This window comes from Paenirhodobacter ferrireducens (assembly GCF_004022265.1).
GTDB lineage: Bacteria > Pseudomonadota > Alphaproteobacteria > Rhodobacterales > Rhodobacteraceae > Rhodobacter > Rhodobacter ferrireducens.
Window position 1 is genome coordinate 1 of record NZ_SAVB01000008.1, and the last position, 57671, is coordinate 57671.

Consider the following 57671-nt stretch of genomic DNA (forward strand, 5'->3'; position numbering starts at 1 on the left):
CTGGTGGCGGCGCTGGTGGCGCGGCTGCCCGAGCTGGTCGCGGTGCCGGTGATCCTGGCCGAGGGGGCGCGGGTGGCGCTTGGCGACGCGATCGGGGCGGCGACCGGGGCGGGGATGGTGCTGATGCTGATCGGCGAGCGTCCGGGGCTGACGGTGGCGGACAGTCTTGGCGCCTATCTGACGCTGGCGCCGCGGGTGGGGCTGCGCGACAGCGCGCGCAATTGCGTGTCGAACATCCATGGCCATGGCGGGCTTGGCCCGGAGGCTGCGGCCGATCGCCTTGCCTGGCTGGTCGGTGCCGCGCGTCAGCTCGGCGCGACCGGCGTTGCACTGAAGGACGAAAGCGCCGCCGCCGCAGCCCTGCCCGCTGGCTGACGGGCTCAGGCCGCCGCGCCTGCATCCGCGGCGCGGCGGCGCCAGACCGCGGTTGCGGTGGCCCGCCTCACGTCGGGAGATGTTGCGGACGCCCGGCTTCCGTCCCGCGGCGCAGCGCCGGCACCTGGTCTGAGGCGATGCACTCGGCCAGATGGCGCAACCCGGTCCAGGAGGGCATCCCGAGCGGGCCCTGCTCGACCATATGCGAGGCCAGCTCCGGCGTGATCCGGACGCTGGCCTTGGGGGCATCTTCTCGGGCATAGGCATGGCGGGGCGTTTCGCGGCGCGCGGTGATCGCCGCGACCGTCGCCGTCTCCCAGTCGATGCAGGGGACATCGCGCCAGAATGACGGGTCCGTATCGAAGGCCCGGGCGAGCTGCGGGGAAAGGTCCTGTGCTCCGGCCGAAACGAGGACCGGCACACAGCGGTCGAGCGGCACCTGCTGCAGCATCTGGGCGATGCTGGGTTGTCCGGGGAGGCGCGTCAGCGGCGCCAGAACCAGCCCGCTCCCGGCCAGCCGCAAGGCGCAATCCTTCCCCATGTAGCTCATCAGGGTATCGAGCCAGACCGAGCGGCCGGTCAGGAGCACAGCGCCCCCCTTGGCCCCAACGATCTTGCCGGCCAGGGCGAAAAGCTCGGCCTCGACATTGGCCACGGCCGATCGAAAGGCCTCGATCGGGTCCCGCCCTGCGCACAAGGCATCGTTGAGCAGCAGATATCCGATTTGCGACGGATGGCAGCTCGAGTCGATGAAGAGGCGCCGCACCTCATGCATCGGGGCGCCGAGGAGGGGCGAAAGATCGACGATATCCGCACCGGGAAACCGCCCGACCACATCAGCATAGTTGAACACCGGGTGGTGGTAGCGCCCGCCGCCGATGTGCTGGCCGGCCAGCCTGTCATGAACCTGCCGCCCGAACAGATCCCAGAACACGAATCGCACCCTGTCGCCGAACGCCTCTTGCCAGGCCTGCACCGCGGCCAGCCCGCGCTCCAGCATCCTGCGATCCAGCTCTGGCGTCATCGCGCGGGAATCGATGCCGAGATGACCATCCTGAAACAGTGGACCGGCCAGATCTTCCGGTGTCAGCGCGATATCGTTTCCGAACCGGAAATCCCCGACCATCACGCCCACCTTGCCGCCCTCCGCAACGACCTGCCCGGCCCGCTCAAACAGGCGCTTCGACCAGACCGGGGCGCCACCGACGCCCCAAACCCGGTTCGATGGCAAATTTGAATGCACCACTCCGTCGCGGATGTGCCAGCTCCACCTTACGGCATGGCTGGGTCCAACGATAAAAGATATGCCATTTCCATGCTGCACTTGCGACGACAAGATCTCTTCCCTTTCGAACGGGTCGCGCGCGGGGGATGAACGCGTCCCGCCTCCCGCTCTACAGGTCACCTCCCGCCACTGGCAATATAATTACAATCGCGATACAGCTAGCAAAGGCCACAGTCCGCCCATGTGGGGGGGGGCATCCTCGAGATCGGCCGTTGTGTCATCCGTCCGCCGAACGGCCAGTGGGCTGCTGGCTCCCGGTCCGCGTTTCGGAGAGATGGCCGTTTTACGGGCTCAGGCGTATTTGAGCAGCCGTTCGTAGGCCGAGAAATCTGCCTGCGCCTTGATGGTATCCAGTTTTTCCGCATCCGTGATAAATGAAGCCTCAGATTCTTTAAGATTTTCTTGGTAATGACGGGCTGCCTTTCTGAAGTCTTCAAGCATTTTAGGGTGCAGGCTGACCCCGAGAAAATCGGTTACGCGTCTTAGTTCGGAAATATCGCCATCAAAGAACTTCTCGACCTGCACCACCAGCCAGTTATTCGGCCGATCTTCGATCGCCTTCAATACCTCAATATTGGCCCGATTCCACCGCTTAACTCCGTCTTTATAGTTCATCCCGCTGAGATCCGTGCGCCGATCCCAAGATTGGGCCACTTGGTATATATTTTTAGAAAGAGAAATGAACTTCGCTTCTGGGAAATCTTCCAGAACCTGAGGAAAGAATAAAAACAGGGAAGGTAACTTGTCTCCGACAACGCGGGCTTGGTCCCAGCGTGCCTCAAGGTCGTCGTAAAAATCTTTCCAGATCGGACTGGTGTCCGGCCTTTTTGCATCACACTCTTCAAAGGTGAAGAAAATCTCTTTCTGGAGCAGGTTCTTGGGGAGCCGATTTGTTCTCCGTAAAAACGAAGTGGCTCTCTCAACGCCAACGCAGACATCCGGGTTGGTATTGAGAAGATGCGCAAATCTTGTCGTTCCTGAATGCGGACAGCCAAGGACAAACAGCTCCGTCTTTTCCATTCAAATCTCCTTTAGGATCTTAGATGCATACGCTACAGGACGCGCATGCTCAAGCATGTCGCCATGCTTCACCAGATCAACGCCCCCTGTCCATCCTTCGTCTTGCGGGTGCGCAATTCCTTTTGGCGTTCGGTGAAATACGCATCCACCGTGATCGTTGCGGGCCTGGGGGCGACGTCGAGCGGCTGCCCGGGATCGACCGGGGCAGAGGCGAGGGCGTCGGTCCCGCTGCCGGCCGCCTGACCGAACAAGCGTTCGACCAGATGGGCCAGCGCCCCGTCGTTTGCCCCACTTTCCGGGGCAAAATGGGTCAGCTTGAGCTCTGCCAGCGGCCGCAGACAGGACAGGCGGACCCAGAACATCGTGCCGGCGTAGAACGCGCCGTCTTTCGCCCCGATGTCGTCCAGCAGGCTTTCGGCCAGCGTGCCATTGTCGTGATAGGGGTACTTGTCGAGAGACAGCAGGAAGGGCTCGGGGCCGACCATGTTCAGCGGCTTCCGGCTGCGGAATGCGTCGAGAATCTCGGCGACCCGCTCGGGGCTGCCCAAAAGCGCACTGAGGGTCTCCTCTCGCCACATCTCGCCGAATTCGGGGATCATGCGATCGGCGCGGAAGTAGCCGCGCTTGGTCTGCAGCTTGAGGACCGCGTCATAGTCCTTTTCCAGCATTGCCGGCAGAAGGTCGATGAACGGGCCGATATCGCGCCCGCGATTGGGCGCGGCGTAGAACAGCGCGTCCGGATAGGCCGCCCGGACCATCTCGACGATGCGGCGGGTGCCCCAGTCCGGCATCGTCACGATCAGGTCGAAGGGCTCCCGGATCGCCTTGAGATGCTCGAGAATCTCCGGCACGAGGTCGGTGTAATAGAGGTGCGCGACGACCGCGATCCGGTTTCCGGTGCGCTTTCCGATCGCGTGCAGCTGCGCCTGACGCCGCACCTCGACGTCCTCTGCAAAGGGAAATTCCGCAAGACCGAGCGCATCGGCGCTGGCCGCTTGCCGGAGGTTTTCCCATACCACGTCGGCTTTCACCGCCCGCAGGCTCTTGCGTGGCGCGCGCCCCTCGAGGATGCCGGCGTTGCAATAGTGCCGGACCGGATCGACCCCGGCCGCCCGCACGTCGCCATAGGTGGCGAGGTAGTATTCCGGGTCGACGAAGCCGCCCAGTTCGATGATCCTGCTGCGCCCGGCCGGGGTGCTCCACTGCGAGTCCAGCCAGGACAGGAAGGTATCGTTGCTGTCGGCGCGCACATGCGCCACGAGGCGGCGGAACATCGGCAGGTAGTTTTCGGCAATCGCGTCATCGGGTGTTGTGACGAAATCGGCGGATCCGCCGTTCGCCATGATCTCGGCGGCCCGCCTGAGATGGGAGAGCGTCTGCATGGCGGTCGCGGCGGGGATCGAGGGCGCCGGCGTCCGGGCCTCGGCGAAGCCCCTGTGCAGGAAGTGCTCGACCGGGGTGATTCCGGTTTTGGCCACGTCGCGGTTGACCGCCAGATAATAGTCGGGATCGACGAGGCGCCCGATCGTGATGACCTCGGCGCGGCCTTGCTCCGTGCTCCACATCGCATCGAGCCACTCGGTGGTGGCCTGGATGCTCTGGATCTCCAGGTGCTGGCGCAGCCGGCGCACGATCGGACGATAGCCGAGCGTCGCTCGGGGACGCGGTTCTTTCGGGGCGGCGGTCCGGGCTGCGGCCGGCGCCGATTTCGGCGGGATCGCCGGAACGCCGAACTCGGCCTGGTCGGGAACCGAGAGCCCCCAGAAGACCGCCGAGGAGGCGAGGGACTTGTGTGCCGGGGCGCAGGCCTTCCAGTACCCGCTGGCAAACTTGACCGGATCGCCCCCGCCGATCTGCTGCAGTTGGCGGATCAGGCTGAGCCGGCAGCCAAAGCCGGACGGATCGCGTCGGATGGCTTCCGGTTGCAGATAGCCCCCGAGCATGAAGTTGCGCAAGATCCCCGCGGCATCCAGGTAGGCGTCCCGATCGAAGCTTCCCGACAGGACGTCGTCGAGCGTGGGGAACATGCCCTTTGGCTTATAGACAGCATCGCCAAGCACGACCACGGGCTTGTCGTAATAGAGCGCCTCGAAGCCGACGGAACTGTTCACCGTCACCACGATGTCGGCAAGGTTGAACAGGCGGGAATTGGCCAGGGGGGTGCTGTCGTCACACCAGATGATGCGGTCCGACCAGGGATGCAGCGCCCGGCGGGCAAAAGAGTTCGCATAGAGCGAGCCCTTGCGGACCTTCGAGGCCGGATGCGGCTTGATGATCGTCATGTAACCGGCTTCGGCCAGCTTGGGAACGACTTCGAGAACGACGTCGCTCACCGTGTTGTAGGGCGAGAACCGCAACAGGTTCGCGTCGTCGAAAAGCTGCAGCGGCAGGAACGCCGCCTTCTGGTTCATCCAGCGCGCATCCAGCTCGCCCGGCAGGGGCTGGAACTGCTGGGCATAGCCCGGGGCAGCGATGCTCTGCGAAAAGCCGAACAGCGCCTCGTGACGCGACATCGACTGGTTGTCGACGATCCCGCGCAGGTCCTCGATGGTCAGTTTCGGCACGACGCCGGCGCCATTGGTCCCATAGGGATCCATGACGAGCGAGTTGAGGAAGGGCGGCCGGGTGCAGCCGAGCTCCATCGCCACGCGGGTGACCGGGCGTTCCTCGAGGAAGCGGGTGACCGCACCGTTCTCGCCCCAATGGACGATGACCTCGAAGGGGAAGATGTTCCAGATCCGCCGCAGCAGGTCCAGCTGCTGTTCGCTGACCTTGCCCTTGCCCGACATCAGCTTGAGCCAGACCGGCAGGCCTTCGGTCTCCCAGGGCAGTTTCTGGTACTGGCTGAAGAGCGCTTCTTCGTCGCGGGTGGTATGGATCAGGCGGTTGTCGTGCGGTGACAGATGCGTCTTGCCGAGATGGGTGAAGGTCGCCTCGTTGGCAAAAAGCCGAATGTCAAAGCCGGGTGCCGACGACAGAAGCGGCAGGAACTCCCGGACGATATCGGCGAAATGCGTTAGCGTGTCGCGAATGGGGTGCGGTTCGACATAAAGCAATACTCTCATTTCAATCCCGCCAGGCTCTTGAGTGCGTCGTTGTAGCTGGTGTTTTCGAGGAACGCGAAGTTGCGCTTCGCAAGCTCGATCCGGGCTTCCGGGGCCAGGGGCGCCGAAAGCGCCTCGTACCAATCGTCGGTGCTGGTCGCGAGGGTCAGGCGTTCCTCTCCGATCGCCTGCATGTCGGGGATCGGGCTTGCGATCAGCCGGCAGCCGCCGATTGCCGCTTCGAGGAATTTCACGCGGGATTTGCAGTCGTTGAACTTGCTCGCCTCAAGCGGTGCGATCACCGAGGAGCACATGGACATGAGCGAGGGCAGGCGGAGAAAGTTCACCACCGGTGCGGTGTTGACATTCGGCAGCGCGGCCAGGCTGCGCGGCATGACCACCGGCCCGACCACCAGCAGGTTGAAGTGCGGGTTCTCGCACAGGACCCGGTGCAGCGCCGCCTCGACGATCGGGAAGTCCTTGTCGTGGCTGCGGGTGCCGGCGAAATAGCCGATGTTGGTCGCCGAGCGTTTCAGGAATGGGGTCCGGTTCGCCCGCTGGATCGACAGGATGGATTCGGGGATGACATTGGGGGCGCAGCACACCTGGGCCTCGGGATTGAACTCCCGCGCCCGTGCCGCGAGCGGCTCGGTCGAGACTGTCACCTTGTCGAACTGGCGCAACCCGGCGAGGTTGCTCTTGAAGGCTACGATCGCCTTCTCTTCGGTGAGGGTCCCGTTCTTGACGGCGGAAGAAACCAGCGCCAGCTCCTCGTCGCCAAAGATCAGGTCGTCGTAATCGGCGATCAGGGTGGCGCCGAGCTTGCGGAGCCCGGCGAGCACCGGAGCGAAGTTGGCGCGTGCCATGTTCGGCCGGTGGAACACGTAAATATCGTGCTTGAGCAGGGGGTTTTCGTAAAACGTCGCGGCCGCGACGACGGTGCAGTCATGCCCCTCGGCGACCAGCGCTTCGGCTGGATGATAGCACCGATAGCGGACGGACGGATCTTGCAGCGGATCCTCGACCCGGCCGGTTTCGCTCACGAAGCAGATTGACCTTCGCTGCGTCAAGTCGACGTGTTTCTTGCTCATTCTCAATCTCTCGTCCTGGTCTGCATGTCGAACTTCAGGGCCGGTAGGGAGGCCTTTGTTTCGGGGATGGTCCCGAAGGTCTTTCCATCAGCAGTCAATTTGTTTCTGTTCGTGTCGGGGCTGGTGTGTCGGGATGGGCGAAACGGCTTCATGCATTGGCCGCGTTCTTGGTGAGTGCACCGATCTGGCACAAAAGCGTGATCGGCTGCGTCATCTGGTCTGAAGGGGCCCTGTTCGGCCCCTCCGAAGGCGTCTTGTTGGGGCCGGCGCACCCGAGAGAAAGATCGAGACGCCGACGGCCGATGCTGCACCGTAGCATTGCCATGGTGCATGTCCTAGGGTCAACACTGGTATGGAAAATTCCTCATGGATACGGCTGAGAACCGCCGGCTTCCTGCCGGTTCGCCTTCCCCGGATGAAGGTCGAGCGACGGTGTTCCGCCGGAGGCGAGCGTCGCCGCGATCTTGCGCGCGACATGTCCGGATTTCCCCATCCCCGTCACGACGACCCGGCCGTTGGTTTCGACGAGGAGCCGGACGACCTTCTTAATGTGCTCCGGCAACCCGCCGGCGAAGTTCGTGAGCGCCTCTCCCTCGAGTTTCAGCGTTCGGCGGACAGTTCCGACGATTTTGGCAGAGCTCTGCTCGACGCTCGATCGGGGCAGCGTTCCTCACACGAAATCACCTCTTTGTTGCCGAATGAAGCGTTCGGACGCGGCAACGCGCGTGAGCCATACCATAATACGGTGCCGATCAGCCCTTTCCAGCCAGACGCATTCAACAGGTACGGAACACCGTTCCAGAGCCGGGCCGTTGCCGCTTTTGTAGTCACCGAGCGCAGAGCGTGGCCCGAGATTGGACGGGAAGCCCCTGGCGACGGAAGGGGCGTTGCAGTTCAGGGATGCACGGTGACGCCCATGGCGGCCCGCGGCGGCAAAGGCGAGAGGCGGGGCGTGGGGGCGGTGGGGTCAGCCCGCGTCCTGTGGCGGCTGCGGTGGCGCCGGCGGATGCGGCAGGGCGCGCAGCGCGCGGAACCGGGCGATCTCGGTCAGCCCCGAAACCTGCCCGTCCAGACGATCGAGCCGCGCGTGCAGTGCCGCCACCCCTGCCGCAAGCGCCACGGTCTCTGCCTGGACCGCGCGCCCGCGCGCTTCCTGCTGCCAGCAGCCCACCGTTGCGGCGATCTCGCCCCGGCGCAGCGCTGCCGCCTGCTGCGGCGTGCTGTTCGTCGCTTCATATTGCGCCACGACCCGATCCCACAGTGCTTCCGGAACCGGCGTCAGCGCCCGCGCGGCGCGATCGGCATAGACCCAGAACGACTCCGGCTGAAGGCGCTCGAGATGCCAGCGCATGTTTGTCAGCAGCCAGCGCAGTGCGGCTTCGGCATACGGGCTCTGCCAGTCGCCGATCAGCGCCTCGATCGTCTCGAAATGGGTGAAGAAGGCGGCAAGGCCCGGGCCGGTTGCAGCCATCGTCTGGCCGGGGCGATTGACCCGGTGCAGGCACAGGACGCGGTCGTGAAAGGCGATCGAGCCCGCCTTCAGGCACACCGCCCAGTGGAAGGGATTGTCCTCGTAGAAGAAATTCCCTTCCGGGAAGCGCAGGCCCTCGGCGCGCAGGAAATCGGCGCGGTAGAACTTGCGCCAGGGCACGGCGATCATCTCGAGCGCGCAGGCGCGGGCGGCCTCGCCCTCGCCCTTGCCGCGCGGCAGCGCCGCGGCGCGCGCCCAGGCGGCAAGATCGGCCGGGCGGCGGCTGGCCCCGGAGGCTTCGTCATGCTCGAGATAATTGCCGAGCAGGATCTCGGCGCCGCTCGCCTCGAAGGCCGCGCGGCAGGCGGTAAAGCCCGCAGGCTCGAGCCAGTCGTCGCCGTCGACAAAGACCACCGCTTCGCAGCCGGGATCGGCCAGAGCGTGATACAGGCCGGTGTTGGCGGCGATCGCCACCCCGCCGATGGTGTTCGTGCCAAGCGCGATCAGCTCGACCTGCGCCGCGCCCAGCTGGGCGCCCAGGCGACGTTCGAGATGCTCGGCGGTGCCATCGCCCGAGCCGTCATCCACCACCAGCACCCGGTCCCCGGGTCGCGTGCAGGGGCCGATCGTCTCGAGACAGCGGTCGATATAGGGCAGGATGTCGAAGCTGGTGACGATGAAGGTGGTTCTCACGCCGCATCCCCTGCCAGATAGTCGTTGAGGCGTACGGCGAGGCCCGGGTCGCGGGTGGCGATCAGGGTGAAGAGCGGCAGCTCGAAGCCCTCGCGCAGGAAGCCCTGCGCCTTCCAGCGAAAGGCCGGGCGCAGGGCTGCCCCGAGACCGTCCTCGATCCAGCGGAAGAGGGAGAGATAGAACTCGGCCACCGCATCGGCATAAAGCGCGGTGCGGATCGGATCGGCCTGCAGATCGGCCTGAACCGGGTCGAGGGCGCGGAACACCTCGAAGCGCTCGGCGCCGGTGCGGTTGGTCAGGCGATGCCCGTCTTCCTCGACGAAATGCTCGGCGCAGAGCCGTGCCGTCGCGAGAATCCGGCGCGCCTCGAAGAAACTGCGCCAGTGCAGCTCAATGTCGTTGTGTACGGGGATCTCGGTGCAGCGGATCCCGGTCTCGTGCAGAAAGCCGGTGCGGTAGATCTTGTTCCACGGATAGGCCGAGATCCGCACGAGCCGCGCCGCCTGATCGGGGCGCAGCAGGACGGGCCGTTCGGGAATGCCGGCGCGCGTCCAGTGCAGCTGATCGGTATCGAGCGGGCCCGGCCGGCCCGCGGCGCGCAGCCGGCTGTCGACATGGCGGAACAGGCAGAAATCGAAGTCGGGGGTGCCGGGCGAGAGGAGATCATCGAGAAGGCCGGAAAAGGCCGGCAGCAGCAGGTCGTCGGAATCGAGGAACAGCACGTGCGAGGTCTGCACCTGTGCAAGGCCGAGGTTGCGCGCATGGCCGGCCCCGCGCTGCAGCGCGCTGCGCAGCCAGGTCAGGCGGGGTTCCTCGGCCAGCTCGGGCAGGGCGAGCTCAGCCGCCGACAGCGGCACGTCCGAGGCATCGTCCACCACGATCACGCGCAGCCCCTGCGGCAGCGCAAGCAGCTGCCTCAGCAGCCGCGCCAGGCCTTCGGGGTCGTTCCAGACCGGGATGACGACCGAGAGGCCGGGGAGCGGGAGCATGGCTGCGCGCCGTTCAGAGCGCGAAGACCCGCAGGTCCTGCAGGTCGATCGCGCCGTTGTCGGGGCGGAAGAACAGGATCAGTTCCCGCCACGGCGCCGGTGCGGCCAGGGCAGGGTGATCGGCGAGGCTGAGGGCGTCGAGATGCAGGCTCGGTTCGGTGTAGGCGATGGCAGTCTTGCGGAAGAAGATGTCGTCGAAGCCACCCTCGCGGCCGTTGCGCAGGCACAGCCGGAAAGTCTGCGACACCGGCGCCTTGCTGCGGATCGCCACGCCGAGGAGCATTTTGCCCGCGAGCGGGCAGTCGTTGAGATTGATATGCAGCCCGAGCCAGCGCGCCTGACCCGCGACATCGAATTGCGCCGAGAGCAGTTCGCCGGGGCGGCTTGCGACGGTGACGGTGGTGGGGGCCTCGGGGTCGGTGTCGAAGAACAGGCCCGGCACCAGCGGTTCCTGGGGTGGCTGCGGCGTCGGCTCGAGGGTCAGCTGCCGCAGCACGGCCAGGCGGGAATTGACGCCGGCGTCGGAACCGAGATCGAGGCTGTCGGACATGGGACGTTCCTTCTGCTGGGGCCCGAACTGATGGAAAATTCAGGGTGTTCCGGGCCTTGTTCATTCCCCTTCAGAGTTAGGAGGGGGAGCGGTGGAATGTCAATCTGGCGAGACGGGGGCGCCGGAACGGGCCAGCAGCATCCGTACCCGGGCGAGGATTTCCGTGGCGCGCCGGGCGAAGCTGTGCTGGTGGCGGACGGTTTCGTGCAGGGCTGCGGCGCGCCGGCGCCGTTCCTCCGGATGGGCAAGATAGTGGCGGATGGCCGCATCCAGCGCTGCGCCGCTGTCGACCTGAACGAGCGGATCGCCGAAGATCTCGGCGCCCTCCACCCGGTCCGAGATCAGGAACCCGCCCGCCATCGCCACGTCGAAGATCCGGTTCGAGAGGAAGCCGTGCTGCGCCATGTCCGGCCAGTGATCGTTGAGTACGATCGCGGCCCGGTGATACCAGGCGCCGAGGTCGCGGTTCGGCAGGCTCTCGCCCTGCACGAGGGCGGCAAAGGGGGTGTCGTCCCATTCGGCGCCATAGAGGGCCGGGACATGGCCGTGGGCCACCGCCTCGGCCACGATCCAGCGTTCAGCCCGGCGCGAATTGCCGACGAAGAGCAGCGGATGTGCGGGAATGGCATCCGTGCCCGGGGCGCGGGTGTCGGGGGCGAAACGGCTCGGGTCGGAACATTGCAGCAGCGCCGAGACGCGGTCGTGCAGGATCGGGCGCAGGGTCCGGGTGTAGCTTTCGGAGGCGACGAAGACATGGTCGTACCCCGCCATCTCCTCGGGCGAGACCCGGCCCGGATGGCTGATCATCCACATCAGCCGCAGCGCGCTGCCGAAGCGCGGTGCCGACCGCACGCCGCGCAGCAGCAGCGTTGCCTCCGGCGCCTGTGCGGCGGGGCGGTCGGCGAGTGCCCCCCAGGCGTCGGTCAGGCAGATCTCGGCCTGCGCGCCCTGTGCCTCGAGGGCCGCAGCCAGGCTCTCGGCGAAGTGGAAATCTCCCCAGCGATAGGCGCGGGCCTGATCGGGGGCGGGGCAGAGGAGCGCGATATGCGGGCCCCGCGCGCCGGCTGCCGGGCGCCGCGCGGGGTGCCGGGGCCGCGACGGGGGCGGGGGCAGGGGCAGGAGCAGCGGGTCCGGCCCGCCCTGTCCGCTGTCCTGTGCCACATCCGCCACCAGCGCGGCCAGTGCCGCGCCGGTGCTGTCGGCGGGGGCGGGGCTCAGCCGCAGCCGGCCCTGTCGCAAGGCCGCGGTCTCCTCCTGCGCAAGTTGCCGGGCGACGGCGTGATCGGGGCTGGTGTCCAGCACCAGCCAGTCCGGGCCCGGCGGCGCGCGGCGCAGATGCGCGCGGACGGCGGGCAGGTCGGCGGCGGACTGCGCAGTCAGAACGATCGTGCGCCGGGGCAGGAGCGGCACGAGGCCGTGGCCGTGCGGATCCGGATCGAGCCCGCGCGCCCAGCCTTCGCGGGCGTAATGCAGGATGGCGGCCTCCTGCGGCGCGACGCGGCGGGCCGAGAGCGTGTCATAGCCCGTGACGTCAAACCACGGGGCGGGGCGCCCGCCGCGTCGCCAGCCGCCTTGCAGATGTTCGTGCAGCGGCGCCGCGCCGCGCGGGTCTGCGGGCTCGAACAGGCAGACCAGTCGCCACAGGCTTTGCGGGTCGGGGCACAGGGCCCGCCAGGGGTGCAGCTCGGGGGGCTCGCTGCCCCAAAACCAGGCCGTCTCGAGCCAGTTTGCCGCACGTGCTGCCGCCTCAGGACCGAGGCCGCACAGGCGCTGCAGTCGCAGTGCCAGAAGAGGGGCCTGCGCAAGGGGGAGGAGGCGGGACGGCGGCAGGCTCATCGGCGGGATCGCTTGGCTGGGGACTTCTGATAAAGGCCAGGACGGGGAAGCCGTCGACCTCAGAACTGTACCCGGGCCGTGGCTTTTTGCAATGCGGCGCATGAAAATGCGGCAGTGCGGCGAAATCTGGCCGTCGCCTTCCGCGAGAGTTGCCACGATGCCGAAGCTGCGATACCTCTCGAAGCACCTTCCCTAGCGGAATTTCGAGAATGCAGATTGAAAAAACGGCACTGAGTGGCGTTGTCATCATCACCCCGCGCCGCTTCGGCGACGCCCGGGGCTGGTTTTCCGAAACCTGGAATGCAGAGCGGATGGCGGAGGCCGGTCTCGATCTGGCCTTCGTGCAGGACAATCATTCCTTCTCGGCGACCAAGGGCACCCTGCGCGGGCTGCACTATCAGCGTCCGCCGCATGCGCAGGACAAGCTGGTGCGCTGCACCCGCGGCGAGATCTTCGACGTGGCCGTCGACATCCGCAAGGGCAGCCCGACCTATGGCCAATGGGTGGGCGAGGTGCTGAGCGCCGAGAATGGCCGCCAGCTGCTGATCCCCAAGGGTTTCCTGCACGGCTTCGTCACCCTGACGGCCGATTGCGAGGTGCAGTACAAATGCACTGATGTCTATGCCCCGGACTGTGACGGTGGCATCCGCTGGAACGACCCGACGATCGGTATCGACTGGGGACTTGGCGACACCGCGCCGGTGCTTTCGGCCAAGGACGAGGTCGCGCCGCTGCTGGCCGATTTCGACAGCCCCTTCACCTGGGAGGGGGCGGCATGAAACTGCTGGTGACCGGCGGTGCCGGCTTCATCGGGTCGGCCGTGGTGCGGCTCGCTGTCGCGCGTGGCCATGCGGTGGTCAACGTCGACGCCCTGACCTATGCCGCCTGCCTCGACAACGTGGCCTCGGTGGCGCAAAGCCCGCTTTATGCCTTCGAACAGGCCGACATCCGCGACCGCGCCGCCCTTGACCGGGTGTTCGCGAAGCACCGCCCCGATGCGGTGATGCATCTTGCCGCGGAAAGCCATGTCGACCGCTCGATCGACGGGCCGGGCGACTTCATCGAGACGAACGTGATCGGCACCTTCAACATGCTGGAAGCGGCGCGGAAATACTGGACCGAGGCGGGCCGCCCCGAGACCTTCCGCTTCCACCACATCTCGACCGACGAGGTCTTCGGCTCGCTGCCCAAGGACCCCTCGATCAAGTTCACCGAGGACACGCCCTACGATCCGCGCAGCCCCTATTCGGCCTCGAAGGCCTCGTCCGACCATCTGGTGCGGGCCTGGCACGAGACCTATGGCCTGCCGGTGGTGCTGACGAACTGCTCGAACAATTACGGCCCGTTCCACTTCCCGGAAAAGCTGGTGCCGGTGATCATCCTCAACGCCCTCGCGGGCAAGCCGCTGCCTATCTATGGCGACGGTTCGAACATCCGCGACTGGCTGTTCGTCGAGGATCATGCCGACGCGCTGCTTTTGGTGGTGGAGAAGGGCGCGCTTGGCCGCAGCTACAACATTGGCGGCGAGAACGAACGCACCAATCTCGAGCTGGTGCGCACGCTCTGCGCCATTCTCGACGAGAAGCGGCCGAAGGCGCAGGGGAGCTATGCCGACCAGATCACCTTCGTCACCGACCGCCCGGGCCATGACGCGCGCTATGCGATCGACCCGACGCGGATCCGCACCGAGCTGGGCTGGCGCCCCTCGGTCACCGTCGAGGAAGGCCTTGCCCGCACCGTGCAATGGTATCTCGACAACGAGCCGTGGTGGCGTGCGCTGCAGGGCCGCAAGGGCGTCGGCGAACGCCTGGGGGTCAAGGCATGATCCTGGTTTTCGGCAAAACTGGACAGGTCGCGACCGAGCTGCAGGCGCTCGCCTCCGGGGCGCGGTTTCTCGGCCGTGACGAGGCCGACCTTTCGAACCCCGAGGCCTGCGCGGCGCAGATCCGCGTGCTCGGACCCGCGGCGGTGATCAATGCCGCCGCCTGGACGGCGGTGGACAAGGCCGAGGCCGAGGAGGCGGCGGCGACCGTGGTCAACGGTGCCGCCCCGGCGGCGATGGCCGCGGTCTGTGCCGAGCTTGGCATCCCCTTCGTGCAGATCTCGACCGACTATGTCTTCGACGGTGCCGGCGAGGCCCCGTTCGCCCCCGATGCCCCGACCGCGCCGCTTGGCGCCTATGGGCGTTCGAAACTCGTGGGCGAAGAGGGCGTGCGTGCCGCGGGCGGGGTGCATGCGATCCTGCGCACCTCCTGGGTATTCTCGGCGCATGGTGCGAATTTCCTCAAGACCATGCGGCGGCTTGGTGCCGAACGCGAGAGGCTGACCGTGGTCGCCGACCAGATCGGCGGGCCGACGCCGGCGCGGGCGATCGCAGAGGCCTGCCTGACGATCGCGCAGGCGCTGATCGTCGATCCGGCGAAGACCGGCACCTATCACTTCTCGGGCGCGCCCGACGTGTCCTGGGCCGCATTCGCGCGCGAGATCATGGCGCAGGCCGGCCTGTCCTGTGCGATCGAGGAGATCCCGACCAGCGCCTATCCGACGCCGGCACGCCGTCCGGCCAATTCCCGGATGGCCTGCGAGACCCTGTCCGCCTTCGGCCTGAGCCGCCCCGACTGGCGTGCGGCCACCCGCGAGGCCCTCACGGAACTTGGAACAATCGCATGAAACGCAAGGGCATCATCCTGGCCGGGGGCTCCGGCACGCGGCTTTATCCGATCACCATCGGCGTCTCGAAGCAGTTGCTGCCGGTCTATGACAAGCCGATGATCTATTATCCGCTGTCGGTGCTGATGCTGGCCGGGATCCGCGAGATCGCGGTGATCACCACGCCGCAGGATCAGGACCAGTTCAAGCGCACGCTGGGCGACGGCAGCCAGTGGGGGCTGAGCCTGACCTATATCGAGCAGCCCTCGCCCGACGGGCTGGCGCAGGCCTATCTGCTGGCCGAGGATTTCCTTGCCGGTGCGCCCTCGGCGATGGTTCTGGGCGACAACATCTTCTTCGGTCATGGCCTGCCCGAGCTGCTGTCGGCGGCGGGTGCCCAGGACGAGGGCGGCACCGTCTTCGGTTATCGCGTCGCCGATCCGGAGCGTTATGGCGTGGTCGATTTCGACGCCGACGGCAAGGTGCGCTCGATCATCGAGAAACCCGAGGTGCCGCCCTCGAACTATGCCGTTACCGGGCTTTATTTCCTGGACGGCTCGGCGCCCGAACGTGCACGCAAGGTGGCGCCCTCGCCGCGCGGCGAGCTCGAGATCGTGACGCTGCTCGAGATGTATCTCGCCGAGGGGCTGCTGAACGTGCAGCAGATGGGGCGCGGCTATGCCTGGCTCGACACCGGGACGCATGGCTCGCTGCTCGATGCCGGCAATTTCGTGCGCACGCTCTCGAGCCGGCAGGGATTGCAGACCGGCTCGCCTGAAGAAATCGCCTTCATGCAGGGGTGGATCGACCCGGCCCGGCTGGCCGAGATGGCCGAGACCTACAAGAAGACGGGGTACGGGCAATACCTGCAGGGGCTGCTGGCAGCCGCGCGGGAGTAAGGGACCGCTCTGCAGGGGCCGCGTTTGTGCAGCCACAGCCGATGGCAGTATCCCTGATGTTCTGATGAAACCTGTCTCGAAACTGCTCAGGAGCGATGAGGCGACGCATGCCTGAAATGTCTTTCACTGACCGGAGGATTTCCTCAGATTTCTACGACCTGGTTGTCCACAGCGGCTATTTCGATGCCGACTGGTATTGCGCGCGCTATCCGGATGTGGCGGAGACCGGGCTCGACCCGCTGCAGCACTACCTGAAGATCGGGACGCTGTTGCGGCGCGATCCCTCGCCGCTTTTCGAGACAGCCTTCTATCTGCAGCAATGCGGAGCGGAGCGGCCGGTCGGAGTGCCGCCGCTGGTCGACTTCCTGACCCGCGGTCGCGGCAAGGGATGGAAGGCGCGGGCGAGCCAGGGGCAGGTGGCCCTGGTCGCGCATGTCTTCCATCTCGATGTGCTTGCCGACCTGTCGCACTATGCCGCGAACTTCCCGGCCGGCTTCGATCGCTTCGTGACTTGCCCCGACAGCTTCGGTCCGACGGAGCTCGACCGGATCCGCGCGGCCCTGCCGGAAGCCCGGATTGTGCCGGTGCCGAATGCCGGGCAGGATGTCGGCGCGTTGATGGCACTGGACGCGCAAGTCGGCCTGACGCGCTATGACGTGATCTGCAAGATGCACAGCAAGAAGGGGGCGAAGGAACCCGCGCGCTGGCGCCATGCCCTGCTGCGCGGCATCCTCGGCTCGCGCGGGCAGGTCGATCAGATCCTCGAGGCCTTCGAGCGCGATCCGCGCCTGATGCTGGTCGGGGCGCGGCAGCTCTACCTGCATGGTCCCTCCTACATGTGGCAGAATGCCGAGACGCTGGGAGAGATGTTCTCCGGCCTGATCGGCGATTTCGACTACCTGCGGCGGGACTGGGGCTTCATCGGCGGCACCTGCTTCTGGATCCGGGGCGCGGCCTTCGGCGAGATCCGCGCGGCCCTTGCCCCGGTTGAATTCCGGCCGGCCGCCTATACCGACGACGGCACCGTGGCGCATAGCGTCGAGCGTCTGTTCGGCATGGTGGCCGCCTTGCGCAACGGGACGGTGATGCTGTGTGACGTGAGCACCCCCGAGGTGATGGAAATCGTGCACGGGGGCTTTCCGGCGAACGGCCCGCGTGAGCGGGTGATGATCTCCGACCTGCTGCGCCAGATCGACTTTCCCGAAGAGCTGGTTCGCACCTGGATGCCGCACGGCGCGATCAACGGCAGCGGGGCCACTTTTGTGCGCGGCTGGCTGGCGCTGATCGGAGATCCGCTGCCCCGTCGCGGCTATCTGCAGATCGAAGGCGAGCGGGTGCCCTTCCTTGCCGGAGGCTTCCGCGCCGATCTCAAGCAGAACGGCGTCAACGAGGGCTGGCACGCGTTTCAGGTCTCGGTTCCGGGCTCGCTGTGCGATGGCAAGCCGCATGAGGTGGTTCTGTTCGACGAACAGACCGGGGGCGAGCTTGACCGGTGCACCTTCGCCTGGACGAAACCGAAGCGCGACTATTGGGATTTTCAGGGTTTTCTGAAAGCGTCGATGACCCAGCCGGAGGTGATGACCCCCTTCGTCGAAGAGGACAAGCGCGCCTTCGCGGTGATGGAGAACATCGCCAACCGCATGGCGCGCAAGGGCCTTGCGGCCGAGCCGCGGCCTCTTGTCTCGGTCGTCATGCCGATGTTCAACCGCGCGAGCGTTGTCAGCGAGGCGATTGCATCGGTGCTGGCGCAGACCTATCCGGACTTCGAGCTGATCGTCGTTGACGACGGCAGCCGCGACGACAGCGTGGCGGTGGTGCGGCGCTTTGACGACCCGCGCATCCGGCTGATCGAGCTGGGCGAGAACCGGGGGGTTACCGTGGCGCGCAATACTGCCTTACGGCAGGCCCAGGGCGAGATCATTGCCTATCTCGACAGCGACAACACCTGGGACAGCCGCTTTCTTGCGGCGCATGTGGGCGCATTGCTCGAGCTGCCCGACGCCGACATGATCTATTCCGGCGTGCTGCTCTACAGCGGCCAGGCGACAGAGCCCTATGCGATGCGCTATGGCCATCTGCACCGGGCGCTGCTCGAGAACAAGAACTACATCGACAACAACATCATCGTTCACCGGCGGGCGTTTCTGGACCGGCTTGGCGGTTTCGACGAGTCCCTGCGCCGCTATGTCGACTGGGATCTGGTCCTGCGCGCGACCGAGGTCGGGCGGGTCTATTCGGTGCCGATGCTGCTGTGCCACTACTACTACAGCCGCACCGAGAACGCGATCACCGACAACCCGACCCATGTCGCTCATCTCGATGTGCTGCGTGCGAACCTCGGGGCGCGGCAGAAGGCGCATCTGGCGCAGCTCGACACCGCCGATCTGGTCCGCCCGGTCAGCATCATCGTGCCGAACTGGCAGTCGCTCGAGGACATCCGGGACTGCATCGAGGCGCTGCACCGGCGCGACTGGCAGGGGATGCTCGACATCATCGTGGTCGACAACGATTCGACCGAGGAGGTGCGGGCCTATCTGCGCGCCGAGCACGAGGCCGGGCGCATCCGTTTCGAGCCGCTCGACGGCAATTACGGCTTCACCTATGCGGTCAATATCGGCATCGCGCTGGCCCGGCCCGAGTCGGACGTGATCTTGCTCAACAACGACGCGATCGCCCAGCCCGGTTCGGTGCAGGCGCTGCAGCGTGCCTGTCTCGGCAATCCCCGCGCCGGCATGACCGTGCCGCGCCAGATCCTGCCCGCCGGCACCAAGACGCTGCGCACCCATGTGCCCTTCGCGCGCGAGACGAACGATTGCGACGTGAACATCTCGGCCCATCACCGCAATGTGGCGACTGTGCCGGTGTTCCATGACGGCGGGGGGCTCGAGCTGAACTATGCGGCCTTCTTTGCCGTCTACATCCGGCGCGAGCTTCTGGACGAGATCGGGCCGCTCGATGCCGAATACGGCCGTCACTATCGCTCGGACCGGGTCTATTCCGACCTGATGCGCAACCTGACCGACTACCGCATGTTCTATGTGCCGGAGTCGCATTTCATCCACAAGTTGCAGAAGGCGACGGACCATCTGCGAGAAGTGGGGGAAAAGGACAAGAGTTTCGAGCTGATGTTCAAGCGCAACCAGTGGGATGCCGAGACCGCCGGGAGGCTGAACTTCCGCGCGCCGCCCTGGGACGTGTTCTGAGGGAGGCATGCCGCAGCCCCGGAGAGCGGGGCAGCGACGCCCTTTTGAGGGCCTCGGCGCGACACCGGTTGACGGGCGGCCGCCTTTCGTCAAGATCTTGACGGAAATCTTATTTTGCAAGGATAAATCTCGATGGACTTCAGGGCATTATGGCCTGCCAGGGAGACGGTGCGGCGGTTGGCATGCGTCACGATGGTGCGGGATGAAGACTACTTCATCGAGATGTATATCAAACACTATCTGATGAATTGCCCTGATGCGGATTTCTATATTATCGACCATGCCTCTACGAGGCCGGTCAGTTCCGTGATCCGGGAGAAATTTCATGATCTCGCTGAGGGGCGGGTGAATGTGATCCGGATTCCGGATATTCCGTTCGATGACGACTTCAAGTCGATGGCGCTTTCCTCGGTCGGCAGCATGGCTTGCGCGGCATATGAGATTGTCATCGTTTCCGATGTGGATGAGCTGGTCGTGCCGCTCAAGGGGGATCTCGTCGGAACCTGCCTTGCGCTGTCTGCCGATGTCATCGCGCCGCTCGGATTCGAGGTGATTCAGAATTCGGTCTTTGAGGCGCAATATGATGTCGACGCCCCGGTATTTTCCCAGCGGAAATACGGGTATTTCAAATCGTCGCAGACAAAGCCGGTGATCTGGAAAGCCGCGAGCATCGTGTCGGCTGGCATCCATAAATGCATGTATGATTATGTGTTTTCCCGCGACCTGATTACGGTGCATATGCGGTTTGCTGACCGCGAGCAGGCCCGATACCGAGTGAGCCATCGCCGGCAGGTGATGTTTTCGAAAAATCAGATCAGCCGAAGATACGGGGTCTATTGGTCGGTTGCGGAAGATGTTCGGCTGCGGTTTTTCGAGCATATAACCAAGGCGGACTTTTCCCGGGCCAGCGATATCATTCCGGAATTTATGGAGCATTTGTCCAAAACCAAGCACCGGAATGCTCATGGATATTTCAGCCCCGACTTGCACCTGAAAACGAAGTATTGTTACTTCGACTGAGGTTGTGAAACCAGACGGCGACGCAGGGATGGGGTTCTCCAGGGGCAATGATGCACACCAGACTTCTGGAGGACCGGGTGGTCGAGCTGTTTTCTGCGGGGCGTGACGTCTTGGGGGCAGCCCCGAAGGGGGGGACGCGCGGCCGGTCTCGCCCTGTGCGGCGGCGCACGTCGGGCGGTTCCTCCGCGGACGGGGGCGCCGGGATGCCCTCTGATGGAAACGCCGCACCGTCGTTTTCCGCGCCGGTGGCGATCGGCGGGCTGGGGGGGAGCGGCACCCGTGTCGTTGCCCGGATGCTGCAGCTGAGCGGCTGCGAGATCGGGCCCCGGCTCAACGACGCGCTCGACAACCTGTGGTTCACGGTGCTGTTCAAGCGCATCGACTGGACGCGCCGCGCTCCTCGGCCCGAGGAGCTCGAGCTGGCCGCCGCACTGTTCCGGCGGGCAATGACCACAGGTCTCGGCGGCACGCCCGGCCCGGCCGGGGCGCAGCTCTTGGACAGCCTGCGGCGGGATCTGCCGCCGAACGGCGGCTGGCATTGCGGCGCGCGGGTGCCGGATCTCGACACGCTCCTGCACAGCCCGGGGGCGGGGGGCGACCGCTGGGGCTGGAAAGAGCCGAACACCCATGTCTTCCTGCCCGCGCTGGTGCGGCACCTGCCGGGGCTGCGCTACATCCACGTCGTGCGCGACGGGCTCGACATGGCGTTCAGCCACAACATGAAGCAGGCGCGGAATTGGTCGTATCTCTACGGCCTGCCGCAAGATGAGCCGGAGTCTCCGGCGCGGCAGTTGCGCTACTGGACGGCGGCCAACCGCAGGGCGCTGGACATTGGTCGGACGCATCTTCCAGACCGTTTCCTTGTGGTGTCCTACGAGGCGGTCTGTGCTGAACCGCTGCGGCACTGGCAGCGGCTGCTGCGCTTCCTGGGCCAGCCTGAGGACCGGCTGCTGCCGGAAGAGTTCCTGATCCGGCCGTGCTCGATCGGGCGGGCGCAGCAGCAGGACCTGTCATGCCTGCCGGCGGTGGAAATCGCGGCGGCGCAGGATCTGGCGGCCGAGGTCGCGCGGCTCGATCAGGCCCCGTTCGCCGCGCGGCCCTTCTCCGCGCAAGCAATCCCCGAAGAGGATTGAATTGTAACGATATTGCTTTTGCATGAATGCCGGACCTGCCCCAAGCTGGCCTTTCCATTGGGAAGATTACTCAGGGCGGAGTTTTTATGAAACAGCTTACGAAACCGGCGTGGCCGGCCGTGGCCGCGATGGCCGTTGCCGCAGTTCTCGCCTTCCCTGCACAGACGGCCCGGGCCGGGGATATGCCGTATCTCGGCGATATCATTGCGGTCGCCTATAGCTATTGTCCGGTCGGCTGGGAACCCGCCGATGGGCAGCTTCTGCCGATCTCCAACTATTCGGCGCTTTTCGCACTCTACGGCACCACCTATGGCGGAGACGGGCGCAGCAGCTTCGGCCTGCCCGACCTGCGCAGCCGTGCGGCCTCCGAGCAGGGGGCGGCGGCTGCGCCGGGGCTGACGCCGCGCGACATCGGCGAGAAATATGGGCAGCCGACGCAGACCCTGAGTGTTTCGCAGTTGCCGGCACATGTGCATACGGTCAATGCGAACAATCTCGACGGCAATTTCCCCGGCCCGGCCGGCAAGGTTCTGGCTGCTGCGCCGAGCGGGGGCAGCGGCAACGAGACGATCTATTCCGGTCAGCCGGCCGATACCACGATGTCGCCGCAGATGATCACCCCGACCGGTGGCGGACAGCCCCTGGCGACGCAAGATCCCTATCTGGCGATGCAATATTGCGTGGCCGTGTCCGGGGAATTCCCGATGCGGGAGTGAGCGTCCGGGAGAGCGCGTCTTCCCGCCGCCTGTGCGGCGTCAGGATACTTGACACAGAATTTTCAGACAGCGGAGACTCTTTATGTCCTTTCTGAAATGCGCGATGGGGGCGAGCCTGCCCAGCCTCGCAGTGATCGCCGCCCTTGCCGGAGCGGGTCCGGCAAGGGCCGGCGAGGAGCCCTATATCGGCGACATCATGATCGTCGGGTTCAACTTCTGCCCGAAGTACTGGGTGCCGGCGCAGGGCCAACTCATGGCGATCGCGCAAAATCAGGCGCTTTTCGCATTGCTTGGCACCACTTATGGCGGAGATGGGCGGACCACCTTCGCGCTGCCGGACCTGCAGGGCCGTGTGACGGTCGGTTCCAATGCGCCGGCGGGGCTGTCGCGCGGCGCGAAGGGGGGGCAGGAAACGGTGGCGATGACCAGCACCACGATGCCCGCCCATACGCATCCGGTTCTGGCGACCGAGGCGGATGGCGATCAGCCCGGCCCCGGCGGCAAGCTCCTGGCCGGCGCGCCGAGCGGTGGCACCGGCAACGAGACGATCTATTCCGATCAGCCGCCGAACAAGCTGATGTCGGATGCAATGATCTCGAATACCGGTGGCGGGGCCGCGTTCTCCGTGCTCGATCCCGGCCTGTCGCTGTTGCATTGCATCGCGGTCTCGGGCCTCTTCCCGCCGCGCAGCTGAACAGCCTTTCGGAGCAAGGATATTGTGGAGATGACGATGTTTCATTCGAAGATGGTCGCGGGCGCGGCGCTGGCGCTGGCCGGCATCTCGGCTCCCGGTCTCGCCCGGGCCGACAGCATGCCGTTCGTGGGCGAGATCTGGGCGACAGGCGTGGCCGGCTATTGCCCGCGCGGTTCGCTTCCTGCCGAGGGGCAGCTTCTGGCGATTGCCGAGTATGAGGCCCTGTATACTCTTTATGGCACGACCTATGGCGGCGACGGGAGGAGCTCCTTTGGCCTGCCCGACCTGCGCAGCCGGGTGCCGGTCGGAACCGGGGCCGGGGCGGGGCTGTCGCAGACGCCTCTTGGCCTCGAGCGCGGGCAGGAGGCGGTCACCCTGACCCAGGCCAATCTTGCCCCTCACCATCACGGGGTTGCGGCGAACAATCTGGACGGCAATCTCGCCGGGCCGACCGGCAGGCTTCTGGCCGCGGCGCCGACCGGTGGCACCGGCAACGAGACGATCTATTCCGACCAGCCGCCGAACAAGCAGATGTCGGTGCAGATGATTGCGCCTGTGGGGCAGAACATGCCGGTCTCGGTTCTCGATCCGACTCTGGCCGTGCGCTATTGCGTGGCCACCACCGGCCTCTATCCGTCCCGTCAGTGAGGATAGCTCGGGCAGTCCCGGGGGCGGCGAGGCGCTGCCTTCGGGCGTTTTCGCGCTTGATTTTTCGCCTATAACGTGTGGTCCTGCGCGGAGGAGTGGGCGCGTTTCGGCGGTGTTCGCCTGCGCCGGCCACTGCGCGCGCATCCGAGGACACTGGGCACTGACATGATCGTATCGAAACCCCGGCTGCTGTTCCGGCCGGACCCGGTTCTGGGCTGGTCGCTGACGCCCGGACATGCGGTGCAGGTCGCCTTTCGCGACGGTGTGGTCCAGCGGATCGGGGCGGATGGCTGGCGCCAGGTGCCCGGCCGCAGCGCCGCGACCGGGCCGCGGCTTGCGGTTTATGGCTGTTCCTTTACCTACGGCACCGGTCTTGCCGACGAGGAGACCTATGTCGCGCGGCTGCAGGCGGCCCTGCCGGAAATCTGCTTTCTCAATCGCGGCATCGGCGGTCAGGGCACGGTGCAGAACCTTCTGCAATTCCGCCGCGACATTGCAGCGGGAGCGGTGGATGCGGCGATCTTCGCGATCATCAGCGATCACCGCTTCCGCAATATCCCGCACCCGTCCCGGATGCGGCAGTACCTGTCGCTTGAATGGTCCTCCCTGGGGGTTGGGCACGTCCCGGTGCTGCGCCGCGGCGGTGCCGGGCGGCCGCGCATCGTCTATCTGCCGATCTGGCAGCCGGTGATCGCGCGTGGCGGGTTCGAGGCCTTCCTGCCCGACGACTGGATGATCACCGACGCCACGCTTGCCGCGCTGGAGATGATCCGGGAAGAGGCGGCCGCGCACCAGATCCCGGTGGGCTTTGCACTGCTCGACGCGCTGGCGCCGGCATTCAACACCGTGGTCCGCGCGCGCTGCGAGAATTGCGTCGATATCTCGGTGCCGATGGACGCGGCCCATACCCATATGCCGCATGACCGCCATCCGAATGCCCATGCCAACGCCCTTTACGCCGAGCGGCTGCTGCCACTGGCGCGCGCCCTTGGCGAGACGGCGCACAGCGGAGAGCGGGCATGAGTTTCCGTGTTCTCGGGATCTCTGCCCATTTCCACGATTCGGCGGCGGCGCTGGTGCGGGACGGGCAGATCCTGGCGGCCGCGCAGGAAGAGCGCTTTTCCCGTCGCAAGGGCGATGCACGCTGGCCTGCGGCGGCCATCGCCTCCTGTCTGGCGCATTTGCCCGCGGGGGAGCGCCCCGACCGCGTCGCCTATTACGAGGACCCGGGGCACAAGATCCGGCGCATCCTCGACACCGCGCGTGGGCTCGCGCCTTCCGGGGCGCTGCAATGGCCGCGGATGATGCACAGCCTGCACACGCTGGCCGCGGACCTGCCCGGGCAGCTGGCCGCGCTGGCGGGGGCGGCGGAGCGGGTGGTGCTGGTGCCGCATCACCGCAGCCATGCCGCCTCTGCCTTTTACCCCTCGCCCTGCGAGACTGCCGCGGTTCTGGTGCTTGACGGGGTCGGGGAAACTGCGAGCACGACGCTGTGGCACGGAAGCCGCGGCACCGGCCTGACTGCGCTCGCCGAGACCCGCTTCCCGCATTCGCTGGGGCTGTTCTACAGCGCGTTCACCCAGTATTGCGGCTTCAAGGTGAACTCGGGGGAATACAAGCTGATGGGGCTCGCCCCCTTCGGCACGCCGAGCTGGGCCGGACGCATCCTCGATCAGCTGATCGACCTGCGGGAGGACGGCTCCTTCGCGCTCGACATGCGCTATTTCGATTTCGACCGTCGGCAGAGCGGCACCTCGCCGCTGTTCGAGGCCTTCTTCGGCCAGCCGCAGCGCCATCCCGACGAGCCGATCACGCCCTTCCACATGAATGTCGCGGCCTCGGTGCAGGCGGTGCTCGAAGCGGCGGTGGTGCGGCTGGGCCGCACGGCGCTGGCACGGACGGGGGCACGCGCGCTGTGCCTTGCCGGCGGCGTCGCGCTCAACTGCCTTGCCAATCGCCGGCTGCGGCTCGATCTGCCAGAGCTCGAGACGCTGTGGATCCAGCCGGCGGCAGGGGATGCGGGCGGCGCGCTTGGTGCGGCGCTCGAGGTCGCCGAGGCAGAGGCACGGGCTGTGGGGCGGGTGGCTCCGGCGGGCGACCGGATGCAGCATGCCCTGCTCGGCCCCGGCTTTTCCGCCGGGGCGATCCGCGCTGCGTTGCAGGCGGCGGGGCTCGTCTTCGTCGAGCAGACCGACCCCGCGGCCTATGCCGATCAGGTCGCCGCGGCGTTGGCCGAGGGGCAGGTCATCGGCCATTTCGACGGCCGGATGGAATTCGGGCCGCGCGCGCTTGGCAATCGCTCGATCCTCGCCGATCCGCGCGGCCAGGAGACCTTGCAGCGGGTCAACCGCAGCATCAAGTTCCGCGAGGACTGGCGCCCCTTCGCGCCGATCGTTCTTGCGGCGCGGGCGGCGGAGATCTTCGAGGCACCGGTGGACAGCCCCTATATGTTGCTGGTGGCCGACCTGCGGCCGGAATTCTGCGGCGCGACCGACCTTGGCGCGGCGCGGGCGCAGGGGCTGAGCACGCCGATGGAGCTGCAAGGCGCGATCGGCAGCGCTTTCGATGCGGTGACGCATGTCGATTTCAGTGCCCGGTTGCAGACGATCGACCCCGGCGACGGGCGTCGTGCCGGGGCGATCTTGCGGGCCTTCGAGGCGCGCACCGGCTGCCCGATGCTGCTCAATACCTCATTTAACGTCCGGGGCGAGCCGATCGTTTGCCGGCCGAAGGATGCGATCGACTGCTTCCTGAACACGGGGCTTGATCTGTTGGCGATCGGGCCGTTCCTGGTCCATCGTGCGGCGCAGGGGGAATGGGTGGAGGGCAGGGTGGGGAGGGCGCGCTTTGCAGCCGACTGAGATGTCTGATTTCTTCGAGCGGCTGGCCGCGGTGCTGGCACTGGCCCCGGCGCCCGAAGGGGCGGGGCGGGGCGGGGTCTCCTCATCGGGCACGGCCAGCCTGTTTGCGCCGCCAGGCGCGGCGCAGGCGGCCCCTTTGCGCAGCCTCGCGGAGCTGTGCGCCGCGGAGCCGGGGATCTGGCCGGCGCTCGCCGCCGAGGCCGAGGCGGCGGGCGATGCTGCGATGGCGGCGTTGTGCCGGGCCCTCGCCGCCGGGCTTGCCGATGGCGGCCTGCGTCCGCCCGGGGAATGGCGCCCGATGCACCGCCTTGCCGACTTCGTCTATCCAGTCATCTGAGGGCCGTCGGCCATGGCGGGAGACGAAGGATGAGGCGGATTGTCTTGCATGTGGGGCCGGGGAAATGCGGCTCTTCCTCTGTTCAGGCCGCGATTCTGCGCCCGGCGACCGCCTTGCGCGATCATCTGGCGGGGGTGCTGCTGCAGCCCGCAGAGCTGTTGGGGCTCGATCGTGAACAGCCCGAGGCCGCGGTCGAGGACCGGTTTCACCGGCTGATCGCACGGGCACAGGCGGACCATCCCGGCAAGGTTCTGGTGCTGAGCCACGAGATGATCTTCAAGATGGTGCCGGTGTTGCGCAACCTGGCTCGGATCGCGCGCGCCCATGCCGACGAGGTGATGGTCGTGGCCTATGTCCGGCGGCAGTCGGATTTCCTGGTCTCCGCCTTCGGGCAATGGTTGTTCCGCGCACCGGCGCGGATCGCCGAGACCGCCGCGGTCTTGCGCGATCACGGCCTTGATCCCGCGCTGTTCTGGGGCGTCGAGCGGCACCTGATCGCGGTGCTCCTCGGGGGATGGGAGGTCGGGCGGCAGCTCAGCGGGCATCTCTATTTCGACTGGTCGTCCAGCATGTCCGAACGGGCGGCGGCGCTGACGGTGCTTGGCGTGCCGCTGTCCGTCGGGCTGTTGCCTCGGCCCGGGTTCGAGCGGCCGCTCATCGCCGATTTTCTCGCGCGGATCGGTCTGCCGGCCAAGTTTCCGGCCGCGGTCGAGCAAGTCCGCAATCCCGGCTTTCCGCCAGCCCTCATTGAAGGCGTCTGCGCGGCGATCGAGGCGGGCTATGCCATGCCCGGGCCGGGCGAGCATACGGATTTCTTCGACTCTATGGGGACGGTGAATGCGGACAGGGCAGGCCAGAACGAGACCTTTCTGGCCCAGCTCAAGGACCGGGTGGACACGGCCTTTGCGCCGGCGAACGCGGCCTTCGCCCGGCAATTCAGCTTGCCTGTCTCCTATTTTGCGCCACGCCGACAGGTCACGCAGGCGCAGGTGCAGGATGAGATCTGGCGCGAGGTGCGCGTTCGGGCCGCACTGCCAGAGGCGTTGCGCCAACGCGAGCGGGCCGCCCGCGCAGCTCTGGCGCAGATGGCCTGGGCCGCCTACAGCGGTCGGGGGGCATAGGCCTGTGGGGGGAGAGTGGCTTGCCGCCTTTCCCAGGCTTGGCTTAGACTGCCCTACCACCAACGGGTCCGGCATATGCGCCGTGCCAGAAATCTGACGACGGACAGCGGGCAAATGACGAATTCTGGACTGCAGGACTGCCGGGCCGTTTGTGTTTTTGTTGCCGAGGACGATCTCTTGGCCAGCTGCCGCGAAATGGGGGTTCGCGGATATCTCATCGACGGCGAGGACGGGCTCGTGCTGATGACCTCGGCCGCCGACGCCGCAGCGCTTGGGGCGCGTTTCGGCACGCTCACCTTCACCCGAATGGCGCCGGTGCGAACCCGGGAATTGCCCGACGAAATCCGCCGGCTGTCTCGCAAGGTTGCGACAACATCCCGGGGCAGGATCGACGGCTGCGACGGCAAGACGAAGATCTGGGGCTGGTTCCATCCCGATCGCGTTCCCGGTCGCGAAATCCAGATCTTCCGGGGGGGCGAGCGGATTGGTGCCGTCTCGACGGATGTCTTCCGGCCAGATCTGTTCGAAGCGGGCGTCGGCGATGGTGTGGCGGGGTTCATCTGCTCTCTGCCGGATCTTGCGGTGCGGTGCGGCGATGTGACCATCCGCAATCTCGACGGCGCTCTTCTTGGCACCTGGACCGATCCGGCGCCGAGCCCGGCCCAGACGGCCACGCCGGCGGCGCCCGCGGAACGCCGTAGCGTCGCCACGACGCTTGGCGCCGGAGAGCTGCCCGGCGCCGAGGCTGCGGGGCATTACAGTGTCGATCTGGGGCGGTTCGCGCTGGATTACTTCCTGGTTCCGGGCAAGACGAAGCGGATGATCGTGTTCTCGCCGGGCTTTCTGGACGCCGGGCGGTTTCCCTACCCCTATTTCCAGCGGATGAAATGGGCGCAGCAATTCGAGGATACCTGCGTTTTCCTCACCGATCCGACCCTGCTTCTGGGCAATACCCAGATCGGCTGGTTCATCGGTGACAGGACGACCCATTACCTGCCGGTCGTCGCGCACTATCTCGAGGCGCTTGCCGCCTCACGCGGCACCGCCCCCGCTGAGATTCTGTTCTTCGGCTCGAGCGCGGGCGGCTTTTCCTCGATCGCGCTGGCGGCGCATGTCCGGGGCGCGCGGGCCCTGGCGGTGAACCCGCAGACCAACGGGCTGAAGCTGCACAGCCCGTCGCAGCTGACGAACACGCTCCGCTCGTGCCTTGCCATCAGCTCTTTGGTCGACGCCTATGGCGAGTACAAGGACCGGTTCGTTCTCAGCGAGATGCTCCGCCGGCTGGCCTATGTGCCGCGCATGACAATCTGGCAGAACTTCTACGATCGCTATCATGTCGAGCATCACCTGCTGCCCTTCCTGCACGAGATCAAGGACCTCGCGCCGACGGAAGAGCTGGACGTGCATATCGCGGCCCGTCCCGACGAGGGGCACGACCCGCCGAACTTGGCGGTCATCAAGCACTTGTTCTGGCCGTAGGGGCCGGGGCGACGCGGGACGCCGGCCGCGAGGGGGCGGTGGTGTCAGCTCCTGCCGCGCCGCTCGGCAAGGCGATGCTCGTATTGCTCGACCTTCTTCAGGATAAGCGGGCCATCCGGACGGGCGCGGCGGGCCAGCAACATGAGTTTATAGGCATCGCTCAGGTCAAAATCCGCAGAGATCTCCATGCGCATGGCGAGATCCCGCAGCATGTCGGCATCTTCCAGGCGAAGGCCGCCGCTGATCAGGGCCCGCATGTAGATTGAAATCAGAAGATTGTCGATGGAATCGCTTGTTTCGACGGGGGCGCCGATCAGATGAGCGATCTTGTGCAGGCGACTCACATCCAGATCGGACAGATCGTCCAGATATTCTTCGACCCCCTGCACATCCTCGGCTTCGGAGACCTTCGGATAGGCAATACCGAATTCAGAGTTCAGGTATGAAATTTCGTCGTTTTCGGCGGGAGAGAGGGCCATCGAGAGCATGTTCCGGTCGAGTCGCCCCCCGTCCTCTTGGCGGAACTCGTTGGCGAGCAGGGCCATGACCCTGCTGCGCGCGCCGACACGCTGCCGGCTTCCGAATGTGTTGATCGGAAGCTTGTTCAGCCGGTAGATCAGCTTCGTCGCCGCGGATGAAAGCGATTCATTCGCCCGGACCGGAGATTTGATATCAAGCCCGACAATTTTTGCGAACCCCGTTGAGATATCGCCAAATTCGGAGATGGTCTTCTGAAAATCCCTCACGATCAAACAATCCGCCGGCAGCCCCTTGCGGAACTCATCCAGTCTGACGCGATACCGGGTTGAGATTTTTGGCAGGGATTTTGCGCCGCCCTTGATGTGTTCCTGAATCGATGATGCGGCAAAATCCTGGGGGTCCCGGACAAATGTGAAAACCCTGACGTTCAGACCGTGCGTCCTGAAAAAAGAGATCAGGTCTCTTTTCTCCTCCTCATAGAGGGTGCTCATATCCTCGCCCGATATGATCAGTCTTTCGTGCCGATTGTCGGAAATGTCTTTTTCGAGAATATCGAGGTATTCCGCGCGTTTTCCTTCGACCTCTGAGCGGCTTAATCCAAGTTTTCTCCAGATGTGATAATCGTATCGATTCTTTGAGAAAATCGTCGTCATCGGGATGGAGTGATTGACTTCCTGGAAGCTTGCAGAGCGGGTGGTCTGGTCCGCATACCCCTTCAGGCTTTCCTGTATCGACGACGATCCGGTCTTGTGGATGCCGATGTGCAGCAAGACTTCCTTCATGTCGGATGAACGCCCCCCGATATTCTTTCCACTCATTGACCTGCAAGCCACATGCCCTTGCAACACAAAAATGCCGCGGCATAAAAGTCCCTTTGGCCCGCGGGGCGGGCTTCGGGACACCGGCGAAGGTGAGGCGGGGGGCGCCGTCTCGTGTCGGTGCTTCTGGCGTGCAGTCAGCTGCGGCGAAGGTGCCTGACGATCCATCGCATGGGGGAGGTGAGGCGCCACGAGGTCGAGTGCACCAGGGCATCGTTATGGGCACTCACCGCCGAGAGCTGCTCTTTCGTCTGCTCGTAGGTTCCTGCGAGGTCTTCGATCTGTCGGCGGAGCGCCGCGAGAAGATCCGAGAGGTCCTCGGCCGCGGCAGAGACGCGCGCCGCAGGCAGGTCAAATTTCTGTGACAGGAGCCCCTGCGTCTCGGCGAGGGTGGTGCGGGCGGTCTCGATCGAGCTGCGCTGCCGATCGGCGCGGGCCCGGGCATCTTCAAGGCCCTGCTGGTACTCCAAGATGATTTTGGCGACTTCCGAAAGCTCGGTGTCGCGTTCCGCATTGGAGGCGCTGAGGGCGGAAATCTCATCCGCCTGGATCTGAACCTTGCGCTCGAGCACGCCGTGTTGCGCGGCGAGGCGGGCCACGTCCGCTTCGGCCTCGGCGAGGCGGCCCGAGGCCCGGGCCAGATCACTTTCGCGCTGTGCGAGGGTCGTCTCGCTTTCGGCAAGCCCGCTCGTCAGCGCGAGATGCTCGGTTTGCAGCCGGGCCATCTCCGCCTCACGGCGCGCGAGCTCGGCCTGGGCCGCGGTAAGGTCGCTGCGGGCGGTTGCGAGGGATTTGGTGATTTCGGAAAGCTCGGTGTCGCGGCGGTCGCGCGCAGAGCGCAGCGCGGAGATCTCCTGCGCCTGCGACTCGATCCGCAGCTCGGCCCGGGTCAGGAGGTCCTGCGTGCGGTGGAGGGCGGCGGCGGCGTCGTCGATCTCGGCCTTGCGCTGCGTCAGGATGTTCTGCGTCCGGTTCAGCTCGTCCTGCAGGGCTTTCCGTTCGCTGCTGAGCACCTCATCCCGGCGGGCCCGTTCGGCCAGTTCCGCCGTCAGCCGGTCGCGTTCCGCACTGGCGGCATTGCGCTCGGCGGTGAGGGTGTCGACGGCCTTCGCCCGCTCGGCCATCTGCGGCTCGATTTCGGCGGCCCTGGCCCGCGCGGCATTGCGCTCGGCGGTGAGGGTCTCGATGGTCTTCGCCCGCTCGGCCAGCTGCGGCTCGATCTCGGCGAGTCTGGAGCGCGATTTTTCCAGCTCCTTGGCGCGAGCATCGCCCGTGGGCGTGACCAGCGAGCCGAGCAGCACCGCGCTTTCGTCGAAGGCGTCGCGGATCTCGTCAAGACGCGCATGGTCCTTGGGATTCTCGCCGGTCTCGGCCCAGGATTGCATGATCCTGTAGGTCTCGCGCAGCCAGCCGGACAGCAGCGGATCTTGCAGCGTTGCCTCGGGGGGCGTGCTGTGGTGCTGCAGCCCGGGTTCGATGGCGTCGCGCAGCATCGGCATGTTGACCGGCGAGAACCGCGGCCAGGAAATGCGGAGCTCGCGGCCCAGCTTTTCGGCCACGCTGCCCCAGTTGTTCAGGAGCTGGTCATAGCTGGTAAAGGCGCGCGGCAGCCCGCGGCTGCCGGCCTCGGCGTCGAGGACATGGCGCAGCCAGAGCAGGGAGCCGTATTCCGGGGCGAAGGCATTGCGGGTGTGCAGCGAGGCCGCGACCTCGAGCGGGTTGCGGTGCGTGTGCACGACGATCGGCTGGATCTGCATCTCATCGAGCAACTCGGTCCAGAGCGGCAGGAAGCGGCAGATGCGGGGGTCCTTCAGCGCGAAGAAGCCGGAGTCGCCATATTCGGTCTCGAGGGTGGTGCGGATGCGCTCGCGGAACTCGTCGGCCTTGGGCGAGCTCAGCCAGGAGGCGGGGAAGGGGCGATAATCGTTCCAGCTGCTGCCAGCAGAGGCAAGCAGCGCCTCGTGCTGTTTGAAGAGCGGAAAGGATTCGAAGAAGCCACGCGGATTTTCATCGGCCGCGGGCATTGGCGTGGCCGGACCGTCGCAGCCAAGGGCGATGAGCAGTTCCGACAGGGCAGAGGTGCCGGAACGGTGCATGCCAAGGATCAAGACGACCTTGCGTTTGGGCGGACTCTTTCGGGCGGAACTGCGTGCCGTGGCACCGGAAACCTTGGAACGTTTGGATGTCGTCATGTCGCTGGTATATCGCAAAAAAGAGGCCTGTGAGCAGACCCTAGCTTGGAACTGCCGTGCCGGCTACCTCTTTGCACGCTTTGCGGGCGGCGGAGACCGGCACGGGGCAAGTCGGTTGCGCGCGCAGGGGTAACCGGATCTTTGCCCAATCGCGGAACAGTCGGCGGCAGAGCATTTGCCCGGAGAGCCCCGATGACCGACACCACCGCTAATCTCGAACTGCCACGGATCCTGCCGGCGCAGGCCCAAAAACACGTTACCCACAACGAGGCGCTGCAGTTGCTTGACGCGGCGGTGCAGCTTGTCGTGCAGGGCTTTGACGCTGTGGCGCCACCCGAGACCGGGAGCGAGGGCGAGGTCTGGGCGCTTGGTGCCGGTCCGACCGGTGCCTGGGACGGGCAGGCCGGCAAACTCGCGTTCCGCACCGAGACGGGCTGGCTGTTCCTGACCCCGCGCGCGGGCTGGCGGGCCTGGGGCCGGACCGAGGCGGATCTGCGGATCTGGCATGGAGACGGCTGGGTGTCGCTGTTCACCGGCCGCGCCGGGCTTGGCATCAACACCGGCTTCGATGCGGTGAACCGGCTCTCGGTTGCCGCGGCGGCGACGCTTCTGACCCACGATGGGGCGGGGCATCAGCTGAAGATCAACAAGGCCGCGGCGGGCAACACAGCGTCGCTGTTGTTCCAGAGCGGCTGGTCGGGCCGGGCCGAGATGGGGCTTGCCGGCAACAACGACTTCTCGGTCAAGGTCTCGGCCGACGGCACCTCTTGGGTGACCGGTCTGACGATCTCTGCGGGCGGCATTGCGGCCCTGCCGTCCGGGGCGACGATCGGCGGGACGCGGGCCTATGCGCGGGGCAATGTCCTCGGCGCGGTGGCGCAGGCGGCGGGGGTGCCGACCGGTGCGCTGATCGAACGCGGCAGCAATGCCAACGGAGAATACGTGCGCTTTGCCGACGGCACGCAGATCTGCACCTATTCTGCGGTCGGCGCGGCAGGGCCGATCACGACGGCCGAAGGTGCGATCTGGAAGTCGACGGAATATTCCTGGACCTTCCCGGCAAGTTTTGCCGCAACCGGCAATCTTGCGGTGAACGGGTCTTTGCGCACCAGCGCGGCGGCCTGGCTCAAGGTCCGGGTGAGCGGCATCTCATCGGCGAGCGTGATGCTGTTTGCCGCAACCTCCAACGCCAACACCTTCACCGTCGATTTCAGTGCCATCGGCCGCTGGTACTGAGCGAAAGGAGCCTGACATGTTTCTCATCACCCTGAGCCCGATGCGCCGCGACGACACGCTGACGGTCTCTGTCGCCGGCGATGTTCTGGTGCTGAACGGTGTGGCGCTCGATCTCGGCGCCTACACCGCAGATCCTGAGGCGCCGCATGACTGGATCGTCGGTCAGCCGGTACAGGATGGGGGTCTCTGGCACCTGACGCTGGTCTTGCCGCATGGCACGGATGCCTCGGAGCAGACGCGGTTTCCGCCACCGATCACGGTGACGGCGGACGGGCCCGTTGCGCTGAGTTGAGCCGCCGCGTCAGGGCGTGAAAAGCCGCACTCCCGTGCCGGGATCCGCCGTGCGGTGGCGCAGCGCGGCGAGGTCGCGGGCCTCGATGGCCTGCAACAGGCTGCGTTCTCGCGCATCCCAGGGATCGAAGCCGGGCCGGCCGGCCGTGCGCGGCAGCGCCGTCGCCGTCGCCTTCACCTGGTCCGGACCGACCGGCCCCACTTCGGCCTGCGCGGCGATCGCGTCGAGCGCGGCCTGCGAAAAGCCCGGACGCTCGATCCCCTCGTGCAGGGTGAAGGAGGCGGGGGCGAGGCCGGTGATCTCGGCCAGAAGCTGCGCCTCCCGCCCGGGCAGGTCCTCGGCGCGATAGAGCAGCATCGGGCTTTCGGGGAAGGCCGCGCACAGCCGTTCGACCAGCGGCAGCCAGCTCATCGCCTCGGGAGGCCAGCGCAGGAAGGCGCGGAACGGCCGGAACGGCGTCGATTTCAGGGTCTCGCAATAGAGCGAGGGCAAGAAGCCCGCGAAGCCGCGCAGCCCCAGCACCAGAAGCGGGGCGCGCAGCCCGAGGTGGCGCGCCACGATCTGCGCGCGTTCCGCGCCTTGCGGATAGAGCCCGGCCGGGGTCACCACGTCCTGCACCAGGGCAAGGATGTTCTCGTCGAAGACGAGGCGGCGCGGGCCGGCGGGGAAGCTTTCGGCCGGGGCGGGGGGCTCGGGGTGGCCGGCATGCAGCAGTGGCCGCGTCCAGGCGGAGCGGAACGATTCCAGTCCGACCCAGCCCACGCCAGCCGCCCGCAGGGCCTGCTGCGAGCGGTCGAGCGACTTCTGCAGGAAGGTGGTGCCGGTCTTGTGCAGGCCGAGCCAGAGAATGTCACGCGGCATCAAATCCATTCCCGCCTTGCCCTGCGCCGGCCCGACCCGTCAGGTGCTCAGGATGTCCTTGTGATAGCGCATGAGCAGTACCAGCCCGAGCGCGCACAGGGCCAGCCCGACCGCCACCACATAGGCCGTCGAGACATAGGTGGCCTTGTACATCGGGTAGAAGCCGCGTCGCATCAGGCCGATGACGTGAAAAAGCGGGTTGTACCAGAGGACCTGCTGCACGGCGTGGGGCAGTCGCTCCATCAGCATCAGCACGCCCGAGGCCAGGAACAGCGGCCGGGTGATGATCGACCAGATCATGCTCCAGGCCGGGTAGAGGCCCGACAGCAGGCAGTTCATCAAGCCGACCCCAAGCCCCAGGAAGGCGGCCAGAGCCAGAGCTGTGAGGATCGGGCCGAAGCTGAGCACCGAGCCGGTCTTGGCGATGATCAGGATGCCGGTGAACAGCAGACTGATGACCATGAGGTTGGTCAATGTGTTCAGGATGAACCGGGCGAGCGCCGCGTCGAGCCAGGTCACGCTTGGATAGCGCAGCAGCGGGCGCGAGAAGTTCAGGGAGTTGGCGATCGAGTTGGCCACGCTGTTGTAAAGCGTGAAGGGCATCATGCCGGTGGCATAGAACAGGATGAAACTGTTGCCCAGAGCGGGCGAACGCACGAGCAGCGAGAACCCCGCCGCAAGCACCAGAGTGCCGCCCAGTGGCTCGAGGATTGCCCAGAGATAGCCCCCCGGAGAGCGCCCGTAACGGGTCGACATCTCCCGCAGCATCAAAGCGATGATCGTGCGCAAGGTGGCGAAGTGGCGCGTTTGCACCCGGCTTGGCACGTTCGGGGGGGAGATGTCTGTGGAGGGCATCGCACAAATTGTTGTTCTGGTTTTTCAGGCCCTCATTATGTAGAATAAGCTGCGCAAGATCAATTCCGGCGGCACCTGGATAATAGTTTGACAAAGCAAGACAATCTCAAAGACAGCAAAGACGCGCTGGAAACCGGGCCGAAGATCGAAGGGGCGGGGACCGCGTCGACCGGGGCTGCGGGGCCGGGAGAGCGGGCAGAACTTGTGCAGATGCCGCAGCGCCCCGGCGCCGGTCCCGGGCGTCGTCCCGGTGGCATGGGCGGTGGCAAGCCGGGGCGGGGCGCCGCCAAGGAACCGCCGACGGTCATCGTGCGGCCGCTGCCCGCCGCGGCGGCGGTGAAGCGCCGTCATCGCGGGCTGCTCTACAGCCTGGCGGCGGTGGTGCTGATCCCGCTCTTCGTCACCGCGCTCTATCTGGGGCTGGTCGCACGCAACCAATATGCCTCGACCGTGGGGTTCACCGTGCGCCAGGAGGACGGCACCTCGGGGGCGACCTCGCTTCTGGGCGGGCTGTCGCAATTCGTCGGCACCAGTGGCGGTTCGCGCGACAGTGATATCCTCTATGAGTTTATCCAGAGCCAGGAGATCGTTTCGGACATTTCGCAACGGATCGATCTGGTCGGCCTCTATTCGAAGAACTGGCCCTGGGACCCTGTCTTCGCGCTTTCGCCCGATGCCTCGATCGAGGATCTGCTGCGCTACTGGCAGCGGATGGTGCGGATCTCCTATGATCAGTCGGCCGGGCTGATCGAGGTGCGGGTGCTCGCCTTCTCGCCAGAGGATGCGCAGAAGATCGCCTCCGAGGTGGTGCGCGAGAGCCAGAAGATGATCAACGACCTCAACACGACGGCGCGCGAGGACACGATGCGCTACGCGCTCGAGGATCTCGACGCCTCGCTTTCCCGGCTGAAAGCCGCGCGCGAGGCGATGACCCAGTTCCGCACCCGGACGCAGATGGTCGATCCGGCCTCTGACCTGGCCGGACGGATGGGGGTGCTCAACAACCTGCAGCAGCAGCTGGCGCAGTCGCTGATCGACCGCGACCTGTTGCGCGACCAGAAGGGCAGCCCGGGCGACGATCCGCGGCTCGAACAGGCCAACCGCCGTATCGACGTGATCCGCCAGCAGATCGTCAAGGAGCGGCAGAGCTTCACCAGCGCCACCGGCGAGCCGAACTCCCTGCCCGAGAACTATCCGAACCTGATCTCGGAATACGAGCGGCTGAATGTCGATCAGCAATTCGCCGAGGAGACCTATCGCGCCGCCCTGGCCGCGGTCGATGTGGCCCGTGCCAATGCCGCGCGGCAAAGCCGCTATCTCGCCGCCTATGTCCGCCCGACCCTGCCACAGACCTCGGAATTCCCGCGCAGCTGGGTCATTCTCGGCCTGATGGCCCTGTTCCTGACCCTCGCCTGGGCGATCGCGGCGATGGTCTTCTATTCGATCCGGGACCGCCGCTGATCCATGATCCGTTTCGAGAACCTGACCAAGAGCTTCTGGGTGCAGGGCGAGCGCCGGGTGGTGATCGACAATCTCAACCTGACGCTGCCCACCGGCTCGTCTCTGGCCCTGCTCGGGCGCAACGGCGCCGGGAAGTCGACACTGATGCAGATGATCGCCGGCACCATGCGCCCCGATCGCGGCCGTATCACCTCGGACGGGACGATCTCGTTTCCGGTGGGCTTCGGCGGGTCCTTCCACGGTGAGCTGACGGGGGCGCAGAACACGCGCTTCATTGCCCGCATCTACGGCGTCGATACCGAGGAGCTGATGGCCTTTGTCGAGGATTTCGCCGAGCTTGGCGATTTCTTCTATGAACCGATCCGGGTCTATTCCTCGGGTATGCGCTCGCGTCTCGCTTTCGGGGTGTCGATGGGGATCCGCTTCGACACCTATCTGATCGACGAGGTGACGGCGGTCGGCGACGCCTCCTTCCGGCGCAAGAGCCAGGCTGTGTTCCGGGAGCGGATGAAGTCCTCGGATTCCATCCTCGTCAGCCACGACATGGGGCAGATCCGCGAGATGTGCAGCGCCGGTATCGTGCTCGACCACGGCCGGCTCAATGTCTTCGATGATCTCGACGAGGCGATCGAGTATCACCGCAAGCTGATGCTGGGCTGAGCCGGCTCAGTCCTCGCCGCTCCAGCGCAGCACCTCGGCATGCGGCACATGGCGCCGCCCGGTCAGCCCGTCGCGGATCGCCCGCCCGATCAGCGCGGTGAAGCGCCCGCGCGCCCCGCCATGCGCCCGCGCCTTCATCAGCCATTTCGGCAAGATCACCAGCAGCACCGGCCAGAACATCGGCCCCGCCGCCAAACGGTAGAGCAGCAGCAGATTGCGGTGATAGTAATAGGCCTTCCACAGCGGCCGGAACTCGCCGCGCTGCTGGCCCGAGAAGGTGCCCATGTCGTGCTCGAAGCGGATCCGCGGCTCGAAGCACATCCGCCCGCCCTTCGCCGTCAGGCCAAGGGTGTAAAGCCCGTCGTCGCCATAGATGAACAGGTCCGGGTCGGGATAGCCCGCCCGCGCGATCCCGGCGCGCGAGATGAAGAAGCCGACGAAGGAGGTCACGTCGATCGGGCTCGGCCGGTCGAGCGCATAGGCCGCCGGAGTCAGATGGAAGCCGCCGCGCCCGCCGCGCAGCGTGCGCAGGAACTCGCGCCCGTGCCAGAACGGGTTGCGTGAGGGGCGGTTCATCTCGCAGATCGTGCCGTCGGGGAAATAGACCGCGGCCGCCATCCCCTCGTAGCCGGTCTTGTCGAGCGCGTGGAAGGTGGCGAGCGCCCCCGGAGCGGGAGAGCCGTCATCATCCATCACCACCAGCCAGTCGGGATCGAAACGTGCCATCGCCTCGCGCATGCCGCGGGCGAAACCGCCGGCGCCGCCGCTGTTGACCGGTTCGCGCTGCACGACGAGGCGCGGGTCCTTGAGCGTGGCAAGCCAGGCCGGGGTGCCGTCATCCGAGGCATTGTCGACGACCAGCACATGAGCGAGCTCGCCCGCCGGGCTCTCGAGCAGCCGCGCCAGCGTCACCTTCAGCTTCTCGAGCCGGTTGAAGGTCACGACCACGGCGGCCAACCTGTCTGCGCCTGCTGTCCGCGTCATCTCGTCCCCGCCATCCGCCTCTCTCGGGAATAGCCAGTCCGGTACAGGCCGGCGGCCGTCAAGCCAAAACTGGGGCGTGGTGGCATGGGCAGAGAGCCGCCGAGTGCCATTGCCCTGCCCCGGAGACTGTTGCTAGGGTAAATCTGTCCTGTTTTCGGAGGCTTTCGTGCATATTCTTCTTGTCGGGGCCGGGTTGTCCGGTGCGGTGATCGGGCGTCATCTGGCCGAGGCCGGGCACCGGATCACCATCGTCGACGCCCGCGACCACGTGGCCGGCAATTGCCATACCGGGCGCGACGCGGAAACCGGCGTGATGGTCCATGTCTATGGCCCGCACATCTTCCACACCGACGATGCCGAGGTCTGGGATTACGTCAACCGCTTCGAGACCTTCCAGCCCTACAAGAATCGGGTGAAGACCACCTCGCGCGATCCGCAGGGCGAGCTTGGCGTGTTCTCGCTGCCGGTCAACCTGCACACGATCAACCAGTTCTTCCGCAAGACCCTGCGCCCCGACGAGGCCCGCGCCTTCATCACCGAGGAGCAGGCCGACACCTCGATCGCCGATCCGCAGACCTTCGAGGAACAGGCGCTGCGCTTCGTCGGCCGCGATCTCTACGAGGCCTTCTTCAAGGGCTACACGATCAAGCAATGGGGGGTGCAGCCCTCCGAGCTGCCGGCCTCGATCCTGAAGCGGCTGCCGGTGCGCTTCAACTATGACGACAACTATTTCTTCCACCGTTTCCAGGGCATGCCAGAGAACGGCTATACCGCGATGGTCGAGCGCATTCTCGACCATCCGGCGATCGAGGTGCGGCTTGGCACCCAGTTCAGCCGCGACCAGGCGGGGGCGTATGACCACGTGTTCTACTCGGGGCCGCTGGATGGCTGGTTCGATTACGAACTCGGCCGGCTCGGCTATCGCACCCTCGATTTCGAGCGCTTCAGCTATCAGGGCGATTATCAGGGCTGCGCGGTGATGAACTACGGCGAGGTTGACGTGCCCTATACCCGGATCACCGAGCACAAGCATTTCGCCCCCTGGGAAAGCCACGAAGGTTCGGTGTGCTATCGCGAATTTTCGCGCGCCTGCACGCCCGAGGACATTCCCTATTATCCGATCCGCCAGGTGAGGGAGAAGGCGCTGCTGGCCGATTACGTCGCGCGTGCCGAGGCCGAGCGTGGCGTGACCTTCGTCGGTCGGCTGGGCACCTATCGTTACCTCGACATGGACGTGACGATCCGTGAAGCGCTGGATGCCGCGCGCACCTTCCTGACGCATGCTGAGGACGGCACCGCGATGCCGGCCTTTGTCGCCGCCCCGCTCTGAGCTCCGCACCGCGGGCAAACCGGCGGTGCCGGTGCCCGGTTACTCGAGCGTGGTGATGACGGTGCGCAGCACATCGATGCCCTCGCCCTTTTCGGACGAGGTGACGATCAGCTCGGGATGTGCAGCCGGGTGTTTCGCCAGCGCGCCCTTGACCTGCTCGAGCACCGCCTCGCGCTCGGCGCGGCTGATCTTGTCGACCTTGGTCAGCACCACCTGGAAGGTCACCGCTGAACGGTCGAGCAGGCTCAGGATCTCGTCATCGACCTTCTTCACGCCGTGGCGCGCGTCGATCAGCACGAAGGCGCGGCGCAGGTTCACCCGGCCCGAGAGATAGGCCTTGAGCAGGTCCTGCCATTTCTTCACCACCGGCACCGGCGCCTCGGCAAAGCCATAGCCCGGAAGGTCGACGAGATAGGGCCCGCCGGTGGTGGTGAAGAAGTTGATCTCCTGCGTCCGGCCCGGCGTGTTCGAGGCGCGGGCAAGGTTCTTGCGGTTCGTCAGCGCGTTGATAAGCGAGGATTTGCCCACGTTCGAGCGGCCGGCAAAGCAGACCTCGACCCGGTCGGCGGGCGGCATCCCCGACATCGCGACGACACCTTTCAGGAAGTCGACAGGGGCGGCGAACAGCAGCCGGCCCTTCTCGCGGGCGAAGTCGTCGGGCTCGGGGGCGAGGGTGAACTGCATCTGCATCAGAGAATCTCCACGGTGTCGCCGCGCACGATCTCGCCGCCGCGGGTGACTTTCGCGTAAAGCCCGAAGAGCGTGTCGCCGTTCAGCGCCTTGAGCGCGGCAAGCGTGTCGAGGTCTTCGGTGCCGGTTTCGGGATTGGCGCAGGTGGCGCGGCAGCGGGTGATCGGCATCGCCACCTCGAGTTCGGCCGCGCCGATGCGCAGGCGCCGGCCGACGAGGCCGCGCTCGGCCCAGGGCGCCCAGCCCTCGACCCAGAGATTGCCGCGGAAGCGGTGGCGCGACATCGGCGTGCCGGTCGCGTCCGACAGCGCCGCCAGCGAGGCGAGCGACAGGAGCGAGACATAGGGCTCGGCCACGTCGGCAAGCGTCACGCCCGGCACACGCTCGACCCGGCGCGGGGCAGGGCGGTTCGTGGGCCACAGCGGTGCCAGCCAGGCGATCAGCTTCGCCTGGTCCTCGGCCCGGTCGGGATCGACGACAAGGTGCCACAGATCGGGATGGGTCAGCTCGATCCGGCCATCATCCATCGTCCGGGCCGTCACCGCCATCAGCCCGGGGGCCGCAGCGCCGCGCACGAAGTTGCGCTTGGCCGCCCATTCGGCCAGCGCCCCGTCGAAGCGCGCCTCTTCGTGCGAGATCGCCCAGAGCCGGTCAAAAGGCATGGCGCGCCCCTCGTCGAGGAGCGCGCCCGTGATGTCCTCGTGGCCCACCGACTTGATCGGGTGGCGCACGAGATGCGCAAGATGCGCCGTCATTTCTTCGGTTTCTCGAGGGCCGGCTTCTTCTTGCGGAAGCCCGCCTTGATGTTGTCGAACAGCTCGGGCCGTTTTCCGTGCATCGACATGATCGTGTACTGCTGGATGAAGGTGATGGTGTTGTTGGTGATCCAATAGAGCACGAGGCCCGAGGCGAAGCTGCCCAGCATGAACATGAACACCCAGGGCATCCAGGCGAAGATCATCGCCTGGCTCGGGTCGGTCGGCGCCGGGTTCAGCTTCTGCTGGAACCACATCGAGACGCCGAGCAGGATCGGCAGCACGCCGAGCGAGAACATGAAGAACATCGAGCCCGGTTCCGGCGTGGCGAAGGGCAGCAGGCCGAAGAGGTTCAGGATCGACGACGGATCGGGCGCGGACAGGTCACGGATCCAGCCGATGAACGGTGCGTGATAGAGCTCGATCGTGACGTAGATCACCTTGTAGAGCGAGAAGAAGATCGGGATCTGCAGCAGCACCGGCAGACAGCCCGCGGCGGGGTTGACCTTCTCGCGCTTGTAGAGGGCCATCATCTCCTGCTGCATCTGCTGCGGGTTGCCCTTGGTGCGTTCCTTCATCGCCTCCATCTCGGGCTGCAGTTCCTTCATCTTCGCCATCGAGATGTAGGATTTGCGCGCCAGCGGGAAGACCAGGGCCTTGATGATGAGGGTCAGGCACATGATCGCCCAGCCCATGTTGCCGATCGCGCCGTGCAGCCAGTGCAGCAGGCGGAACATCGGCTTGGTCAGGAAGAAGAACCAGCCCCAGTCGATCGAGTCGACGAAACGGGTGATGCCGGCGTCGTCCTGATAGCGCTTGATCACCTCCCATTCCTTCGCGCCGGCGAAGAGGCGGGTCTGGGCGACGACCGAGGCGCCCGGGGCAACCTCCATCACCGGCAGGCGGGTCTCGGCCTGATAGAGGTCGGCGCCGGGGGTGTACTTGACGACCGAGGTGAAGGCTCCGTCATTCGGGATCAGCGTGGTCATCCAGTACTTGTCGGTGAAGCCGATCCAGCCGTTCTGGCTGGCCGAGGTCAGTTCGGCCTGGCCTTCGCCGGCGACGGCGTCGAGCTTGGTCAGGTTCTTGTACTTGATCTCTTCAAGCGTGCTGTCGGTCATCCGCACCGCACCCTCGTGCAGCACGTAGACGCGGTTGCTCTGCGGAATGCCGTGGCGGGCGATGATGCCGTAGGGCGCCAGGCGCACCGGCGCGGCAGTGTTGTTCTCGACGCCCTGCGCGACGGTGAAGAGGTAGTTGTCGTCAACCGAGATCGTGCGGGTGAAGCGCAGGCCCGCGCCATTGTCCCAGCTCAGCGTGACCGGGGTCTCGGGGGTCAGCACGGCATCGGCGGGCGCGGTCCACAACGTCTTCGGCCCGGGCACCAGCGCGGGGTCGAGCCCGCCGGCGGGCGACCAGCCATAGACGGTGTAATAGGGCTTTGCCGCGCCGAGATCGGTGCCGCCCACCGGGGCAAGCAGCCGCACCAGCGGCGAGTCGGCGTCGAGCGTTTCCTTGTATTTCTTCAGCGACAGGTCGTCGAACCGGCCGCCGAGCAGCGAGATCGTGCCGGTCAGCGCGGGCGTGTCGATCTTGATGCGCGGAGCGTTCGCGTCGCTCGCCTGCGCTGCGGCTGTCGCGGCGTCGAGCACGGCGCCGGCCACGGCCTCGGGCGTTGCCGCGGGCGCGGCCGGGGTGGCGGTCTGTTCCGCGACCGGGGCGCCGTCTGTCGGGGCCGCGGGCTCCGGCGGGAAGAAGTAGGTCCAACCGATCAGCACGAGCGCCGAAAGGACGGTCGCGATGATGAGGTTCTTGTTCTGGCTATCCATGGGGGTCCATCCGCCTGCCGGTCCGGGTTTGCGGTGGTTCAATCGAAGGGGCGGCCAAAGGTCAAGCGCTTTTCCCCGAAATCACGAGGAAACCATGGGCTCTGACCGGGGCGGCGGCGGGTTTGGTCCGGTCTGCACCGCCGCCCGCCGCCCGGCTCAGCTGCCCTGGATGCGGGGCGTCGCCGCCAGCTTCTCGGTGTGGCGCTCGAGCCAGTCGAAGGTCTCCTCGAGGCGCATCGGCGGGGCGATCGCGTCGCCCTGGACGTGGTTCGCGCCGAGCTGGGAGAGCATCGCATGCTCGCCAATGCTCGATACCCCCTCGGCGAGGGTCTCGATGCCGATCTGTTCGGCCATGGTAATGATCGCAGCGACAAGGCGCTGCTGATCGGGGTCGGTGTCGACATTGCGCACAAAGCTTGCATGGATGCGCACGCGCTGCGCGCCGGTGCTGCGGATCGCGCTGACCGGCACCTCGCCGGTGCCGAGTCCGGCAAGCTCGAGCTGGCAGCCAAGCGCGGTGCAATGCACGAGATTGCGCCGGATCACCTCGTCGTCGAAGCGCGAGACTGCGCCGCCGCTCAGCACCAGGCGCAGCCGCTCCGGCTCGATGTCGAAGCGTTCGAGCTCCCATTTCAGCCGCGTCGCCATCTTCGGGTTCGACAGCACCTCGGGCGAGATGCCGATCGACAGCGTGCTGACCGGCAGCCCGACCCGCTGCCAGCTGCGCAGCGCGCCGAAGCCCTGGTAGAACATCAGCTCCGCCAGCCTTTCGCGCAGCCCCTCCGAATCGATCGCGGGCAGGATCTCGGCCTCGGTGAGGATGCCGCGCTCGCGGTGCAGCCAGCGCGGCACCGCCTCCATCCCCGAGACCTCGCCGGTGTCGGTGGAAAGCTGCGGGCGGAAATGGCAGACGATCTGGGCGGCTTCGAGCGCCTCGAACACCTCGGCGGCGAGCGCGCTGTGGCTGCGCTGGCTGTGCTGCACCTCGGAGGAGAAGGCGCGGATCGCACTTGGCCCGTTGCGCCGGGCCTCTTCCGCCGCCCCCTCGGCCGCGGCGATCAGCCCGGCCCCGGTCGGCACCGGCGCGCGCCGCATCAGGCAAAAGCCGACATGGACGCTGGGTGCGAGGCTGCGCCCCTTCACCGAATAGGGTTCCTCGCAGCCGGTCTGCAGCCGCGCGGCAAGCTGGATCAGGCTTTCAAGGTCCTGCCGCTGCGTCGGGTGCAGCATCACCGCGAAGCGCGTGCCGCCAAGCCGGCCGATCCGGTCGCTTTCGCGCACCGCCCCGCGCAGCCGGTCCGCAAGCAGTTGCAGCAGGGTCTCGAATTCGTCGGGAAGGAGCTGCCGCTCCAGCCGCTCGCTCTCGTCACAGCCGATCACCAGGCAGGCGGTGTGCCGCCCGGTCCGCTCCGCCTCGCGCAGCAGATCGTCCATCAGCAGCTCGCTTTCGCGGCGCAGTGGCAGGCCGGTGACGCCGTCGCCGCCGGCACTGTCAGCGGCGGGGGCGAGGGGGCGGGTCAGCCAGGCGACGGCAAGCGCGGTGACGCCGATCACCAGCATCGCGTCGATGCCGAACCAGACCCCGGCCAGCAGCATCGCCGGCAGGAAGGGCAACAGTTCCTTGCGGCCGAAGACCGGTCCGATGCGCGTGCGTCGCAGGGCGCCGCCCCTGCCCATGTGCCAGAACCTGACCATCATCCTTCCCCCAAGCCGTGCCGCACGGGTCCCGCCCGCAGCCGTCACGCTAGGCCGAAGAAGTCAGCGGAAGGTTAATTCAGCCGCGCAAATCCGGGACCCCGGGGGGTGCGGGCATCCCCTCGGCCGGCGCGCCGCGCATCAGCGCCGCGAAATCGAAGATCGAGGGATCGCACAGATGCGACGGGCGCACATTCATCAGGGCGCGGAACATGATCTGCCGCCGGCCCGGGCTGCGCGCCTCCCAGCCGTCGAGAATCTGTTTCACCTGAACGCGTTGCAGCCCTTCCTGACTGCCGCACAGATCGCAGGGGATGATCGGATAGTTCATCGCGCGGGCGAATCGCTCGCAATCGGCCTCGGCGACGAAGGCGAGGGGGCGATAGACGAAGAGATCGCCTTCCTCGTTCACCAGTTTCGGCGGCATCGTCGCCAGCCGTCCGCCGTGGAACAGGTTCATGAAGAAGGTTTCGAGGATGTCGTCGCGGTGATGGCCGAGCACGACGGCGGAACAGCCTTCCTCGCGCGCGATGCGGTAGAGGTTGCCGCGCCGCAGCCGCGAGCACAGCGAGCAATAGGTCCGGCCTTCGGGGATCTTCTCCTTCACCACCGAATAGGTGTCCTGATACTCGATCCGGTGCGGCACGCCCATGTCCTCGAGGAACTTCGGTAGCACCGTCGAGGGAAAACCGGGCTGGCCCTGGTCGAGATTGCAGGCGAGCAGGTCGACCGGCAGCAGGCCGCGCCATTTCAGCTCGTGCAGCACGGCGAGCAACGTGTAGCTGTCCTTGCCGCCCGACAGGCAGACAAGCCAGCGCGCACCGCGTTCGATCATGCCGTATTTCTCGATCGCGTCGCGGGTCTCGCGCACGATGCGCTTGCGCAGCTTCTTGAACTCGGTCGAGGAGGGCGCGCCGGCGAACAGCGGGTGGATCGGGGCGTTTTCGTCGTCAAGCATGGTCGTGGTCCTTGCAACGGCGCTGCGCGTCGAACTCGGGATCGGCGCCGGGCACCGGATCATAGCCATGGCCGCCCCAGGGGTGGCAGCTGAGCACCCGTTTTGCCGCGAGATAGGCCCCTTTCAGCGCGCCATGCCGCTCGAGTGCCTCAAGCGCATAGGCGGAGCAGGTCGGCTGATAGCGGCAGCCATGCCCGACCCAGGGGCTGAAGAACAGCCGGTAGGCGCGCACCGGAAGGGCGACGATCTGCGCAAGCGGGCTCATCCCTTGCCCCGACGCCGGCCCTTGGCCGGTTCGCTGCGGGGGCGGGCCTTTTGTGCGCGGCCGGAATGGACATCGCGAAGCGCCCGGGCCAGATCGGCCTGCAGCGCGGCGAAATCGCGGCTGATGGTCGCCTCGGGGCGGCCGACGAGCACGTAATCCCAGCCGGGCTGCGCCAGTTCGGGCAGCACCAGCCGCGCGATTTCGCGCAGGCGCCGACGGGCCCGGTTGCGCAGCACCGAGTTGCCGACCTTCTTCGAGCAGGTGAAGCCGATGCGCACGAGGCCCGGAAGGGCGGTTTCCTCCGGGCTGCGCGCACGGGCCTGCAGCAGGAAACCCGAGGTCCCCTGACGCAGTGCCGCAGCGGCACGCAGAAAATCCGCCCGCTTGCGCAGCACGTCGATGCGCTGCACGGGGGCGGCCTGCGGACAAACGGAAACCGCCGGGGCGCTGCCCGCACCCCGACCCTGCGGGTCAGTCACGGGAGCCTCCGGCGGTGTCATGGCGTGCAGATCTGTGCGGCCTTACGCCGACAGAACCTTACGGCCCTTGGCGCGACGGGCGTTCAGGACCTTACGGCCGCCCTTGGTCGCCATGCGCGCGCGGAAGCCGTGACGGCGGGCGCGCACGAGTTTCGACGGCTGGTAGGTGCGTTTCATCGCGGTTACTCCGGTTCGTTCTACGGTCGGGCAACACAAACCTGCCGGATTCGGCTGCCGCTCATATTCGAGGCCCGTGCTTTAGGGGCAACCGGGCGGCAAGTCAATTGATCTGTGCGTCTTTTTCTCGCGCCAGATGCGCCGGCTGGCGCTCACGGAAGTGCGACAGCGATGCGCGCCCTTCCGCCCGCCTCCGCCTGCACCTATTTATTCCCGGTAACAACTGGTATTTCATGCGAAATGCCGCGTTCGGTGTTACAGGCGGGGAAAGGGCCCGCGGCAGGCGGCCCGCAGCGCGTATCAGGATGAAGATCAACACACTCTCCGGCCGGTTCCTCTTGCTCACGACGATCTTCGTCGTGCTGGCCGAAGTGCTCATCCTTCTGCCGGGGCTTGCCAATTTTCGCGAGGACTACCTTCTGACGCGACTCGAGCGGGCGCAGATCGCCTCGCTGGCGTTGCTGACGACCGATCAGATGATCGAGCCGGACCTCGAGCAGGAGCTGTTGAACAACGCCGGCGTCTACAACGTCGTGCTGCGGCGCGATGCGGTGCGGCAGCTGGTTCTCTCCTCGCCGATTCCGCAGCCGATCGCCGACACCTATGACCTGCGCGAATCGACGTTCTGGACCCGGGTGCGCGATGCGCTCTCGGTTCTCGCCGATCCCGAGAATCACGTGATCCGGGTGATCGGCGATCCGGTGCAGAAGGGGGGGCTGGTGATCGAAGTCACGCTCGCCACCGGGCCGATGCGGATCGCGATGATCGAATACGGGCTGCGGCTGCTGTCGCTTTCGGCAATCGTCTCGGGGATCACCGCCTTCCTGCTGTTCTGGCTGGTGCGGCGGCTGATGGTGGTGCCGATCAAGCGCGTCGTCGCCCATATGGCGGCCTATGCCGAGGCGCCCGAGGATGCGCGCCGGATCATCGCCCCCGAGGCCAGCATCGAGGAGCTGCGCGTGGCCGAGGATGCGCTGGCCTCGATGCAGCGGCAGCTGACCGCCGCGCTGAAACAGAAGGAGCGGCTCGCCCAGCTTGGTCAGGCGGTGGCGAAGATCAGCCACGATCTGCGCAACATCCTGACCACGGCGCAGCTTTTCGCCGACCGCATGGAGGGGTCTGACGATCCGGTGGTGCAGCGCGCCGCGCCGAAGCTGATGAGCTCGATCGGCCGCGCGGTGAACCTGTGCGAGACGACGCTCGCCTTCGGCCGGGCCGAGGAGCCGCCGCCCAGCCTGTGCCGCTTCCCGCTCGCCGCGCTGGTGCAGGAAGTGACGGAGAGCGAGCAGCCCCCCGCCGATGCCGCGCAGATCGACTTCGTCACCGACGTTCCGCCTGCGCTCGAGATCCGGGCCGATCGCGAACAGCTCTACCGCGTGCTGTCGAACCTCGTGCGCAACGCGCGCCAGGCAATCGAGGCGACGGGCAAGCCCGGCACCATCGAGATCGGCGCGGGCGAAGAGCCCGAGGGCTGGTGGATTCGCGTGCAGGACACCGGACCCGGCCTGCCCGAGCGCGCCCGCGAACACCTGTTCCAGCCGTTCTCGGGCGGGGTGAAGAAGGGCGGCACCGGGCTTGGCCTTGCGATCTCGGCGGAACTCATCCGCGGCCATGGTGGGCGGCTCGACCTCGTGCGCACCGATGCCGACGGCACCGAGTTCAAGATGCACCTGCCGCGCGAATTCGCGATCGCGTCGCAGGACTAGCCGGCCTGCGACGTCCTGTCGCGACGGAACCGGGCCGGGCGGGCGTTGCACTGCCAGCAATGTTGCGAAAGGCCAAAACCGTGTCTCTGCGTTCCTGGGCTACCCCGCTCGTCATCGGTTCCTTCCTCCTGATGGGGGTGACCGGGGTGCTGATGTTCTTCCATCTCGACACCGCGACGATGAAGACGGTGCACGAATGGGCGGGCTTCGTTCTGGTGGCGGGCGCCATCGCCCATCTGGTGCTCAACTGGCGTCCCTTCACGCTGTATCTGCGCCGGCCGCTCGCCGCGGCGATCATCGGGTTTGGCGCACTCGCGCTGGTCGCGACCTTCGTACCGAATCTGATCCCCGGCGTGGTCGAGGGTGCGGGGCTTGGTCCGAAGGTGGTGATGGATGCGATGGGCAATGCCACGATCCCCGCGCTTGCCGAGATGGCGGGCAAGCCCACCGACGCGCTGATGGCGCAGTTCGAGGCGGCGGGCCTGACCGCCATCGATCCGGCGAAAACCGTCAAGCAGAACGCTGCGGGCGACGGCGGCAAGCTGCGTGAGATCCTGAGCGTCGCGCTGGTGCCGCAGGGGTGAGCCGCAGGGGGCGCAAAAGGCCCGCCGGAGGGGCGGTTGAAAAAACTTTCCGAGAATCCGGATTTAGCCCTTGCGCCCCCCCGAAGCAGAGGCTAAATCCCGCCGCACAGTGCACCCGTAGCTCAGCTGGATAGAGCATCAGACTACGAATCTGAGGGTCGGGCGTTCGAATCGCTCCGGGTGCACCACTTCTCCCCAACTGTCAGAGATGATCTCTGCTTTGCCGGTTTTCGAGGCCGCAGATCTGCTCCGCCCGGCGGGTGTCTTCTGGTCTCTGGCGTAGCGCGACCCGATCAGACTGCGGCGCGTGAGACGGGAGCGAACCCGGTTTCCTGCCAGCTCTGGCCTTTTGCACCGGCGCCGCGCCCTTTCTGCACGATCCGGTCGCATCTTGTCGCCGCTTCCTGGCGGCAGGGGCTGCTGCCTGTCCTTTGCGCTGACGTGACGTCTGCCGCGGGGGCGCGGCGCTTCTGGCGAGTGCTGAGGCTTTTCCTGCCACTGTGTTGTGCCTAAGCTGGAAAGGGCCGTCCCGGAGGTGGATGGGGCAGAAATGAGGAGCTTTCCCGTGGCAAGCTGGACTGTGTGTTCGACCGTGGCGGAACCCCCCGAGCTGCTCTGTGCCTTCGCGGCGCATTATCTCGACCTCGGGGCCGAGGAGGTGCATCTCTTTCTGGATTCCCCCGACGAAGAGACGATCGACATCCTCTCGGCCATGGACGGGGTGCGGCTGACGCTGTGCACCGACGAATACTGGCGGGAGGTTGGTGGCAGCCGGCCGCAGGGGCAAGTGATGCGGCAGTTGCGGAACGCCAACCTCGGCTATGCAGAGTGTCGGAGCGACTGGTTCTTCTTCTGTGACGCGGATGAATTCCTCGCGGTCTCGCGCGATGTGGGGGCGCTGCTGGACGGTTTGCCCGGCACCTTGCCCTTCTGCCGCCCGAGGATGAGCGAGCGGGTCTTCTCCGAGGCCAGCCCGCAGCAGGGGCTTTTCGATGGCCGGTACCGGCGGATGCTGTTGCGCCCGGCAGCCGAGCGCAGGGTCTATGGCGAGCTGGCGCCGATGGTGACCCGGGGGCTGACGGGCCATGTGGCGGGCAAATCCTTTGTCCGGACCGGGCAGGACCTGCGTATCCGGATCCATTTTCCCGTGCCGCTGAGCGAAAAGGAGGAAGCCCTGCGCAAGGCCGGCGGCGACCTCGTTCCCGGTCCCTATCTGGACGAGAGCTGGCTGGTGCATTTCGACGGCATGACGCCGCTGCACTGGCAGCTGAAGCTGCTGCGCTACTATCTGTCCTATGCGCCGCAGTTGAAGGCCGAGGGCCGGACCGGGTTCCTGCAGCGCACCCCCGCACGTTCGGCGCAGCTGATGGCGCTTTACGAGAGCAGCGGTGACCCGGCCGAATTGGCGCGACTGCTGCGTCTGATCCGTCTGACCCCGGAGATGGTGGCGGAGCTGGAGCAGATCGACGGGTTTCTCGACCTGTCCCTTGATCCGACCGCTTCCGCGCGCAACAGGACGGGGCGGAACATGACCTTCAGCGCGGCGAATTTCGACGCCGTCCTGCGGGCGCGGCACGGGGAGCTGATCCGCGAATACGGGCTTCTGGGGTGACCGTCCCGATCGCCCGGTCATCCGCCGTCAAGGGCGGTGACCGCGGTCTTGGGCGGGCTTGCCGCGGCGCTGCGGGAGACGCGGCGCAGGCACACGGCCTGCGCGCGTCAGCTCTGCATTTCCGGGGAGGGCGGCTCCCTGCTCATCAGGGTGACAGCCCAATTGCGAGAGGGGGCAAAACCTGCCAAATGTTGGGGTGATCGGTATTTCCCCGCTCAGACCCCGCGATCCGTCTGTTCAAAAGGAAGATCCATGCAAAGGAAGCTTTTCCTGCATATCGGCAGCCATCGTACGGCAACCACCTCCATCCAGCAATTTATGCACCAGAATTTCGAGCCGTTGAAAACGCAGGGAATTTTCTATCCGCTTCGGGTGCCCCGGCATATCCGCCTGATGAACGAGATCTTCTCGGGCCGGGACAAGGCGGGGGATGTCGCCATCAGCCTGAGCCGCCGGGCGGACAATCAGCCCGAGGACATCCACACGCTGGTGCTGAGCGATGAAGATGTCAGCATGCGTCGGGATCTGCGCGCACTGGTGCCTTTCACCGAACGTTTCGACGTCAAGATCATCTATTCGATGCGACGTCAGGACCTCTGGCTGGAAAGCTGGTACTTCCAGAACATCAAGTGGCAGTGGAACCCGGCGCTGAGCCATTGCACTTTTGAGGAGTTCTTGCAGCAGCGTGACGCCTTCCACTGGATCCACTACGATCGCTTCGTCCGCCATCTCGAAGATCTCTTCGGGGCCGAGAACCTGATCCTGAATGTGTTCGAGAAGCAGCAGATGCCGGAGGGGCCCGTTGTCGCCTTCTGCAACAGCATCGGGCTGACCGATCTGACGGGGTTCCCGCCGCCGCCGCATGTCAACTCGTCGATGTCGGCCGAGATGGTGGAATTCGTCCGCCACATGCCGCTCGACAGCCTGGAGCCACCGGAGCGTGATCTGCTGCGGCGGGCCCTCGAACAGGTCGACCGCGACATCCTGGGCCATACCGGCAAGCAGAGCGAACAGTTGCTGCCCCGGGATCTTCGGGAGGCGATCCTTGCCGAATATGCCGAGGGCAATGCCGCGATCGCCAGGCGGTATTTCGACCGGGAAACGCTGTTCCTGGATCCGCTGCCCGCCGCCGATGCTCCGCTCGCCAAGCTGGAGATCCCGCAAGACAGCGCGACGCTGATGCAGCGCTTCGTTGCCCCGCTGCTGCAGCAACTGGTGGCCAACGGCACGATCTCGGCGGCCAACAAGGCCGCGCCTCAGCAGGATCGGACATGAGATGACGGATCAAGGCGCTCAGCAGGGCACCGTTCTGCAAGGCCTGATCTGGCCCGAGGCCGGGCTTTGCACGGAACGCGATCTCTACATGCGGCTGTCCGACCAGGCCGCGATGTCGCTGCGCGACCACGAGATCTACTTCCTGAAGGGGGGGCGGGTCTCCTTCGACACCTATTACAACCTCTTCAACGTCGGGAAGTGGTCGAAGAACTGCAACCTCAGGACCCTGTCGCTTGCGCTTGAGGGCGAGGGCACCTTCGAGCTGATTGTCTTTCTCGTTCAGCCCGGGCGCTCCTGGGGGCGTCTGGCAAACGAGGTGGTGACGCTGACGCCCGGCCGGCCGCTGTCGGTGCGGCTCGACACGCCGCATGGGTTCGACAGCCGCGGCGTCGCCTTCTTCGAACTGCGGGCCCTCGATGACGCCGGCGGCCGGCTGCGCGCTGCATCCTGGCAGACCGCGGATGCCCCCGCCCGCACCCCCGAGCTGATGCTCTCGATCACCACCTTCCGGCGCGAGGCCGCCGTGGCCCGCACCGTGGCCCGCTTCGAGGCGTTCCTGAGCCGTTCGGCGCTGGCCAATCACCTCCATCTCACCGTGGTGGACAATGGTCAGAGCGCGGCGATTCCCGTCTCGGATCACGTCACGCTGGTGCCGAATGAAAACCTTGGCGGCTCGGGCGGCTTTGCCCGCGGGCTGCTGGAGGCCCAGAACCGCGGCGCCAGCCATTGCCTGTTCATGGACGACGATGCGGCCGTCCACATGGAGGCGATCGAACGGACCTGGATGTTCCTCGCCTATGCGACCGATCCGAAGACTGCGGTCGCGGGGGCCGTCTCGAATGCCCAGCACCGCTGGCAGCTGTGGGAGAACGGCGCGCTCTTCGACAAGGTCTGCCAGCCGCAGCATATGGGGCTCGATCTGCGCGACTTCGGCCAGGTCCTGCAGCTCGAGTTCGACAGCACCGCGACGCAACCGCACAACTTCTATGGCGGTTGGTGGTACTTCGCCTTCCCGGTCGCGGAAGTGACCCATATGCCCTTCCCCTTCTTCGTGCGCGGCGACGATGTCAGTTTCAGCCTCGTGCATGATTTCAACATCGTGACGCTGCCCGGGGTGATTTCCTATCAGGACGAGGATTTCTCGGTGAAGGAGAGCCCCCTCACCGTCTATCTCGACCTGCGCAGCCACATGGCGCATCATCTCGCACTGAGCTCGATGGAGATCGGGCGCAAGGGGCTGGCAAGGATCATGCTGCGCTTCTATCTGCGCAGCCTGCTGTCGTGCCATTACGAGACCCTCGAAGCAGTGGCGCTGGCGCTCGAGGACGTGCAGGCGGGCCCGGGCTATTTCGCGGGCAATGCCGACGTGGCCGCCCGGCGCAAGCAGATCGGGGCGCTGACCGTTGCCGAACGCTGGAAGCCCGAAGAGAGCGAAGCGGCACAGCGTGGCCGGGGCCGGGGCCGAGGCTGGTTGTCGCCGCACCGGCGGCTGTCGCGCGCCTTCATGAAGATCACCCTGAACGGCCACCTGCTGCCCGGTTTCCGGCTGATCGGGAACCGGATCGTGCTGCCCGCCGCGGCGCGCGGCCAGATCCGTCCGATCTGGGGCGCGATGGACATCGCCTATGTCTCCATCGACGGCAAGCGCAGCTACACGGTCCGGCATTCGAAGCGCCGTGCCGTTCAGGTCAGCTTGCCGATCCTGCGCAGTATGTGGCGGATCTGGCGGGGCTACGACGGGTTGCGGCAGACGTGGCGGTCCGGCTACGAGACCCTGACCGCCCGCCAGTTCTGGCTGGCCCGTCTCGGCGCCGAGACCGGCCAGGGGGCACTGGTCGAGGCCTCGGTGTCGGCTCCTGCCACGGGCGAGAGCGCGGCCTGATTGCCGCGCGGCGACTCGGGCGGGCCGTGTGGCCTGCCTGTGTGGCGCCAGGAGGCCGGATGGGGCCCGGCGCGGACTGCCTGCGTGAGACCTGAACGGCACCCCTGCCGCGGCCGTGGCGCCGTCGGCGCAGCCCGCAGCGACGCCCTCATCGGGCATCTTCATCGAAGTCGCTGGAAAGATTTGGAGGCGGGTACCGGAATCGAACCGGTCTTCACGGATTTGCAATCCGGATCAACCCCTTGAAAATATTGGCACTAAGTGTAAACGCCCCCGGTTTGTTCATGGGCGTAAATCAATGGGTTACAGGTCGTTTGTAAACCGTTTCGGCGGCCTGTCAGGTGAAAATGAAAACGTCGAGGGGGCTGGTACCCGCCTCGACGCAATTCAAAGTCTTGGTAAGCGTCGACGCTACATTCTTCCGCCGTGCCTCGCAAGTTTTGTGGAGGCTGCGCGATGAGCTACCACGTCGAGTCCATTTGTGATCGCCGCAGATTTGGCAGCGCAACGCGCAAGCAGATCGTGATGTATCTGGCCAACAAGGCCAGCGATGACGGCACCGGGATCTGGTGTTCGAAGCACACCATCGCGCGGCATACCGAGCTGAGCCTCGCAACGGTCAAGCGTGTTATCCGCGACTTCCTGGCTGAGGGCATTTTGCTTGCCACCGGGCTGCGCGACACCTCGCGCCACGGGCAGACCGTTGTCTATCGCATCGTGCTGGAGGCGGTTGAAGAGCTGGAGCTTTTGCAGTGGAGCACAGGTTCATCGACAACCGGGGTCACACTGAACCCGGTTCCTCCGGTGCCCGCAACCGGGGTCACGGTGAGCCCGCAACCGGGGTCAGGGCGACCCCCAAACAATCCTAAGAACCATCCTGAGAATCCCCCTTCCGCGCGCACGTCTGCACGCGAGGCGGCGGATGCTGATCTTGAACCACTTTGGGAGGCCTACCCGGCAGATCGGCGAAGGGATCGCAAAGCGTGCGGGCAGATTCTCGCGGGGGCTCAGGCCGAGGCCAGTTCCGAAGAACTGACTGAGGCGGCCCGGACCTATGCCGCAGAGACCGCCGATTACACCCGGACGAAGGTGATGTTTCTCGACAACTGGCTGCGCACGGGGAAGTGGCGGCGGTACGTCGAAGAAGCCCGCGGGCGGGCACGCGAGAAGGAATCCCGGGCAAGAACCGATGAGGAGACGATGATCCGCAGCGCCGCGCGGTGGATCCTGGAGCGCAGTGCGATGTGCCGGCATGTGCCCCGAAAATACGCGCTGAAGGCCGTCGAGCGCGGGCTCATCACTCTGCGGGATGCGCAAGCGGCGGGGGTGTTGTGATGGTCGACACCAGCGTTGTCTCCCCGGTCGCGCGCGTTCGGTCGTCGCTTCTGTCAGGTGTTGGTTTGCTTATCAGAACCCGGGTGGGCCTCTTCGCAAACCCCGACCGGAGCGCCGGTCACAAGGCTGGCGAAGGTCGGGTTTTGCAGCCGCCATTGGCGGCTTCGATCCGGGACGGATCGGCGGCGGAGCCGCTGGCTGGGTCGAGGGGCGCAGCGCCTTCGCCGACATGTTGCTTGCAACATAATAGTCGGTCCATATTGCGTTTCTCCGGCAACGGGGGCTGAGCCATGGCCGGACCCCAGTTTTTCCACCTGCAGACCTATTCCCGAAAGCCCAACAAGACAGGCCAGTCGGTCGAACAGGTTCTGGCAGAGGCACGCCGCGATCCGATGTTCTCGACGCACGTTTCCGAGCCGCGCCCCTTCCGGGTGATCGCCGGCGTGTCGCCTCACGAGGTGCAGCGCCTGCATGACGAGATGGTGGCCGCGGGCAGTGTCGCGGTCACGCTGAAGGATGGCCGGGTGGCGCGCCGGAGTATCCGGACTGACCGTCACACCCTGCTGACGGCGGTGGCCTCGCATCCGCATCTGACCGCGCAGATCATGGAACGCCCCGAAGCGCGGCGAGACTATGACGCCTGGGTGGAGCGGAACCTGACGTTTCTGCGCGGCCTCTTTGGCGAGCGTCTGGTGAGCGTGATCGAACATGTCGACGAGGAGCACCCGCATCTTCACGCCTACGTCTTGCCGCTGGATGATCCCGCCTGTTCTGCCCGGGATCTGAACCCGTGCTGGCTGGCCAAGAGCGAGGCCGAAGCCGGCGCGCGGGCCGAAGGACATGACGACAAGACGGCGGTGAAGCATGGCAATCATGCCTATCGCGAACGGGCGCGTGCGCTTCAAGACCAGTATCACCGCGAAGTGGGGCTGCCGTCCGGTCTGACCCGCACCGGCCCGAAACGGGAGCGGCTGTCGCGGCAGCAATGGCGCGCCCGGAAGGACGAGGCCAGCCGCAACGCCCGCACTCTGAGGCAGATGGAGGAGATGGTCAGCGACCTCGCCGATCAGGAGGATGAGCTGAGTGCCTCGGCGGAGAGAATGGCACGCGATCTTGAGGCGAGGCTTCATCAGGCGGAGGTGCTCCATGCCGAGGCAGAAGCCGAACGACATGCGGCGGCGCAGGACCGGGCCGCGGCGGCGGCAGGCAGAAAAGAAGTCGCCGCCCTCCGGTTGGCGGCGGAGGAGGAGGTCCGCAAGATCAGGAGCGCGGCAGAACAGAAGGCGACGGATCTGATTTCCGCCGCCGAAGAGATCAGGGCCGCCGCCGGAAGGGAGGCCGAAGCGGGCGCTCGCAAGATCCAAGACGACAGGCGGGCGTTCGAGGCCGAAAAGGCGATGATCGCACGTCGCGTCGCGCAGGAAGCGGCGGCTGTCGCGGTGCTGGTCCTCGTTGGAGTGCTGACCGGCAAGGTCGGCCGTCCGGCGCAGGGCTCCGGGTGGGAGATCCGCGACAGGGCGCTGCGCGAACGGGTCGAGGCCCTGCAGATCGGCTCGTCGCTGCGAGAAGCGGTGACGGTCGTCACCTCGCTCTGGGACCGGCTGAAAGCGCGTCTGTCTGCCCCGGAGCTGGCCCGGGAGCAGGAAAATGCGGCCGAGCGGGTGCGGGAGCACGATCTTCCGGCCCCGGCCTTTCGGAACAGGGAGATCGGGCGATGACCATTGATCTGGACGCGCGGATCGCGGAATTGCGGCAACGGCGTCGGGCTGAAGAAGACGATGCCGCGGGCGAGCAGGATCGCCTGAAGCAAGGCCTCGCGGAGCATGCCGACGGCATCGGGCGGAAACTCGACGCCGAAGGAAAGCAGATCCGGCTGATGATGCTCTCGGTTTCGGGGCATGTCGCTGCGGAGCAGGCAAGGCTGGAGGCTTTGCGGACCGGCAACGAGGAGCTGAGAACCCGGCTGGACGCCAACGGGATCTTGCTCCGGCGACAGGTGAAATGGACGTGGGCTGCGCTCGGTGGGATCTGTCTCGTCGCCGCAGGCATCCTTCTGTTGGCGGTATGGGGCGCTGGCCGCCTGGTGAGTGAGGCGCGGCAGGAAGCGGATGCGATCCGGACTGCGAATGCAGAGGAACTGGCGGCG

51 protein-coding genes and 1 tRNA gene (1 of these 52 running past the window's edge) are annotated in these 57671 nt (G+C 66.2%); 30 read left to right on the top strand and 22 right to left on the bottom strand.

The annotated features are described in order from the left end of the window. A partial coding sequence (locus tag EOW65_RS07620; RefSeq protein WP_206364033.1) for an ethanolamine ammonia-lyase light chain EutC occupies positions 1–375 on the top strand: 375 nt, incomplete at its 5' end. A 67-nt stretch (positions 376–442) separates the two neighbouring features. Here the strand turns inward: EOW65_RS07620 and EOW65_RS07625 are convergent. The 9 genes from EOW65_RS07625 to EOW65_RS07665 all read right to left on the bottom strand — a co-directional run bounded on the left by EOW65_RS07625 (position 443) and on the right by EOW65_RS07665 (position 12354). Then, entirely contained in the window at positions 443–1621 is a 1179-nt protein-coding gene (locus EOW65_RS07625) for a hypothetical protein (protein WP_128148373.1), read from the bottom strand. Positions 1622–1951: 330 nt separating this feature from the next. Beyond that, on the bottom strand, positions 1952–2680 hold the full coding sequence (locus EOW65_RS07630; protein ID WP_128148374.1) for a sulfotransferase family protein: 729 nt from the start codon (positions 2678–2680) through the stop codon (positions 1952–1954). Between the two features lie 68 nt (positions 2681–2748). Then, positions 2749–5745, bottom strand: coding sequence for a rhamnan synthesis F family protein (locus EOW65_RS07635; protein WP_128148375.1), 2997 nt, complete (start codon positions 5743–5745; stop codon positions 2749–2751). Continuing rightward, on the bottom strand, positions 5742–6815 hold the full coding sequence (locus EOW65_RS07640) for a glycosyltransferase family 1 protein (RefSeq protein ID WP_128148376.1): 1074 nt from the start codon (positions 6813–6815) through the stop codon (positions 5742–5744). Before EOW65_RS07640 ends, EOW65_RS07635 begins: the two co-directional genes overlap by 4 nt. A 364-nt stretch (positions 6816–7179) precedes the next feature. After that, positions 7180–7377: a hypothetical protein gene (locus tag EOW65_RS07645; RefSeq protein ID WP_369407172.1), complete on the bottom strand. Its 198-nt coding sequence runs from the start codon at positions 7375–7377 to the stop codon at positions 7180–7182. Positions 7378–7782: 405 nt separating this feature from the next. Continuing rightward, entirely contained in the window at positions 7783–8979 is a 1197-nt protein-coding gene (locus EOW65_RS07650) for a glycosyltransferase family 2 protein (protein WP_128148377.1), read from the bottom strand. Then, positions 8976–9968 (bottom strand): glycosyltransferase, encoded by a 993-nt coding sequence (locus EOW65_RS07655; RefSeq protein WP_128148378.1) that lies wholly within the window; start codon positions 9966–9968, stop codon positions 8976–8978. Before EOW65_RS07655 ends, EOW65_RS07650 begins: the two co-directional genes overlap by 4 nt. Positions 9969–9981: 13 nt before the next feature. After that, positions 9982–10518 carry a hypothetical protein gene (locus EOW65_RS07660; RefSeq protein ID WP_128148379.1) on the bottom strand — a complete coding sequence of 179 codons (537 nt, stop codon included), beginning with the start codon at positions 10516–10518 and terminating at the stop codon, positions 9982–9984. A 99-nt stretch (positions 10519–10617) separates the two neighbouring features. After that, entirely contained in the window at positions 10618–12354 is a 1737-nt protein-coding gene (locus EOW65_RS07665; protein ID WP_164880024.1) for a CgeB family protein, read from the bottom strand. A gap of 209 nt (positions 12355–12563) precedes the next feature. On the opposite strand from EOW65_RS07665, the gene rfbC reads away from it, so the two are divergent. From rfbC to EOW65_RS07740, 15 genes are all read left to right on the top strand, one after another. Further along, positions 12564–13133 (top strand): dTDP-4-dehydrorhamnose 3,5-epimerase, encoded by a 570-nt coding sequence (gene rfbC / locus EOW65_RS07670; RefSeq protein ID WP_128148381.1) that lies wholly within the window; start codon positions 12564–12566, stop codon positions 13131–13133. Continuing rightward, a complete protein-coding gene (rfbB, locus tag EOW65_RS07675; RefSeq protein WP_128148382.1) occupies positions 13130–14179 on the top strand; it encodes a dTDP-glucose 4,6-dehydratase in 1050 nt (349 codons plus the stop codon). The genes rfbC and rfbB overlap by 4 nt, the downstream gene beginning before the upstream one ends. Beyond that, complete coding sequence (rfbD, locus tag EOW65_RS07680) at positions 14176–15024, top strand: dTDP-4-dehydrorhamnose reductase (protein WP_128148383.1); 849 nt, start codon at positions 14176–14178, stop codon at positions 15022–15024. Before rfbB ends, rfbD begins: the two co-directional genes overlap by 4 nt. After that, on the top strand, positions 15021–15902 hold the full coding sequence (rfbA, locus tag EOW65_RS07685) for a glucose-1-phosphate thymidylyltransferase RfbA (RefSeq protein WP_128148384.1): 882 nt from the start codon (positions 15021–15023) through the stop codon (positions 15900–15902). Before rfbD ends, rfbA begins: the two co-directional genes overlap by 4 nt. Positions 15903–16009: 107 nt before the next feature. Next, a complete protein-coding gene (locus tag EOW65_RS07690; protein ID WP_164880025.1) occupies positions 16010–19105 on the top strand; it encodes a glycosyltransferase in 3096 nt (1031 codons plus the stop codon). Positions 19106–19237: 132 nt separating this feature from the next. After that, positions 19238–20125 carry a hypothetical protein gene (locus EOW65_RS07695; protein WP_128148386.1) on the top strand — a complete coding sequence of 296 codons (888 nt, stop codon included), beginning with the start codon at positions 19238–19240 and terminating at the stop codon, positions 20123–20125. A gap of 203 nt (positions 20126–20328) precedes the next feature. Further along, positions 20329–21258 (top strand): sulfotransferase family protein, encoded by a 930-nt coding sequence (locus tag EOW65_RS07700; RefSeq protein ID WP_164880026.1) that lies wholly within the window; start codon positions 20329–20331, stop codon positions 21256–21258. A gap of 26 nt (positions 21259–21284) precedes the next feature. Next, positions 21285–21974, top strand: coding sequence for a phage tail protein (locus tag EOW65_RS07705; RefSeq protein ID WP_240664575.1), 690 nt, complete (start codon positions 21285–21287; stop codon positions 21972–21974). An 82-nt stretch (positions 21975–22056) separates the two neighbouring features. Beyond that, positions 22057–22668: a phage tail protein gene (locus EOW65_RS07710; RefSeq protein ID WP_128148388.1), complete on the top strand. Its 612-nt coding sequence runs from the start codon at positions 22057–22059 to the stop codon at positions 22666–22668. Between the two features lie 30 nt (positions 22669–22698). Next, entirely contained in the window at positions 22699–23316 is a 618-nt protein-coding gene (locus tag EOW65_RS07715) for a phage tail protein (RefSeq protein ID WP_128148389.1), read from the top strand. Positions 23317–23481: 165 nt separating this feature from the next. Next, complete coding sequence (locus EOW65_RS07720) at positions 23482–24339, top strand: SGNH/GDSL hydrolase family protein (RefSeq protein ID WP_128148390.1); 858 nt, start codon at positions 23482–23484, stop codon at positions 24337–24339. Continuing rightward, entirely contained in the window at positions 24336–26177 is a 1842-nt protein-coding gene (locus tag EOW65_RS07725) for a carbamoyltransferase family protein (protein ID WP_128148391.1), read from the top strand. Before EOW65_RS07720 ends, EOW65_RS07725 begins: the two co-directional genes overlap by 4 nt. 1 nt (position 26178) lies before the next feature. Next, positions 26179–26514 carry a hypothetical protein gene (locus EOW65_RS07730; protein ID WP_128148392.1) on the top strand — a complete coding sequence of 112 codons (336 nt, stop codon included), beginning with the start codon at positions 26179–26181 and terminating at the stop codon, positions 26512–26514. A gap of 113 nt (positions 26515–26627) precedes the next feature. Beyond that, positions 26628–27635 (top strand): hypothetical protein, encoded by a 1008-nt coding sequence (locus EOW65_RS07735; protein WP_128148393.1) that lies wholly within the window; start codon positions 26628–26630, stop codon positions 27633–27635. A 195-nt stretch (positions 27636–27830) separates the two neighbouring features. Continuing rightward, positions 27831–29114, top strand: coding sequence for a hypothetical protein (locus tag EOW65_RS07740; RefSeq protein WP_128148394.1), 1284 nt, complete (start codon positions 27831–27833; stop codon positions 29112–29114). A 44-nt stretch (positions 29115–29158) separates the two neighbouring features. Here the strand turns inward: EOW65_RS07740 and EOW65_RS07745 are convergent, their stop codons facing one another. Beyond that, complete coding sequence (locus tag EOW65_RS07745) at positions 29159–30412, bottom strand: hypothetical protein (RefSeq protein WP_164880027.1); 1254 nt, start codon at positions 30410–30412, stop codon at positions 29159–29161. 137 nt (positions 30413–30549) lie between these two features. Continuing rightward, a complete protein-coding gene (locus tag EOW65_RS07750; protein ID WP_128148396.1) occupies positions 30550–32508 on the bottom strand; it encodes a hypothetical protein in 1959 nt (652 codons plus the stop codon). A 288-nt stretch (positions 32509–32796) separates the two neighbouring features. On the opposite strand from EOW65_RS07750, the gene EOW65_RS07755 reads away from it, so the two are divergent. Further along, positions 32797–33840 (top strand): DUF2793 domain-containing protein, encoded by a 1044-nt coding sequence (locus EOW65_RS07755; protein WP_128148397.1) that lies wholly within the window; start codon positions 32797–32799, stop codon positions 33838–33840. Positions 33841–33856: 16 nt separating this feature from the next. Further along, on the top strand, positions 33857–34132 hold the full coding sequence (locus EOW65_RS07760; RefSeq protein ID WP_128148398.1) for a hypothetical protein: 276 nt from the start codon (positions 33857–33859) through the stop codon (positions 34130–34132). A gap of 9 nt (positions 34133–34141) precedes the next feature. Here the strand turns inward: EOW65_RS07760 and EOW65_RS07765 are convergent, their stop codons facing one another. Together EOW65_RS07765 and EOW65_RS07770 are read right to left on the bottom strand one after the other, a co-directional pair. After that, positions 34142–34993 carry a hypothetical protein gene (locus EOW65_RS07765; protein ID WP_128148399.1) on the bottom strand — a complete coding sequence of 284 codons (852 nt, stop codon included), beginning with the start codon at positions 34991–34993 and terminating at the stop codon, positions 34142–34144. 39 nt (positions 34994–35032) lie between these two features. Beyond that, positions 35033–35848 carry an ABC transporter permease gene (locus EOW65_RS07770; protein WP_128148400.1) on the bottom strand — a complete coding sequence of 272 codons (816 nt, stop codon included), beginning with the start codon at positions 35846–35848 and terminating at the stop codon, positions 35033–35035. Between the two features lie 210 nt (positions 35849–36058). Between EOW65_RS07770 and EOW65_RS07775 the strand changes: the two genes are divergently transcribed. Together EOW65_RS07775 and EOW65_RS07780 are read left to right on the top strand one after the other, a co-directional pair. Further along, entirely contained in the window at positions 36059–37309 is a 1251-nt protein-coding gene (locus EOW65_RS07775) for a sugar transporter (RefSeq protein ID WP_128148401.1), read from the top strand. A gap of 3 nt (positions 37310–37312) precedes the next feature. Next, complete coding sequence (locus EOW65_RS07780; RefSeq protein WP_128148402.1) at positions 37313–37969, top strand: ABC transporter ATP-binding protein; 657 nt, start codon at positions 37313–37315, stop codon at positions 37967–37969. A gap of 6 nt (positions 37970–37975) precedes the next feature. Here EOW65_RS07780 and EOW65_RS07785 read toward each other — a convergent pair whose 3' ends face one another. Continuing rightward, the gene (locus EOW65_RS07785) at positions 37976–38953 is read right to left on the bottom strand and encodes a glycosyltransferase (RefSeq protein ID WP_128148403.1); all 978 of its coding nucleotides are present in this window, start codon (positions 38951–38953) and stop codon (positions 37976–37978) included. A 166-nt stretch (positions 38954–39119) separates the two neighbouring features. Between EOW65_RS07785 and glf the strand changes: the two genes are divergently transcribed. Continuing rightward, complete coding sequence (glf, locus tag EOW65_RS07790) at positions 39120–40283, top strand: UDP-galactopyranose mutase (protein WP_206364034.1); 1164 nt, start codon at positions 39120–39122, stop codon at positions 40281–40283. A 39-nt stretch (positions 40284–40322) separates the two neighbouring features. Here glf and yihA read toward each other — a convergent pair whose 3' ends face one another. The 8 genes from yihA to rpmH all read right to left on the bottom strand — a co-directional run bounded on the left by yihA (position 40323) and on the right by rpmH (position 47131). Next, positions 40323–40973, bottom strand: coding sequence for a ribosome biogenesis GTP-binding protein YihA/YsxC (gene yihA, locus EOW65_RS07795; RefSeq protein WP_128148405.1), 651 nt, complete (start codon positions 40971–40973; stop codon positions 40323–40325). Further along, positions 40973–41728, bottom strand: a complete 756-nt coding sequence (locus tag EOW65_RS07800) for an MOSC domain-containing protein (protein WP_128148406.1) — start codon at positions 41726–41728, stop codon at positions 40973–40975. The genes yihA and EOW65_RS07800 overlap by 1 nt, the downstream gene beginning before the upstream one ends. Then, positions 41725–43557, bottom strand: a complete 1833-nt coding sequence (gene yidC, locus EOW65_RS07805; protein ID WP_128148407.1) for a membrane protein insertase YidC — start codon at positions 43555–43557, stop codon at positions 41725–41727. Before yidC ends, EOW65_RS07800 begins: the two co-directional genes overlap by 4 nt. A gap of 156 nt (positions 43558–43713) precedes the next feature. Further along, positions 43714–45252: an EAL domain-containing protein gene (locus tag EOW65_RS07810; RefSeq protein ID WP_164880028.1), complete on the bottom strand. Its 1539-nt coding sequence runs from the start codon at positions 45250–45252 to the stop codon at positions 43714–43716. Between the two features lie 79 nt (positions 45253–45331). Further along, positions 45332–46210: a tRNA 2-thiocytidine(32) synthetase TtcA gene (ttcA, locus tag EOW65_RS07815; protein ID WP_128148409.1), complete on the bottom strand. Its 879-nt coding sequence runs from the start codon at positions 46208–46210 to the stop codon at positions 45332–45334. Beyond that, positions 46203–46475: a membrane protein insertion efficiency factor YidD gene (gene yidD, locus EOW65_RS07820; protein WP_128148410.1), complete on the bottom strand. Its 273-nt coding sequence runs from the start codon at positions 46473–46475 to the stop codon at positions 46203–46205. Before yidD ends, ttcA begins: the two co-directional genes overlap by 8 nt. Further along, a complete protein-coding gene (gene rnpA / locus EOW65_RS07825) occupies positions 46472–46975 on the bottom strand; it encodes a ribonuclease P protein component (protein WP_128148411.1) in 504 nt (167 codons plus the stop codon). The genes yidD and rnpA overlap by 4 nt, the downstream gene beginning before the upstream one ends. Positions 46976–46996: 21 nt before the next feature. Continuing rightward, a complete protein-coding gene (gene rpmH, locus EOW65_RS07830) occupies positions 46997–47131 on the bottom strand; it encodes a 50S ribosomal protein L34 (protein WP_076483939.1) in 135 nt (44 codons plus the stop codon). Positions 47132–47436: 305 nt separating this feature from the next. Here rpmH and EOW65_RS07835 point away from each other — a divergent pair, with 305 nt between their 5' ends. From EOW65_RS07835 to EOW65_RS07875, 9 genes are all read left to right on the top strand, one after another. Further along, positions 47437–48837: a sensor histidine kinase gene (locus EOW65_RS07835; protein ID WP_128148412.1), complete on the top strand. Its 1401-nt coding sequence runs from the start codon at positions 47437–47439 to the stop codon at positions 48835–48837. Positions 48838–48917: 80 nt separating this feature from the next. Continuing rightward, entirely contained in the window at positions 48918–49421 is a 504-nt protein-coding gene (locus EOW65_RS07840) for a DUF4405 domain-containing protein (RefSeq protein ID WP_164880029.1), read from the top strand. Between the two features lie 111 nt (positions 49422–49532). Further along, positions 49533–49609 (top strand) — tRNA-Arg (locus tag EOW65_RS07845). A 377-nt stretch (positions 49610–49986) separates the two neighbouring features. Beyond that, on the top strand, positions 49987–51033 hold the full coding sequence (locus EOW65_RS07850) for a glycosyltransferase family 2 protein (protein ID WP_164880030.1): 1047 nt from the start codon (positions 49987–49989) through the stop codon (positions 51031–51033). Positions 51034–51285: 252 nt separating this feature from the next. Next, on the top strand, positions 51286–52308 hold the full coding sequence (locus tag EOW65_RS07855) for a hypothetical protein (RefSeq protein WP_128148415.1): 1023 nt from the start codon (positions 51286–51288) through the stop codon (positions 52306–52308). Between the two features lies 1 nt (position 52309). Next, complete coding sequence (locus EOW65_RS07860) at positions 52310–54190, top strand: glycosyltransferase family 2 protein (protein ID WP_128148416.1); 1881 nt, start codon at positions 52310–52312, stop codon at positions 54188–54190. A gap of 456 nt (positions 54191–54646) precedes the next feature. Continuing rightward, positions 54647–55525 (top strand): hypothetical protein, encoded by an 879-nt coding sequence (locus EOW65_RS07865; protein WP_128148417.1) that lies wholly within the window; start codon positions 54647–54649, stop codon positions 55523–55525. Positions 55526–55815: 290 nt separating this feature from the next. Next, positions 55816–57243, top strand: a complete 1428-nt coding sequence (locus EOW65_RS07870; RefSeq protein ID WP_128148418.1) for a hypothetical protein — start codon at positions 55816–55818, stop codon at positions 57241–57243. Then, positions 57240–57671: the 5' portion of a hypothetical protein gene (locus tag EOW65_RS07875; protein ID WP_128148419.1), read on the top strand. The gene runs 315 nt beyond the window's last position; 432 of the gene's 747 nt are visible here — the first part of the coding sequence; the start codon lies at positions 57240–57242; its stop codon lies beyond the right edge, outside the window. The genes EOW65_RS07870 and EOW65_RS07875 overlap by 4 nt, the downstream gene beginning before the upstream one ends.

Excerpts from the sequence above, each read along its gene's own strand:
- EOW65_RS07660 (WP_128148379.1), bottom strand. The coding sequence starts at position 10,518 with ATGTCCGACAGCCTCGATCTCGGTTCCGACGCCGGCGTCAATTCCCGC.
- EOW65_RS07635 (WP_128148375.1), bottom strand. The coding sequence starts at position 5,745 with ATGAGAGTATTGCTTTATGTCGAACCGCACCCCATTCGCGACACGCTA.
- EOW65_RS07715 (WP_128148389.1), top strand. The coding sequence starts at position 22,699 with ATGACGATGTTTCATTCGAAGATGGTCGCGGGCGCGGCGCTGGCGCTG.
- rfbB (WP_128148382.1), top strand. The coding sequence starts at position 13,130 with ATGAAACTGCTGGTGACCGGCGGTGCCGGCTTCATCGGGTCGGCCGTG.
- EOW65_RS07765 (WP_128148399.1), bottom strand. The coding sequence starts at position 34,993 with ATGCCGCGTGACATTCTCTGGCTCGGCCTGCACAAGACCGGCACCACC.
- EOW65_RS07810 (WP_164880028.1), bottom strand. The coding sequence starts at position 45,252 with ATGGTCAGGTTCTGGCACATGGGCAGGGGCGGCGCCCTGCGACGCACG.
- EOW65_RS07700 (WP_164880026.1), top strand. The coding sequence starts at position 20,329 with ATGCCCTCTGATGGAAACGCCGCACCGTCGTTTTCCGCGCCGGTGGCG.
- EOW65_RS07780 (WP_128148402.1), top strand. The coding sequence starts at position 37,313 with ATGATCCGTTTCGAGAACCTGACCAAGAGCTTCTGGGTGCAGGGCGAG.
- EOW65_RS07865 (WP_128148417.1), top strand. The coding sequence starts at position 54,647 with ATGAGCTACCACGTCGAGTCCATTTGTGATCGCCGCAGATTTGGCAGC.
- EOW65_RS07640 (WP_128148376.1), bottom strand. The coding sequence starts at position 6,815 with ATGAGCAAGAAACACGTCGACTTGACGCAGCGAAGGTCAATCTGCTTC.
- ttcA (WP_128148409.1), bottom strand. The coding sequence starts at position 46,210 with ATGCTTGACGACGAAAACGCCCCGATCCACCCGCTGTTCGCCGGCGCG.
- EOW65_RS07710 (WP_128148388.1), top strand. The coding sequence starts at position 22,057 with ATGTCCTTTCTGAAATGCGCGATGGGGGCGAGCCTGCCCAGCCTCGCA.
- EOW65_RS07860 (WP_128148416.1), top strand. The coding sequence starts at position 52,310 with ATGACGGATCAAGGCGCTCAGCAGGGCACCGTTCTGCAAGGCCTGATC.
- yihA (WP_128148405.1), bottom strand. The coding sequence starts at position 40,973 with ATGCAGATGCAGTTCACCCTCGCCCCCGAGCCCGACGACTTCGCCCGC.
- EOW65_RS07745 (WP_164880027.1), bottom strand. The coding sequence starts at position 30,412 with ATGAGTGGAAAGAATATCGGGGGGCGTTCATCCGACATGAAGGAAGTC.
- rnpA (WP_128148411.1), bottom strand. The coding sequence starts at position 46,975 with ATGACACCGCCGGAGGCTCCCGTGACTGACCCGCAGGGTCGGGGTGCG.
- EOW65_RS07760 (WP_128148398.1), top strand. The coding sequence starts at position 33,857 with ATGTTTCTCATCACCCTGAGCCCGATGCGCCGCGACGACACGCTGACG.
- EOW65_RS07775 (WP_128148401.1), top strand. The coding sequence starts at position 36,059 with ATGCCGCAGCGCCCCGGCGCCGGTCCCGGGCGTCGTCCCGGTGGCATG.
- yidD (WP_128148410.1), bottom strand. The coding sequence starts at position 46,475 with ATGAGCCCGCTTGCGCAGATCGTCGCCCTTCCGGTGCGCGCCTACCGG.
- EOW65_RS07755 (WP_128148397.1), top strand. The coding sequence starts at position 32,797 with ATGACCGACACCACCGCTAATCTCGAACTGCCACGGATCCTGCCGGCG.
- rfbA (WP_128148384.1), top strand. The coding sequence starts at position 15,021 with ATGAAACGCAAGGGCATCATCCTGGCCGGGGGCTCCGGCACGCGGCTT.
- EOW65_RS07800 (WP_128148406.1), bottom strand. The coding sequence starts at position 41,728 with ATGACGGCGCATCTTGCGCATCTCGTGCGCCACCCGATCAAGTCGGTG.
- EOW65_RS07705 (WP_240664575.1), top strand. The coding sequence starts at position 21,285 with ATGCCGGACCTGCCCCAAGCTGGCCTTTCCATTGGGAAGATTACTCAG.
- EOW65_RS07785 (WP_128148403.1), bottom strand. The coding sequence starts at position 38,953 with ATGACGCGGACAGCAGGCGCAGACAGGTTGGCCGCCGTGGTCGTGACC.
- EOW65_RS07690 (WP_164880025.1), top strand. The coding sequence starts at position 16,010 with ATGCCTGAAATGTCTTTCACTGACCGGAGGATTTCCTCAGATTTCTAC.
- EOW65_RS07750 (WP_128148396.1), bottom strand. The coding sequence starts at position 32,508 with ATGCACCGTTCCGGCACCTCTGCCCTGTCGGAACTGCTCATCGCCCTT.
- rpmH (WP_076483939.1), bottom strand. The coding sequence starts at position 47,131 with ATGAAACGCACCTACCAGCCGTCGAAACTCGTGCGCGCCCGCCGTCAC.
- EOW65_RS07870 (WP_128148418.1), top strand. The coding sequence starts at position 55,816 with ATGGCCGGACCCCAGTTTTTCCACCTGCAGACCTATTCCCGAAAGCCC.
- EOW65_RS07835 (WP_128148412.1), top strand. The coding sequence starts at position 47,437 with ATGAAGATCAACACACTCTCCGGCCGGTTCCTCTTGCTCACGACGATC.
- EOW65_RS07665 (WP_164880024.1), bottom strand. The coding sequence starts at position 12,354 with ATGAGCCTGCCGCCGTCCCGCCTCCTCCCCCTTGCGCAGGCCCCTCTT.
- rfbD (WP_128148383.1), top strand. The coding sequence starts at position 14,176 with ATGATCCTGGTTTTCGGCAAAACTGGACAGGTCGCGACCGAGCTGCAG.
- EOW65_RS07770 (WP_128148400.1), bottom strand. The coding sequence starts at position 35,848 with ATGCCCTCCACAGACATCTCCCCCCCGAACGTGCCAAGCCGGGTGCAA.
- EOW65_RS07630 (WP_128148374.1), bottom strand. The coding sequence starts at position 2,680 with ATGGAAAAGACGGAGCTGTTTGTCCTTGGCTGTCCGCATTCAGGAACG.
- EOW65_RS07730 (WP_128148392.1), top strand. The coding sequence starts at position 26,179 with ATGTCTGATTTCTTCGAGCGGCTGGCCGCGGTGCTGGCACTGGCCCCG.
- EOW65_RS07695 (WP_128148386.1), top strand. The coding sequence starts at position 19,238 with ATGGACTTCAGGGCATTATGGCCTGCCAGGGAGACGGTGCGGCGGTTG.
- EOW65_RS07720 (WP_128148390.1), top strand. The coding sequence starts at position 23,482 with ATGATCGTATCGAAACCCCGGCTGCTGTTCCGGCCGGACCCGGTTCTG.
- EOW65_RS07855 (WP_128148415.1), top strand. The coding sequence starts at position 51,286 with ATGCAAAGGAAGCTTTTCCTGCATATCGGCAGCCATCGTACGGCAACC.
- EOW65_RS07655 (WP_128148378.1), bottom strand. The coding sequence starts at position 9,968 with ATGCTCCCGCTCCCCGGCCTCTCGGTCGTCATCCCGGTCTGGAACGAC.
- EOW65_RS07740 (WP_128148394.1), top strand. The coding sequence starts at position 27,831 with ATGGGGGTTCGCGGATATCTCATCGACGGCGAGGACGGGCTCGTGCTG.
- rfbC (WP_128148381.1), top strand. The coding sequence starts at position 12,564 with ATGCAGATTGAAAAAACGGCACTGAGTGGCGTTGTCATCATCACCCCG.
- EOW65_RS07725 (WP_128148391.1), top strand. The coding sequence starts at position 24,336 with ATGAGTTTCCGTGTTCTCGGGATCTCTGCCCATTTCCACGATTCGGCG.
- yidC (WP_128148407.1), bottom strand. The coding sequence starts at position 43,557 with ATGGATAGCCAGAACAAGAACCTCATCATCGCGACCGTCCTTTCGGCG.